Genomic DNA, 55,399 nt, shown 5'->3' with positions numbered 1-55,399 from the left:
TGGCCCTCTAAATATCTCAATACGGCCCTTAGTTTTATTTCCAAAGTATACTTGGACATAAAAACTGCACCTCCAATTGTTAGATGTGTCTAACAATTGGGGTGCAGCTCAAAAAACCGGACGGTCCTTCAATATGTCGATTACAACCGATCCTGCAGCAATAGCAGAATGATGGAGGACAAGCTCAAGCACAAACTTACCAAACATAACACCGCGACAACCTGCTTGGGATTCAAGCCCATGCGCAGCAAGCGATAATGCGCTTGGCTGGCATCGGCCTGGTAGATCGGCTTGCCTTGCATGAATCGTTTCACGACAACGAACAGATTATCGAAGATCGGTACGCCGAGAGCCAGAATCGGAATGAATAATGATAGAACCGTTGCCTGCTTGAAGGCGCCATCCAGTGCGATGACAGCCAGGATGAAGCCAAGGAATGTAGCCCCTGCATCACCCATGAACACTTTGGCAGGCGGTTTATTGTATCTCAGATAGGCGACGGCTACCCCTACAAGAATGATCGCCATCATGGCGGAGTTGCCTTGTCCTTTGGCCAATGCTACTACAAAGAGGGTTATGGCCGAGATCGCAGACAGCCCGCCAGCTAATCCATCCATTCCATCCGAGAAATTAATAACGGTCGTAACCCCGAAAATCCACAGAATCGTTAGAACGAATTGCAGGACAACAGGCAGTCCGACGAACTCACCGCTGATCGGGTTGTAGAATCCATCAAAAGAAATTCCAGAAGCATATACGAGAACCGCTGCAGATACTTGCACGATCATTTTGGGTAAGGCAGGAAAGTCTTTGCCTTGCGTCTTGTACCAGTCATCTACCGTTCCGATGATGAGTAGCAAAAGTCCGCCGACCATGATGGCTGCAGTCTGAAGCGTGAACCCGCCTGAGAATAACAAATAGGCAACTATGAATCCGGCATATATAGCAAAGCTGGCTGTTAAAGGAATGGGTGAACGGTGAATCTTGCGTTCTACATCTTTGCGAGGCTTGTCCACGAAATCCAGACGAAAGGCAAGCTTGCCAAGGGGCGGAATCAACAGATACACAATAAGGAATGAAACTAAGAATGAGAGTGCGTACGTTATAAGGATCACGTCTCCAACCTGATAGAGTCTATACTGATTTAGTATAAACATATTCGTGGACATTGTCGATTAGCAAAGTGTATCAACAAATTTAGGAAAAATATGGAACGGTTGGACTTGTGTGTCGTCTAATTCATTGAGGTGAACCACGTGGGCTTTGAATATTTGAGTTCTTTATCGGAAACGAGCGATAAAGACTCGGTCCTGCAGGACCTGATGAACCATCTCGGCCGAGATGTATGGAATTACGCTTATTTTCTCACAGGAAGTATGGATGTAGCAGATGATGTGTTCCAAGACGTATTTGTGAAAGTTTATCGCAATTTGTACTCTTACCGAGGCGAGTCATCGGTCAAGACATGGCTGTTAACGATCACTCGCAACGTTGTCAAAGATTATTGGAAATCGGCATGGACCCGAAGAGTATTGTTGATGTCATCCATCCCGCGGCGTGAAACCGTCGCATCAACAGAGAAGGAAGTTCTTGCCCGCATGGATCGGGGCGATATTTGGAAAGCGGTGTTGGATTTGCCGGACAAGCTGCGAGAAGTGTTAGTACTGGTTGCCCATCATCAATTATCGATTCCGGAAATTGCAGCGATGTTAGGTCTTTCGGAGGGAACCGTTAAATCAAGGCTTCATAGAGCCAGGGGCAAAGTACAGATCAAGCTGCTTGAAGAAGATGAACCTGTGTCGAAAAGGAGGAAGGGCCGATGAAACGTCTGAGAGACATAGACCAGTGGGAAAAAGAGCTGCGGCACTTCCCCGTCCATCCGCAGGGGATTCCGAGCTCACTAATACGGAAAGTTGAGGAACGAATTGTAATGGAATCTAAACCGAAACATCGGAAGTTAATACCGCTGGTTGCCTTCCTCACATCGATTGCGGCTCTTATTCTTATCGTTATTTGGCAAGAGCCTCTCCTTAATCTGCTGAAGCCGGATCGTACGGTGACCGAAGAGAAGTTCGATAGTATTACGGAGCGCCAGCTGAAAGTGCAAGTTATGCATCGGGATACGTTTATGCGTCAGTATGGTGAAGCTTTCGTGATTAAATATCCTAATATTACGATTGAATCCGTAGAGACTATGAGCCTGAATACACGTAATGCAGATCTCAAAACCGCTTATTACGACTTGTTAGACAAGGAGCAACCGGAGGTGCTCTTTCTGCCAATCTCGATTTATAGACAGATGGCGGCGGATGGACTGTTATACCCTTTGGATACGATGATCCAGAAAGAACGTTATGATCTGGAAGCCTTCCAACGCGGCCTCATACAGTTCCTTCGAGATGCTGACGGGGGGAAGCTCTATGGGCTTGCACCTACCTATAATGCGCAGGCGATATACTTCAATAAGGATTTGTTCAACCGCTATGGAGTACCCTATCCGACCGATAAAATGAGTTGGGAGCAGCTGCTTCAATTAGCGGCAAGATTCCCGACGGATGGGAAAGGAGATAATCGCGTATACGGATTTGCTCCGCCTGCTGAAGGGGCCTATACGATGGTGGATATGATTGCCCGCACGGGGCGCTTAGGTATAACGGATTCGGAGGGGAAGAAGCTGCTTCTGGATAGTCCGTCCTATCGCAAAATCTGGGAAAGTGTGGCCAATGGCATACAAAAAGGTTGGCTGCAGCAGCCCGCTAGACCAACAGGTACTATATCGGGGATTGATTTCTATAAGAGAAATGCATTTATGACTGGTCAAGCTGCTATGATCTTGCAGTTTTCTGGATTTGCCAACGATCTGACCGAGGGCCGTAAGCGCTATAATCTGTCTACGTTCGAATGGGATATAGTGACTGAACCAATTAATTCTGAGAAGCCAGACGAATCAACTTCGACGTTTGTAGATGGTGTTTATGCGATTAATGCCAAAGCCGCGAATCCCAAGGATGCCTGGGAGCTAATAAAGCTCATTAACAGTGCGCCGCTAGCTAAGAAAAACGCGGGTTCCATGTCCCATATCCTCAGCACACTTCAGGACGTCCCGATAAAGCCCGAAACAGTCCGTATGGAAGCTTTTACTACTCTGCAAATAAGTTCAGACTCTAAGCAGGCTGCTCCAGTGCTTCCGCAATCTTTTAGTCCGGAGCTAGTAGCAATAGTGAATCAAGAAATGCTATCTTTCACGCAGGGTGCTCAGTCATTGGATCAGACTGTCGAAGCCATACAGAGTAAAGGGCAAACAGCCTTAGACAAAGCGAATCTGCAAGCCAAACAGCCCTGAAGAATGGAGAAGAAGACTACTTATGAACGACTTTATTAACGGCTCATCAAAGGCCTTGTCAAGTGCTAAATTTCTATGTTTAATTATCGTCTTGGTATGTCTCCTGACTGCCTGCAGTAAACCTGCTCCTGCGAAGGAAGTGAGGAAGGTGCTGCGCATCCCTTTTCAGAACGAGCAGTCGTTCCAGATGCAGTATGGCAATTATTTTGCAGTGAAATTTCCAGAAGTTGACGTTGAGATTATTCCAACAGAAGGTCTAAATAAGCCGGGCGTTAACTACAACGAGGAATATGAGAAGCTGGTCAAAGAACAGAGGCCGGATCTGATCATTACTTATTTGCAGCAGTACGAGAAGTTGGCCGCTTCCAATAGTCTGCTTGACTTGGAGCCCTTAATCAAACGAGACAAATTCGATTTGACTCAAATTTCCCCTGCAGCGCTCGATGTACTTAAATCAAGCGGGCAGAACAAGTTACTTGGGCTGGCTCCGCAATTTACAAGCGCTGCTCTGTTTTACAACAAGGAATTGTTCGACCGTTACCAAATCCCTTACCCTGGGGATCAGATGAGTTGGGAAGAAACGATGCATTTGGCTCGCAGATTTCCTGTTGATCCGGACGTGAACAATCGGATTTATGGACTTCATAAAAAGTATCGAACTGCTTTTGACTTCGTTTTTGATATTGCAGCTACTAACGGGTTCACCCATATCAGTGAGGATGGCGCTCGTGTAACTATAGATTCGCCTGGGTGGCTGGACGCTTTTCGTTACATCATTGATGGGTTCAGAAGCGGCAACCTGTTCTACTATGATAGCGGCGGCAAGCCGATTAATTACGGACCGAATGAAACGAAACAGATGGATTTGTTCAGTGCCAGTAGAGCCGCCATGATGATCAGTTCACCAGAGCAAATGATGCGTATGAAGCAGAATAATGTAAAGTTGGATTGGGGGCTAGTAACGGTCCCTGTTAACCCAAAGAATCCCGAGCTAACGAGACATTTAAGCATAACGACTGTATTTGCGATCGCAGCTAACGCGGAACATGTGGACACAGCCTGGGAAGTTGTGCAATATTTCAACGGCGTAGATGCCGCTAAAGTAAGTATGAAGACATCGGAGAGCTTATCCACCCGGTTGTCGTACACCAAAGATAAGGATGGCAGAAGCCTCGAAGCATTCTATAAGCTGAAGCGAGATGATAAAGGGATTCTTTTTTATCCCGCTACCCCTACAGGCTTCAACGCTTTCTTTGAACAATTGACTATCGTTGAAATAGACGCGGCTGTTGCAGGCAAGCAATCCGTAGAGGAAACGGTTAAGTCCATCCAGCAGAAAGCGCAACAACAATTGACCAAGCTTGTATTAGCCCAATAATCGTAAAATTAGGATACCTGCGATAGCCGTTATAATTCCGATAAATTCAAGCATAGACCAAACTTCCTTGAGGAAGAAGCGGGCGTACAAAAGGATGAGCAGCACATTAGTTGCCACGACGGCCGATACAAGTCCGGTAATGCCAAGCTCAAAAGCAGGCAGAATGAGCACCATACCCGATATATTGCTTATTCCGACTCCCATCCCTACTAGCAAGGTCTTGCCATTCTTCCATAGCAGCGGGACAGAGGCTTGTTCCGCGACTCCTTCAGAGGGACTGACCACATTTCCCTCTGAGGCTGCTGCAGATTCTGCGATGTAACGTTTGGCCACTCTTCGGACCTTATGCGCATTGCGCAACCATTCTATGAAGAACAACACGGAACCAGTGGCATACATCGCAAACAGAGTAGGGAGCTTATCAGCCTCCCACAACATGGCTTGCTTGGACGCCACGTCTGTTATGCCAAAAGTAACCATTGCCAAAAGCGCCCACTGGGCGCCTTTTAAATTTGAGAAGGATATGTCATTGGAATATCGGATCATAATGATCCCGGCCAGTATGACGATAAAGGCAGCACTTTGCGGCAAATTGAGTGTCTCGCCCCAAAAGCCATAGGATAAGCCAACTACTACTATAGGGGTCAGCGCTGTGAATATGGCGACTAATGATGCTTTTCCAACGGCAAAGCCTCTGAACATAGCCGCATTGGAGATAAATGAGAATACACCCATTACTAAACCCATCCAAACAGCTGCATTCCATTTATGATGGAACACAAAGGCACCCAGAATGGATATAATGGCCCCGGACACATACACTCCGAGCAATAACAAACTTCGATCAGCCGGTTTCTGCGACATCCAGTGATATAGAATACCGCGCATACCGAAGCAAACAGCAGCAAGCGCAGCGTAAAGTAACCACATCATAGATACAAATTCCTCTCGTTAGTAAATGTTGAGAGCTTCTTATGAGCTGACGAGTGAAGCTGGTCATGGAGTGTCAAGCTCGGTAGCTTCTCGTATCATACTACAATAAGGAGGAGAGGTGTAGTACAATGAAAGGAATACCAATTTCATAAATATCGCAGGACAAAGGTTCATACATATAGATTGAAGGAGGGCACCTCATGCAACCCGTGGATCCCAAACAGCCTAACAAACGAGAAATCACTTATCAAATCGGTTGGAAGAAGGGCCGCATGGAAGTCGGTGAGAAAGGTAAAGCGCACATCAACCGACATGACAATGCCGGGAAAGACGCTGCAGCCTGGGTGCGTTTACTAGAACGTACGGCTTGGAAGCCGGCTTTCCGCATTTCGGATTCCATCATGGTTGCTATTCTCTGGTCCGTTGCACCAGCAGCATTTGCTATGACTTGGTTGTTAGTGTATCTGCTAGGCCGACATTAAGGAAGGGAGAATGAATAGAACATGAATACGTCGCTCGCTATATTCGCAAGTCTTGTAGGGTTGTTTGTCACGATTGTGGCTTTGTTCACCGCATGGTATGTATATCAGGACCGGAAGGGGAGCTCAGTAGAGCAAGAAGGGTCAGAATCCCAAGCCCAGGAGAGTTATCCCATGGAGCGTTCACGAAATCTGCTTCAGCGTTGGATGGTGTGGGACTGGACCGTCCTGATCTTGTTCGGCTGCGGAGCCGTCTTCCTGCTTGTCGATCTCATAGCCATTTCCAAGGTAGTGGACCAGTACCAGTTTCCTCCCTATCATTATGGCTACTTGTTATGCGGCTTCATCTTCTGCATACTCGGGATGTTGTTCTCGACGATTCGAGTGATCAGCCTTCTCTGGTTAGCGGGAGGAAGTCATGCTCAGCGGGCGAAGCATCTGAACGAACCATATCATGCTGATCATGCCAAAAATGGGATATAGGGTCGACAGCAATGTGCTGAAGCCTATTTGGCCTACTGCATAGCTGCATAATAAAATTCCGATAACAATCGTTTTGTAAGGTAGTCGGCTTCTCTGCTGCAACTGCAAGGTTAGTCCATAAACATTGGCGATAAGCGTTGTGAATATTTCACTGAAGATGACTCCGACAAAAGCAAGCTGAATGCCTTGACCGAGTCTTGCGATAAGATGAGTCATTGGGATTTCATATTGAGTAATACCAGGCAGCTGTGAAGACAAAGCAAAGTGTCCACCCAGCAGCATCAGGCTTATGCCAATCCCGCCGATCCAACCGCCCCGCTTCAAGTGAAGCGGGTTTTTGGTTGCAGCCCCTAATGGGACAAGCACTGCTTGGGCGGTTGCCAAGTTAAATGCGACATAGAGCAGCGGAGCCGTCCAGATCCGAACGGGATTATAATCCGTAGACAACGTAAGCCAATTGCTTGCATTAGGGGAGTGGAAGGCAGCTGCGACCATCAGAATACTGAATATAAACATCGTGGGCACCACGAACATGTTAACTGCCATTAAAGCTTTTAATCCACCAGTGATAACGAAAAAAGCAAGTAGCAGGGTGAATAGAAGCCCATATTGATAGGGCAGATTGAAATGCTGGTTGAATACGGAGCCGGCACCTGCGAGCATGACTGCATTAATTCCGAACAGAACGACAAGAGAGAACAAGCTGAAGGCACGGCCGAGCTTATCTCCGAATAAGTGACGATTCAAATCCTCATAGGAGCTTGCTTTTATTTGATGGGCCAACAGCATCACTTTGGTGCCGAGCCATATAAATAATAGACCGGCCAACATAATCGTCATCGTAGCCATCCATCCGTAACGGCTGAAAAATTGCAAAATCTCTTGACCAGTCGCGAAGCCAGCCCCCACAACGGTACCTATGTAAGTAAAGGCAATTTGCAGTATCTTTCCCCAAGACTTCATGTTAGCAAGCACGTCCTTTCCTCTCCAGGGGCATATATCCCGGTTAGTACAAGTTATGTTACGACGACTGAAAAAAGGACAACATTCCGGGATGCGGTTTGCACATCGTCTGCCGATCTTTTATAATACGGGCATGAATCTAACTTGACTGCGGAGAGTGCGTTCAGTGCAGCAAATGTTATTGGATCTAATATGGACCTATCGATATATGGCTTTATTCGGGTTATTGGCGCTTGGCATAATAGGGCTGCCTATACCTGACGAGACGTTGATGACATTCGTAGGCTCTCTAACTGCCTATGGTCATATGAACTTCGCGATCTCGGTAGCCGTCAGCTTCGCCGGGAGTATGTCAGGGATGTTAATCAGTTATTGGATCGGACGACGGGTCGGGAAGCCGTTCCTGGATCGTTACGGCAAATGGTTCGGTCTGACTCCGTCCCGTCTGGTAAAAGGGGAGAAGTGGTTTCTCAAACATGGGGTTTGGGCTATTACGTTCGGCTATTTCGTTCCCGGTGTTCGGCATCTGACTTGCTACTTGGCTGGAATGAGCGGTATTCGTTTCTTACGGTATGTAGTATTCGCTGGAAGCGGAGCCCTAGTGTGGTGTTTTACTTTCGTTACATTAGGTCGAATCATCGGGCGGAATTGGGAGAAGGTCGTCAATCTGGTGCACGTGTATTTGGGGCGCGGGTTGGCCATTGCCATTGTGGTATGCTTGTTGGCCTTAATCTTATACTTGCGGATTCGCAGGAAGAAAAAACATGCGGCTAGATAACAGGAAGAACCCCTTCGCCTTAACAAGGCGAGGGGGTTCTGTATACAGGCTGGATTATTTGGATTCCGCAAACAGCTTAATCGATAAACAGTTCTGGGTAACCGGATCGACATCCAGCTTCAGAATCGTTCCGTCATTTTTGTAGGATAAAGCGTATTTACTACTCATATCGGGTTTCCCTAGTGCCTTTTGAGCATCCTTAACGTTGCTTCCTAACCGGAAACCATTCAATCCCGTCTCAATATCCTTAGAAGTAATCTCTACAAATTGTACTTTTCCAAGTTTGTTGAAGCCTACAATATACCCTTTATATTCGTGTATTTGAATCGGGTCCATCTCGTCATCCATGGAGTACTCATCTATAGGCTTGCCGGCTAATTGAGTGACAACAGCTATATTGTCGTTAATGCTGATTCCTTTTAATGCAGGCTTGTTGACCGTATAAGGTTGAATGGGTGATTCAGTGATTTTGTTTTCCGTAACAGGCTGATCGGATGAGGTCGCAACATGCTTGCCTTGCTGCACGCCCTGTTCATTATTAGAACCGCTGCCAGGTGTCGCAGTTGGGTCGGTAACCGGGATTTCTGAACCAGGTGTGGGCGAAGAGGAATTAACTTGCGAATTAGCTGGCGGTTGAGTCGTTGGAGTTATCGTATGATCTTTTATTACTGTGTCTGCTGGATCCTGTGATTGTTCACTGCTGCAAGCTGCGGTCACGATAGTAATCCCTAGCAGGGCGGCGACAGTCATCTGCACAACATAGTTCTTTCTCATAGGAAGTCTCCTTCTCCGATTAAAGCTTCTCTCTAGTCTAGGGGTTATTTGTTATGTACAGCTCATCCATCATACCTTTCAAAAGGATGACGGGCAAAGTCCAATTGCTCCCAAAATCGGCTGGAATTCTTAACTCGCGATACACTAATACTAATATAGACGGTTTGAACTGGAAAATAGTTGCATCTTTTTCATGCTTTTTTATAAAACTTAATATCCCTTGCTCTTGAATGTTGTTTCATGAATATGGTACTTTATCTGAAAGGAAAGTTTGCGACCGCACAAGGTTGAGGAGGAGTCACATGGAAGAATTGAAAAGACGAATTGTCCGAGACGGGACGGTTATTAACAACCAGGTTCTGAACTTGGATACGGTATTGAATCATCAGGTTGATCCTCCTTTCATTATGGAGATGGGCAAGGAATTCGCAAGGTTGTATCGTGAGGAATCGATTACCAAGGTGTTGACTATAGAATCATCCGGAATTACTGTTGGTTTCGCCACAGCACTTGAATTGGGAGTGCCGTTGGTATTTGCCCGCAGGAAGAAAACTTTAACAACCGAGACAGAAGTGTATGCAGAGCGGGTACCTTCTTTTACTAAGGGCATTGTTACGGATATTCTGGTTTCCAAAAGTGTGTTAGGCGCCGAGGATCGGGTATTGCTTATTGATGATATAATCGCGAATGGAGATGCCGCTAGAGGTCTTATACGGGTCATCGAGCGATCGGGTGCAACTTTAGTGGGACTCGGGATCGTCATCGAGAAAAGCTTCCAAGCTGGAGCTAGAACGATTCGGGAAAGCGGAATTCGGGTAGAGTCCTTAGTAAGGATTCGTTCACTGGAACAGGGAGAGGTTCAGTTCGTCTAATAGGGCTAGAATCGAATTGTGATGAATTGGAACCTTCCCTCCAAGCGTATTTTCATTTATAATGAGGGTGAGCGATAGAGAGGAGGCGGTCGGTATGGGGAATCAACAACAACTATCTACCGATTACATGATGACCAAGTTGTCCGAAGCCAAGGTTCACTTTGAACGCGCACTCGACTGCAAGCATACTGAGTTTGACGATTTATATCCTTATATGATTGAGCATCCGCAATTTTTCTGGTATAAGCGCTATGTCGCATGGTCGGAATTGCTTACGGTTGTCAAGATGTCCAAGGAGCTTTCTATTGAATGGACTCCGCAGTTTACTCAACAGCAGATCGATTATATAGAGAGCCGCGTCATGTCGAGCAAGGTGCTGGACGAATGGTTCGAGAAGAACGATTCCAAAGAAATAGTAGGTTGACCATATAGACAAGCGAGCAGGACGAGCGGCGACATCGCTAATGTTCCTGTTCGTTTTTTGTATGTTTTTATTATTCAGAATAGATCAAGACAAGCAATTTTGGAGGTGGATGTTCTTATGATTACGGACGAGCAGTTGGATGAATATCGATTAACTGGAACCAAGATCAGAGTTGTCAGAGACTCAGAGCCTGAGAATGATGTAAGAGGCCATGTTGTCGCTTGGGATGACGAGACGGTCATGGTGCGCAAATCTAATCGCAAGATCGTCAAGTTATCCAGGAGCCATGTATATCAATCCACAGATCAGAAGCGTACTCCGCCTGAGTTAGATTGAGAAGATTGGGGTATCCTAGAGCAGGGGGAAGAAGTAATGTTGCAAGAAACGGAAAAGGGATGGAAGTCTATCCCAGGTATACGGTATGGGCTGATTCCTAATTCGGAAAATCCTATGTTATGTATCAGCTCTGAGACACCTTTAAGAACCTTGAATTCTTCCATTTGGGGTGGTGGATTCGGTTATCATAGGAATCTGATTAATCGTCAAGTGCCGAAGTCGTATATGTGCGACGATCCGCCATCGGAGATGCAGTCGTTTCTGGATGCTGTCGGCTTCTCGTCTATCGATTCAGTCGGTATGTTGACCGCCGCTTGGGTCGATCATGCTGGATTCAGCGAAATGAGCTTGGGAGAGTTAACCGTATGCTCTTGGGTTACGGTCGGCCTAGGCAATCCTGCAAGGGCTGGGGACGCAGTGGATGTGGATTTACTCTTCCCGGGCACGATCAATTGCATCGTTGTAATTGACGGCCAATTGAATGATGCAGCCATGGTGAATGCGGTGATAACAGTAACGGAAGCCAAGGCGGCATTGTTGCAGGATCTGAACATAACGGCCGGAGCTGAAGGCCGGATCGCTACAGGCACTTCGACGGATGCGGTAGTGATCGCAGCTACAGATCGAGGCCGGAGCTACTCCTACGCGGGAACCGCTACACGCCTGGGGTATCTGATCGGCAGGACGGTGTACGAAGCAGGCAAGCAAGCGACGCTCGCTTATAAGGCTGAGATGGCACGCAGAGCGACACGGGAATAAAAAGCAAACGCGTTGTAAGTAAAGTGGGAAACCTACAAATGCATACTAACTAGCATGTTGACATCGATCGTTTGCCTGTGTTATATTGTTTCTTGTCGCTGATTATTCAGATGTGCGGTCGTGGCGGAATTGGCAGACGCGCTAGATTCAGGTTCTAGTGGTGTAACAGCCGTGGAGGTTCGAGTCCTCTCGACCGCATCATATGTTAGAAGAGAGAAGCCTGGATGTTTAAGGCTTCTTTTCTTGCATTCTGTAGTGTAATGTTTGATTGATATTGTTAATTTGGAGTTAAGTCACATTAATGGAGTGATTTTTTGAGTAAAGCAAAAGGCAAGGGCGGAACAGGCAGGGGAACAGACAAAAAAGGCTGGAACCGATGGCAAGCAAGTGCTATCAGAGCAAAAAGCGCACCCAAACCTTATAAAAGCAAAGGCACTAAAAATCAGGATGGCGCTGCATCTTCCAGTAATCCTAAAGGTGACAAATCCGACAACTAGGGCAATCAGCTAATGCTTTTCAATAATAAATAGAACGGGATGTGATCGCTTGGGTAAAAATGAAGTAAAAAATGAATTGCCTGCAAATTATGAACAGTTAAAAATATCTGCGAATCGAACTTCCAATTGGAGAGAACGTTTAGAGGCTGTGGAACAATTGGGTCAATGGAATCACAAACAAACCATTGATGTACTAACTCGTCTTATGGAAAACGATGCCGTGTATAAAATTCAAGAGGCTGCTTTCCATAAACTCAGAGCTTTCGGTGAAGATGTGAAATTACCGCCAAAGAAAAAGGGTGACTTGATTAAAGGAGTTACTAAAATATTGGTAAGGATTAAGAAAAGCTTGCCAGTAGGTCATTCGTTTGAAGAGTTTAAAGAGAAATTACAAAAAATGAGAATCGATGTATATGATACCTACGAAGGTGAAAAGGGCGCTGATTTTGATAACTGGCTTGAAAGCGCTTGGGCTTCGTTATCCACAAAGTAGGATGGAATCGATAAAAACTGATCTAGGGGTGGTAATTTGAGAAAGCAAAAGCCAATGTCATTTGACGAACTGCTGAAGGATTTACAAGGCCAGAAAACGATTCAAGATGATCCGAATCATATTTCATTAGACGATTTGTTCAATGTGTCTTTCATGAGTAAGTACTCCAGCTTTAAGAGTTTTGGAGAGTTTGTAGAGAAAGGCAACTTTCAAGTAAAGACACATGAAGATATCAAAAACATGGATGATGAACTTTTTGATCGGCATGTTGCCAGGGAGACGAATTTTGCTAATTGGAAATCCATGCTGGATAAAGCCACTATGGAATATGAGGGAAAATAGGACGGAAGAAAGTGGAAAAAAGGATCATTGCAGCGGGAGCTTCCTGCTGTAATGATCCTTTTTTTAATGTTAATAATCCCTAAATATATTCAGTCATTCCTTTTTCCTTTAGCAGTTCTACGATTTCTTTGACAGACTGCGCTTTGTCCTTGGGACAAATTAATAACGCATCCCCGGTGTCTGCAATGATGAAGTTGTCTACGCCTATTGTCGTGATTAGCCTGCCATTTCCATATATGATTGTGTTGCGTGTTTCTATGCCCATGTGATTCGCTTTTATTATGTTGCCCGATTCATCAGGAGGGAAGATCGCGCCAAGCGCATCCCAGCTGCCGATATCATTCCAACCAAATTGACCAGATAGAACAACGACCTCATCGGAGCGTTCAAGGATGCCGTAATCAATCGAAATGTTTTGAAGCGTCGGATAAATTTGATTGATGATTTCCTCTTCTTGCTCCGTACCTAGATAATCGCTGAGTGGAAGCATCGTCTTATACAGGCGAGGCAGATAACGCTTGAAATTATCAATAATGACGGATGTTTTCCAAATGAAAATACCACTATTCCATAAATAATTACCTGACGACAAATAGCCTTGCGCTTTTTGAAAGTTCGGCTTTTCTACAAATTCTGCTACTTCGTATACAGCAACAGGATTCGAAGCAATAGGCTCCTTATCAAAGGCGATATAGCCGTAACCCGTAGAAGGGAAGGTCGGCTTAATTCCGATGGTTACGATTTTGTCCGTCTCCATTGCTACTGTACAGGCTTCGTCTAATGTTAGCCGGAATTGTTTTTCATCGGTTATATAATGATCCGAAGGCAATACGACCATTAAAGAATTTCCGTGCGATTTCTCTATGGATAACGCCGCAAAAAGTATGCTTGCAGCCGTGTTGCGCGCAACAGGCTCGATCAAAATGTTGCGTTTCAATACGCTGCTGTGCATAATACTCTCCAGCAATACGGCTTGAGAACGATTCGTTACGATTACTGTATTTTCTTGAGGGATAATACCTTTGAATCGTTCGATCGTATCGTTTAACATAATATCGTTTCCGCTAATATTCAGAAGCTGCTTCGGGATCTCTTGTCTAGACAAAGGCCAAAAGCGGGTCCCGCCCCCGCCTGCAAGAATAGTAGCGAATTTATTCATGTTGCATCACCATATGAGCAATAGAGAAGGAGATGATACTCTCCGAACCTTGATTAAGGTTCAACCCTGTAGAATGGATGCCGTCATAGCAAGCCCCGGTCTGAGGATCAATTAGAGACGTTTGTAATGAATTATGCCCTAGATACCATTCATAGCATAAAGCTGCCAACTTCAGATAAGCAGGGTCTCGCAGCACGATCGCGGCTTCCTTGCAAGCAAGCAGCATTTCACATGCTTCAATCGGCTGTTCATCGTAGGGAGCAGCCTTTCCGTCTCGCTGAAGCCAGCCATGGCTGCCTATCGGCTTATAATAGCCTGCCTTGGAGAAGGTTCTGGATGCTAGAAAATCCAGGCTTTCCTTGGCCGTTTCCTTCAAGCTAATATTATTGGAAATACGGTATGCTTTTAATAGTGCCCATGGAAGCATCGAGTTTCCGTAGGTAAGGCTGTCTTCATACCAATTCCAACCGTTCCCCTTATTGCGAGTATATTGATTGTGCAATCGAACCGCCATATTATCGATCAGATCAACGATGAATGCTCTAGGCAGAAATGCTTTCTCTTCCGCGGTGTTTGGCGTGTGGAGATAGGGGAATGAGTAAGTTAAAGCATCAGGCGTGTCTATCAGGTAACTTAGACCAATGATGGCATAGCCTTGTGCACGAGGTGAACCGAGCGTATGGATATGCGGTAATGCCTGATTGATCAAATATCGGCAAGTGTTCAGTACATTATCCGGCAGGGAGGAGGAATGGGCGAGCGCGAATCCCAATGCCCACAGCGTGCGTCCTTGACAATCCTCAGAGCCGCTATCCTCAACGAAGGAACGATTATAATCCATAAAGTTCCTAAAGTTTCCATCTGCATTCTGTGCGTGATGTATGAAGGAAATATAGGTATGAATGAGGTTCAACGTTTCTGAATCTTTTCGGCTGCTGTACATTAGAACGGCTGCGATCAATGCCCTTGCGTTATCATCTGTTGTATAGCCCATCGAACGATCGGGAACTCCAAATTTCGTATGTTGAAAAATTCCTGTATCATCCGTTATCCTGTGCATATAATCGGTCTTAAACTTTAGGATCGTCTGTACTACCATTAAATCACACTCCATTCCTTTAACTCTGAAACTGCGATTTTCTCTTGGAAGATTGCAGCATAGGTTTTGGCGATTTCGCTCCACAACATGGTTATTCCGAGTTCAAGTGTGCGATTTTCCATTTCTTTTACTATAGTAGGGTTATCTAGCAATCGAAGGATGCAAGCTTCCAAGGAGGCAGAATCGCGGAAGTTGGCAAGCAAGCCTCTGCCCTCAGCTAGCATTTCCACGGCATATCGGTAAGGAGTAGAAATAATGACTCTTCCATAACCGACTCCGTATGCCAAGGTGCCGCTAACGGCCTGATCCTTGCCTAAATAAGGAGTCATATAAATATCTGACATAACAAGCGATTGGATGACTTCCTCCTGCGTCAAAAGCTTGTCGACGAAGATAACGTTATGATTTAAATCTAGTTCTCTAACAAGATCCACCAGCTTTTGTCTGTATACCTCGCCTGTTTCTTGTTTGACTACCGGATGTGTTTTCCCCCAAATGATATAGAGAGCATCTGGATGCTGGTTGACCACTCCGCGCATAGCCTCTATACTATATTCGATTCCTTTGCCCGGACTTAGAAAGCCAAAAGTGGATAAAATTTGTCGATTCGCAAAGCCATATTGTTCTTTCAGCCTGGATCTGGATTTGGTTTTGACATAAGGTACACCATGATGAATGAAAGCGATTTTGGCGTTGTCGATTCCATAAATCGAGACCAAATCCTTTACGGAAGACTGTGCCATCGTTACGACTTTGACACTGAGTTCCGCAACTCGATTCATGATGAGTCGCTGCTTGGCAGAAGGCTCAGTTAACACGGTATGAAAAATTACGATATATGGAATACGGAGTCTCTCGACGAATGGAATCAAATATTCCCCACTTTCTCCGCCGTATATACCGAATTCATGCTGGATAACTAGAAGATCAACGTCTGACGAATTCAGATAATCGGCCGTATCTGTATAATCCGACAGCTTGTGCTGGTCAATTTCCCTCATCACTTGCTCCTGGTAGCGGTAAGTATCGTTGTTGTTGATTGCTACGATACGAGGTTTATTGAAGCCTTTAATATGGTCGAACTGATCTAACAAATCTTGTGTAAATGTAGCAATACCGCATTCTCTCGGCAGGCTTGTTCCAAGGAAAACGATATTCCGGTTGCTGCTTGTATTTCTCATATAAGATCCTCCATTTTGGTTCGGGATTTTTGGGGAAAAAAAAAGAAAATAAAGAGGGTTCTTTATTTCTTTCGGGGTAAACAGTATTTTGTTTTCTGAAAATTCAAAATTATTCCTGTTCTTCAAACTATAACATGACCGCTTTTTCTTGTCAATTTATTGACTCTCCACCATTCTCCCTTTATATTTATGTAGGAGGTGTATGATGTATGTTAATCATACGCAGTAAATTAAAAGAGGTCATGGAAAATCATGATCCCAAATTATCCATACGAAAGCTTGCGAAGGATGTTAATTACCATTTTGATTCCGTTCGTCGTATGTATAAAGATGAGATGGTACAGTATCCTAGGGATTTGTTGCTAAAACTGTGCGTATATTTTAATGTTCAACCCGGGCAGCTCATTAGAATCGAAGAGGAAGAAGAACGTGATTGGACGATAGGTGAATCGATTGATCATCAGGAGGACGGCAACGGCAATGACAAGGAAACCAATCACAACGCAAACCTGTAAGCAGCTGTTAGATACATTTTATGCGAACCCACGTACCACGAAAGTGGAGAAGCTAGTGTTCTCAGGGGTTGGAAATCGAGATGTTTATAATATAACGGCCCCGTTTCGATATGACGGGGAGGAAGTGATCTTAGGAAGAGTTGAGGAACGGGATAGCGAGTTCTCTCAAGTCTTCTTTTTTACATGCGACAATCAAGTTTGGAGTCCCCGTATTCATACGCATACCTATAATTTGCAGGATCCATGCATTACGATCATCAAGGGTGAATTAATTGTTGGCGGAGTTGAAGTCATCACCGCAGCCGATAATCCTGATAAGATTGTGTCATGGGTCACCCAATTCTATCGCGGATTTCAAATTGATTCGTTATGTCACTTTTCATCGGGGCCCGGAACAATGAAGGATATTCGTCTAATTGAGCTTGCTGATGGCAGGATTGGCATATTTACAAGACCGCAAGGAGCAAGAGGCGGAAGAGGGCAAATCGGATTTACAATAATCGATTCGCTAGAGGAGCTCAATGAGCAGACCTTCATCGATGCAGAAATGCTTCAAGATCAATTTGTTCCAGAAGAGTGGGGAGGCGCGAATGAGGCGCATTTATTGAGGAACGGTCATGTGGGCGTACTAGGGCATATCGCCTGCTTTGATCAATCAGGTAACAAGCACTACTATTCCATGGTCTTTTCGCTAAACCCCGAAACCTGTGAGAAAACACCTATAAAAATTATTGCTGTAAGAAGTGATTTTCCAAGAGGGCCCGGCAAACGTCCAGACCTGGAGGATGTTATTTTTAGCGGCGGGCTTATTCGGTCAGGCAATGGTCGTGCCGTGCTTTCCGTTGGCGCTAGTGATGCCGAAGCTTATCAGATCGAAATCCCGGATCCTTTTATCGAATATGAGTCATGAGAAATGGCTGATTTGACTAGATTCTATGGTCATGTTACAATTGAACTGACAAGAATTTATGGTCAATAGAGAGCGGGAACAAACAAATGAGTAAATTTATTCAACTAAACAAGCGCACTGGTGAAACAAAGTCCCACATGAATCAAGCAAGAAAACAGGGACGCATCCCGGCTGTGTTGTATGGGATTGGTAAAGATACTTTGTCATTAGAAGTGAATGAAAAAGAAATGCTGGACATTTTGAAGAAAAATCCACGGGCTATTCTGCAAGGCAAGACATCGGATGAAAAGGTGATTCCGGTCATTGTACAGAATATTCAAAGGGAATCCATGTCGGGCAAATTGTTGCATATTGACTTTCATCATGTGAACATGACTGAAAGCATGGATAGCAAAGTTACAATCCATTTTTCTGGAGAAGCAATTGGTGTGAAATCTGGCGGAGTACTGCAGGTGGAAATGTATGAAGTTAAAGTTCGCTGCATGCCAGGTGATTTGCCGACTTCGATGGAAGTGGATATAAGCGGTCTTGCTTCTGGCGACCAACTTCTCGTTTCCGACCTGAACTTCAAGGATGGAATCGAAGTGCTGACTGATCCGAATACGGTCATGATTCAGATCAGAGCGGTGCATGAGAAAATCGAAGAAACAGCATAGATAAGTAAGCAAAAAACCTTGAGGGCTATCCCATCAAGGTTTTTTGCTGTAAAGATACATAAACCCTGCTCATTCATCCATTCATCTTCATGCGAAAACGACGAGGGGTCTCACCCGTTTGTTTCTTGAACATCTGACAAAAGTAGGACACATTCGGTATGCCGACTTGTTCTGCGATACGATCGAGCGTATAAGAGCTTGTCATCAGCAGATGACAGGCTTCTTGTATTCGGCGCGCGGCCAAATAATCGGTCAGATTCTCCCCGACCTCTCTGCGGAACAACGCCGACAAGTAGGGAGCAGATAAATGCAGATGGTTGGCCAACGTCTGGAGATGGAACGGTAGATGATAGTTTTGTTCCATCCATTCCATGGCAAGCTCAACATGACCGAACGTTCTAGCGCGTACGCCCATTTTGTCAAGATTGCCGTCGCGCCAGTGCTGCTGGAGCACATCTAGAAAACCAAGCACGAACAAGATATGTTGTTCTCCAGCATGGTCTTTCCCCGAATCCTGAGGAGGCAGATGACCCAATCGTAGCAATTGTTGAATCAAAGGATGCTGATTGTCTAGTCCAGTCATAGTTTGAACGTCCCATGCCCGTTTCCATACCATTTGATGAAAATCCATCAATCTTGGGAAGAGGCGTACATAAGGTTGAAGCCAGTTAGGATCATACACGATGAAGGAACGGACGAAGGGCAGCTGATCTGACGCCTGAACAGTAAATTTGTGCAGCTGGAACGGTTGGAAGAACAGCAGGGTGCCCGCAGAAATTTTGAACGTTTTATGGCCTATAACAACTTGACCTTCACCCTGCTCAATGTAATGAAACTCAATTCCTTCATGCAAATGAATGATATTCTTGTACTCGGACCCGCTAGATCGATTATAGGCAAATTGAAAGGGAGTTTGTGTTAAGGATAAATTGTGCAGCGGCTTCATAGACTTGAACCTCTTCCTTTAAGCTTAATATAACAACATTTTATCATAATAGAGGCAAACCTTAAGGTGTGGATTATTAGTAAGATAATTGTTGAACAATTAAACACTAAACTCGCTGAATTAGCCATACGAGAGGAGTAGCACTGTGACTGCATTCAAACCGCCCCTTATCTCGGCACTAATTGGAGCAGGCGGTACTTCACGTATTCTGCATCTGCCTGCTCACCGTAATGTACACAATTCTTCCTTGAAATGGATCATGGATGTAGATTCAGAGAATGCCAAGACGTTAGCCAGAGAATATAATATCCCGAGCTGGACAGGCAATTATGAAGATGTGCTTGCCGATAAGGAAATCGACTGGCTCGATATTTCAACACCCAACAGTACTCATGCTGCCCTATCCATTCAAGCATTGCGCGCCGGCAAGCATGTACTGATCCAGAAGCCGATGGCCACCTCAGTGGAGGAAGCCGAGAAGATGCTTGAAGCAGCCAGGGAGGCAAAGAAAAACCTTAGCGTCTATATGTGCTTCCGAGGGGATCCGGGTGTTCATGCCATTCGTGAGCTTATCCTCTCAGGGGCATTAGGGGGGATTATCTCGATTCGTGGGGCCATGATCTCTGCTGGGGGTTTCTCCTTGAGAAAGGGATGGAGACAACAAGAAGGAAGCGGGGCGTTGGAGCAGCTCGGTACGCATATGATCGATCTGTTTGCTTTCCTCACCGGGAGTATTGAATGGGTCAACGCTGAGATGAACACCTTATATGCGCCGATGGAGGGCGATGATGTAACATTTGCATTACTTGGATTAGGGCTTGGAGTGACAGGAATAATGGAAACCACTTACTGCTCCTTCGTGTCCGCTCATACCCCGATGTATGTGCTTGAAGTCAATGGGACGCAAGGAACGATTCGATATCAATTGGAAACGGGACAAATGACTGTGCAGATGAAGGAAGATGCAGCGATTGGGCCGTATAACTATAAGGCTGGCAGCGGGGTTTCCCATTTTCAATTCGAGCATACATTGGGCGGAGGAGCCGTTCATCATGCCCACCAGCAATTTATCGATAAGCTGACCGATGACCAACCGGATTACAGCGGTGCTGTGCAAGGAATCCGGACACTGCAGGTGATCCGAGCTATTAGAGAGTCCGCTGCTGCAGGCAGGAAGATACATATCGACCCATACCACTAGAAAGGAACATGCGGATCCATGACACCTACAACTCGATTAGTGAAAGACTGGCAGCATATCCATACTAAGATTGAGGAAAACCTTTGGGCGGCGGAAATAGCAAACAAAATCAAAAAGGATACCGACTGGTGGGTTATACATTACGAGGATGATCCTTCTCGAATTGCCGGCTGGGGGCATCATTATTTTTGCAACCTTTGCTTCTCCGCACTCGTGTTCGATCCTGCGAAGCCGAATGAACACAAGTGCAGCCAATGCGGCGCCTTGCGACAAGATGATGAAGCAATGGAAGCGTGGTGCGCCTCGTATCGGAGTAGAGCAGGCTCGTTAGTATTCCAAGCTGCAGCGCTGTTCAATCTTTATGGTGACCAAGCCTATATGGACTTCATCCGCAAGGTGCTCTCCTTCTACAGTGAGCATTTGGATATCTTGAAGGTGCGTACACCAGCTGGCTTCGAAGGGAGGTTCAGCGGCATCAATCTGACAGATGCGGTTGCGATTTGTTGGATGCTGAACGGGATGGAGCTAGTTCGGGAGCAGTTTACTGTTACGGAGCTGGAGCGGTACAAACATCGGTTTTTCCTGCCCATGGCTGAGTTTCTTCACCATAAAACAGGCGGTACACCGAATATATGCTGTTGGATGAAATCAGCGCTTGGAATGATTGGTTTGTTCTTTGATGAACGTGAATGGTGCTTGCGAGCCGCAGATGGCGAGGAAGGGATTGAACGTCAGTTGGCAGAAGGACTTCTGCCGCAAGGCTTTTGGTATGAGAGCTCGTTTCATTATCATTTCTATTGCGCAGAAGGATTAACGTATTATGCTGCTTTTTGCGAGCTGTACGATTATGACTTTTCAGGATTCACAGGTTCCATCCGCAAGATGTACCGATATCCGTTGGAATATGCTTTCCCGAACGGCCAGTTCCCTAGTCCGAACGATGGGTGGCCTTTCCGTTCCTTCGCTAACTATGCCCATCAATATGAATGGATTCGCAACATCTATGATGAAGAGCCGTTTCGTTATGCATTAGCGCAATGCTATGACGAAGCTGAGCATGCAGAGATAAGAAAAGATGGCGATTTTGGTACGAATATCGGCGGACTTCCGCGGCTGTTGTTCGACACGAACTGGCGAAAAGAGCTCGAAGAGAATAACTCGAATTCCATTCACTCATACCAGCCCCCAAAACAGTCGCGTTATGATGAAGATATCCATTATTGCATGCTGCAAAACGAACAAACTAGTGTGTTCCTCAAATACGGGTTCGTGATTCGTGAACACTCCCATGCAGATGTGATGAATTTCGAGCTGTTTGTGCAGGATCAGTTGCTCTCCCGGGATATCTCGAACAGCGGGTATGGCTCCGATCTGTTCCGTGAATGGCAGCGCAAATCGATTGCCCACAACACCGTTATGGTCGATCAGCTTAATCAGCCGAACCGCCCGCACGGTAAGCTGTTAAGCTTCGACGCTGAACGCAACCATTGTCAGGTAGAAGCGGACGAAGTATATCCGGGTGTGACGTTTGGACGTGAATTACAACTGCTGCCGGATCGCCTCCAAGACATATTCACAGTAAGAACGATCGAAAGTGATGTTCAATCTCACACATTTGATTGGTTCTTCCATTGCAGCGGAGAGCTCATATGTGACTTGCCGATGCAGCCTGTGCAAACGCCAGGTGAAGCCGATGGGTACCAACTGATGCAGGAGGTTAAGTGCTGCTCCATTGAGGGTAACTGGGAAATGACCTGGCTGCTTCCAGATAAAAAACTGACTTTGTCGATGGCAGGCTGCCCGGGAACAACTGTCTATACGTTCAAGGGGTTCGAGCATCGCTCTGACTTGCTGCGATGGGGTGTCATGGTGCGCCGTACAGGCAGGGAAGCGGCGTTCAAGGCTGAATATCGATTTGCCCAATCTGCGGTATCACCAATTATTTAGCTATAACATTACTAAGAGGCTGCCGCCCCAAGACGTGGGTCGTCAGCCTCTAATACATTCTGAACTTAGTCGCCGCCTCCACCACCGCCGTCTCCACCGCCTCCGCCATCACTAGAGCCTCCGCTATCATTAGAGCTGCTATCGTGATTATCGTTGTTTTTGTGGCGGCTGCTGCCGTAGCTGCCGCTATCGACATACCCGCCGTCGCTATTGTTACGTCGAGATTTAGCACTTCCTTCCGAACGGCTTGCATTAACAATAAGGGAAATGATTATGATTGCCGCAATGACAATTATTACTATAATTACCATGAAATCCACTCCTTTTTTACTCTGATTGTACCATGTATTGCCCATTGGAGCATACAAAGGCCTGACGGAACTAAACCACCAAAGAACTGAGCTATCGAATAATTATAACTGTAAAAGCTGCAGTTAATTTTAACGTCAATAAGGTGACGAGAGGGATTAGATGTAAAACCTACATCTACTTTTTCCCAATTAAGAAGTATCCGAAAAGTTGCCAGTAATAGATGTAGGTTTTACAGTTAAATTGTAAATATGCCTGTTTTTACGGATATTAGATGTAGGTTTTACAGTTAGTTGAAGTAGTCGAGGATGTCTCTGGCCAATTCGTAACGGACAGCCCGCAGTGCACTCCCACTATAGGCGGGGGTGAGCCAGCCTTTCGAGCACAGTTTATTCAGCATCATAACAGCAGTTCGATGATTGACCTCAAAATGCTGCTCGACATCCTTAGGCCGGATAGGTTGGACAAGTTGGATGGCCAATCGGATGATTTCTTTCTCAGCAAGCTGTGCACGAGCAATGGGCGTCAGTCGGGGATGGTAGCGGCTGAGCACCATACGTAGTAAGGAAATACATAGCTCGGGATGTTTCTCGACATCATCATACGAGAAGGATATAACCTGATATCCCATGGCGTGGAGAAAGGTTTCCCGGTTCAGTTCGTTGCAGTATTTTTGCCGGTCCATGTCACGTACGTGAGAATTGAAGCCTTTGATCTCGATGATTAGTTTAATAAACCCTGGAAGCCAGATGAAATCGGCAAAATAAGACTTCCCTCGCCAGTCGATGATTTCATACTCCGGATGCAGATCGTCCAAATTTCCTCGAAGCATCCACCATATTTTACTTAGAAACATTTTCTCAGCATGACCATGCCCTCTCTCCAGCCTACCGCGCCGCTCACCGGTCCTTCTGCTTAGATGGAAGTGGATGAATGAATCATGCGCGTTGTTGAATGTCATCATGATAACTCCCCCTTAATAAATAGAAAACGCCCCGGCTCCACTCATCAATCAGAATGGATCGGGACGTTCTTCGTCACGTTTTTTAATATAGTTAAACCTGGAGATGACTAGTTTAGTAAAACTTCAATTAATTAGCAGGCAGCTTCTCGCCTTCACTTCTGGTTAGACGGAACATAGGGACCATCACCAGAACACCAAGTACGAAGAACAAGGCTGAAATCTGATAGATAGAGATAATCGAGAAATGCAGCTTCAATTCGCCGGCAAGGCTCATCGTGACGACCATCGCTCCCATGAACAGAGGAGTTAATATTCCGTTCACACGGCCGACAAATGCTTCCTCAGTATTTTTCAATATAATGGTACTGATCCCGATATGCAGTGCGGGCATGAACAGTCCAATCATGAACTCTGCACCCATAGTAAGCCAGAAATGAGTGGACCATCCTATAATTGTAATCCCAATTCCCATGATCCCCATACCTAACATGACAAGGACGTGAGGCGGGATTCGATTCGCCAAGGCCATGGTCAAGCCCCCGCCAATAATCATCGCTGATCCATTCGCTACGAATAACCATTGCAAGTAATCTTCTGTTAATCCAAGGCGATCTGTAACTATAAAGATAGCAAGTGGATGTATGAATCCAAGACCAAGTCCTGCAGTTAGGAAGCCGGCTCCTAGTGTGATCAGAATTTTACGTTTCCACACGTATTGAAAGCCTAGCTTCATATCATTCATCAGTGATGACTGGTTCTCCTCTTTCTCTTCGATCTGATCAGCAGGCAGCAGCATCAGCACTAGAGCTGATAGCAGGAATGAGGCGCCGACTATGGCCATCGAGATGTTGATTCCTAATTGTTGAAAAACAAAGGTTCCAATCACAGGTCCAAGTATCATGAACACGGCCATCATGGTTTGGAATAAGGACATCCCGGCTTGCATCTGCTCTCCAGGCACATGCACCTTGAACAGCTTCATACTGGAAGGCTGGGAGAACTGCGATAAGATGGCTGACACGAGGGTGGCGAAGAAAACTACTTTCCAAGTGCTGAAGAGAAGTGCCATTAAGATAATGAAGATAGATATTGCGCTAAGCAGATCGCACCAGATCATCGTTCGCTTCGGGCGCCAACGGTCTGCGAACGTGCCTCCGATAAAGGAAAAGATAAAGATTGGTGCGAATTCAGCCACAGATATAAGGGCGACAGCTCGGCCATTCCCGTCAGTCATGTCCACTACGAACAGGAGAATGGCGAAGTTTCGGATCCAGATCCCGACTTGCATGAACAAACCTGCAGTCATAATCGCTTGGATGAATCGATTACGCAGCAGCGAAGCCATGGATGGATTAGTTGGTGTTACGGGTGACGACATTTGAATATACCTCTCTACTCTCAAAATAACTGCATTTTACCCTAGACCTATACATGTACGAATCTAATGTAACGAAAGTTTCAAATAATTGCAAGAAAGTGACATTTCGGGTTAACTTTTTTTTCGTGAAACCCCAGACATCAAAGAAGCGTAGAACACTAAAGGAAATGTAACGAGAGGGTGGGGGTCCATGGAAGTCATAAACATGCAGCAGCGTAAGCAACCACAGCTGCCAGAAGGTTTGAAAAAGAAGGTAGGAATTGGAATTATTGGAGTCTTGCTTGCCGGAGCAGCCTATACTTCCTTTTACACCGTTGAGGAGCACGAGACTGCTGCTATTCTTACATTCGGACAATATACAGCCGAAACATCAGCTGGACTTCATTTTAAGTTTCCGTATCCGATCCAGCAAGTAATTAAAGTACCCGCGCTGCAAACGCAACGTATTCAGTTCGGGTATAGGGAGTCTAACGGCAAAATCACACCGGTTCCCGAGGAAGCCCTCATGATTACGGGGGATGAGAATATAGTGTCTGCTGATGCGGTGGTTGAGTGGAACGTTAGTAATGTGCGTCAATACTTGTTTAACATTAAGGAGCCGGAGCAGTTCATAAGAAATGCTACTAGCGCCGCGATTCGATCAGTAATGGGTGAATCGGCACTGGATTATGCCATCACAGATGGGAAGACGGACATTCAAGGAAAAGTGAAGGAACGATTAATTGAAATGCAAGAACGATATGCAACTGGAATTCATGTTCGAGATTTGAAGTTCCAGGATATTGAGCCGCCTGAAGGCAATGTTCAAACCGCATTCAAAGATGTTACCAACGCAAGAGAAGAGAAGAACACCAAGATTAACGTGGCCAATAAGTACGAGAATGATATTATACCAAAGGCACGAGGGGACGCTCAGATGATGATCGAGCAAGCAGAGGGTGCCAAGAAGTCAAGAGTGCTTAATGCACAAGGTGATGTGGCGAAGTTCAATGCCATTTATAATGAATATGTCAACAACAAAGGGATTACAGAAAAAAGGCTTATTCTTGAGACATTAGAGAAAGTGATGCCGAATGCCAAGATCCTGATTACAGACGGCTCAGGAGACACGGTTAATTACTTCCCGGTGAATGAGCTGTTGAGACCAAGCACAGGAGCTGCGGGGACATCAGGCGCTGGAGCTAATGCGACACCGCAAGGAGGAGCAGCCCGATGAAAAAGTTAACGATTCAGAACAAAGTGTTTATCGGAATTATATCTGCTATTGTGGTTATCCTTCTATTTGCTTCCTTGTATGTCGTGAAAGAAGGCGAATATAAAGTCGTGCTCCGATTTGGCGAAGCGGTCCGCATTGAACCCAATCCGGGGTTAGCTTTGAAGATCCCTTTTATCGAGAATGTGACTTCTCTGCCCAAATACCAAATGATATACGACAGTAAGCCGACACCATCACTAACTCGAGACAAAAAACCGCTAGAGGTCGATAACTACACCGTATGGCGCATTAGTGACGCAAGACAATTTCTTAGAACAGCCAAAACCTTGGGCAGCGGAGAGCAGCGTATTGATGCTGCGGTATATAACACCGTTCGAATTAAACTGTCCGAAATCGATTATGGCGATATCATTAGTGAGAAAACACAACGCGGCAACCTGAATGACGATATTACCAAGGATGTAAGAGACGTATTGGCACGGGACAATTACGGAATCGAAATTATTGATGTAAGAATTAAACGAACAGATCTTCCCCCAGAGAACAAGGAAAGTGTATTCAAGCGTATGATCTCGGATCGCCAGTCCATTGCAACCAAATATTTGTCAGAAGGGGACGAAGAGTCCAAGAAGATTATGGCCCGAGCCGACCGCCAAGCAGTCGAGCTGAAAGCAGAAGCGGAAGCTAAAGCGAAACAAATTATGTCAGAAGGCGAGCAGGAAGCAGGGCGTATATACAATGAAGCTTATAGCAAAGATCCGCAATTTTACACCTTATACAGAACGCTGGAAAGCTACCTAACAACGCTGAAGAATGAGCCGGTCATCATGATGCCGATCAATTCGCCTTATGCGAAAATACTGTTAGGGAACTAACCGTAACTTGAATGGAATGGGAATTGGGCAGGTTCATTCGGATTAAAAACCGACTTGAGCCTGCCCATCTCATTTGTGAAGCCTAAAGTGATAAGTTAGGCTGTTGCTATAAAAATTGGAAGTATGGTACTGTTTAATCATTCCCCAACATAAGGAGCACCCCTTGTCTAATGGCTGAATCGATTCAATCCAATAAAAATAAACTTCATTTCGCTCTTTTACTAGCATCAGTATTGTGCACGATTCTGATCGTGATCCGTTTTGCGGTGATGGATGTATGGACATATAGATGGCTCGTTATCCCCAATCTCCTATTAGCATGGATTCCTTACCTGTTATCCGAATGGATCCATATCCTTTATGACCGCAGGCGACGCATGAGCATATGGCTGCTTATTGTTGGACTTGCCTGGCTCTTCTTTTATCCGAACACTTCTTACATATGGACAGATCTCGTGCATCTGAGCTTTTTCAGCCAGTCCAAGGGAACGACGATTCTAAACTATGACTTATTAATTAATATTCTGGCTGCAGCGACAGGCTGGTTGCTTGGGGTGTTTTCCCTTTACCGGCTTCATAGACTTATATATAAGGAACGCGGAGCATGGCAGGCGCATACCTTTGCAATGCTCGTGCTGCTGCTAAGCAGTATTGGTGTCTACCTAGGCCGCTTTTTGCGCTGGAACACGTGGGACTTGCTTGTAAGACCTTTTTCCATAATTGGGGATACATTTTACGCGCTATTGGACAAAGATGCCATGATCTTCATCGCGACCTTCGCGCTAGTCACTGCCACACTTTATTTCATCATGTACAGCTGGAAGCACAGCACACACTAATGATCCAGGTGATCTATCCATGAAGCCTACCTTGTCCTCTTTTCTCAATCGATTCCAGATTCGGCTGCTCTTATTCCTGCTTCTTGTAGGCTCCATACCTTTGATGGTAGCGGCGTTTGTGTTTAATGCGCAATTCACCTCTATTGCCAATCAGGAGCAATACGAGTTCGTGGAGAAATCACATAAACAATTGCTAGAACGAACCAGACTGGAGCTAGAATCCATAAGCCGAGACTTGAAGCAAATCACGGAAGACTATGCGGTTCAGCGGTATGTGAATCGATTCTACTCCCAGTTGGATGCAGCTGAAGAACGACGGCTTCGTGACTATATCGATATGCTGCTCAAGAGACAAATCTCGCAGAACCGTTATTTATTGCAAATGTGCATCTCGACCATGGAAGCCGGTCAAACGATATGTTCTCAAGCGGGTTCAGGACAAATGCCTTTCAACACCATTCATGAGGATAGGGTAAAAGGGCTCATCCCCTTGGCCTCCGAAGCTGGCAGCTTTATCCCCCGAAGTACGGGAAGCCAGAACTTGCTCTCGACTGAACCCATTCTAGATCCCAGAACTAGAAGTGAGCTTGGCTCCGTGCAGGTTCTAATCCCTATCGATCGTATCTTAGCAGACTTGGCAGATAAGCCGTTTGAAGGCTCGCTCACAATTGTCGATCAAGAGAAGCGAACCGTATTTACAACAGGCGGGTGGAAGGGATCCGGGGAGAACAAAGGACTGGTACACTCTCAGACCAAGCTGGAGCTGCCTGAAGGTGAGTGGGCATCATCCATGGATGTTGCTGTTACTACGAATAGTTCCGTTGCGAATATGCGTAATGTATTGATCTGGTTATTCATCCTGCTGGCGATTGTGTCTGTTATCAGTTCGATCTTCTTTGCCCGACATGTGACGAAGCCGCTCCACAACTTAAGAGCCCTTATGAAACGTGCGGAGTTGGGGGATCTCAAGGCGTACTGGATGGTGGAAGGGATAGACGAGTTAAATGACTTGGGGCAAAGCTATAATCAGATGCTCAATCGACTAGAGGAACTGATTAAACAGGTGAAGCTGGAAGAATCGTTGAAGAAGGAAGCGGAGATGGAGGCACTCCAATATCAGTTGAATCCGCATTTCTTGTACAATACTCTCAATACAATCAAGTGGGTCGCCAAGATTCACAAAACCCCACAAATATCGGATGTAGTCAGCGCTCTGGTGCGTCTTCTGCAAGCTAGCTTGGGCAAGAAGGGGGATTTCATCACGATTCGTGAAGAGGCCGCTTTAATCAAGGATTACATGGATATTCAAAGCTTCCGGTATGGAGAGCGGGTCCGAATTGCTTTTGAGATTGATGAGCTTGCTGTAGGCTGCCTTGTGCCCCGCATGATTCTACAGCCGCTTGTGGAGAATGCAATATTGCACGGGATTGAACCTGCTAAGAGAGAAGGAGTGATTACGATTCGTGCCTATCTGGATCGGGACCTGCTGACATGTGAAGTAGAGGATACCGGTGATGGAGTAGCTATGAAGGCGGCAGGTGAATATGAGCCTGAAGCACTGACCAGTACGATGAGAAGAAACTCTCTTGTCCGTGATAGATTAAGCGGAGTGGGCCTTATGCATATTCGTGAGAAAATCAAGCTTTATTACGGTCCGGATTACAAAATGTTCATTATTAACAAACCTGGAAAAGGAACAACAGTCAGGATGTTTCTACCCATTCATCAAAGTGAGGGGGAGATGGGATGAATGTAATTATCGTCGATGATGAACCGATCATTCGCATTGGCTTGCGTTCAATGCTGGATTGGGAAAGCTCAGGGCTTACCTTAATCGGTGAGGCAGAGGATGGTTCTGAAGCATGGAGATTAATTGAAGAGCATAACGTTGACTTGATCATTACGGATCTGCTTATGCCCAGAATGGATGGTCTGGAGCTTCTGCGGAATATTAAACAAAATGATAAAGATGTCATTACCATCGTGCTTAGCTGTCTGGATGATTTCGGTTGGGTGAAGGAAGCAATGAAGCTAGGCGCAAAAGATTATATTCTGAAGCCTACCATGGAACCGGATCAGCTTCTCGAGTTGCTCGTGGAAGCCAAGCGAGAGCTTGCTGCAAGACGGTTCCAGCGCGACCGTGTACTTCAATGGCAGCAAGAACTCGAGCTTACCAAGCAGGCTCAATTGACCGTGAAATTACAAGCCTATCTGGTCCATGAGCAACCGGATGCACAGCTTGAGTCCGAGCTCTTCGGGAAAGAAGGAGCTCCGCTATTCAGTATGCTTCTCTATATGGGACCTGTTCTACTGCCCCTTGATCTGGACTACGAGCAACTTGGCTACTTCTCGGCATTGAGAGTAGAATCAGATCGCTTGCTCCTGCTATATTCAGAAGATTGCCTACAAGGTCCGGATAACAGCAAAGCACAGCAGCTCAGCGCTCAAGTGGAGCATATTCTCCAGGAGAAATCACTGCGGAGCGACTGGTTCATAATGAATGGACCACCTGTACATAATCTGAAAGAATTGAAATTAGCCTTGGCTGAATTCTATCGTCAAATTCATGACCGTTTTTACGGAGGTTCCCGAGACAACGTGCTGTTTAACGACGATCACTCCGCAGTTTCAGGGACATTGTCTCTACCTTATGAACATAGGAATGATTTGTTGCGTTCTATCGTTCATGGCAATATTCATGGTTTTCAATATCTCGCCAGTGAGCTTGGCATGAAGCTGGCAGAGTCAAGAAGACCGGTGAATGAAGTGAAGGCGTTTGTTACCGAGCTGCTTACGACGACAATCATTTATGCCAAAGAGCATGGCTACTCGCAATTGGAAGATTTGGACCGAATGTTGGATCCTGTCACTCATGTGCGTGAGTGCGCATCGATTCAAGAAATCAACCAATTACTTAATCGTGTATATGGGGAACTCGGATTAAGGCGAATAACTCAAGATACAGGCCCATCCCGTACCTCTTCCCCATTCATCCGCAGAGCGATTCAGTTCATGCGCGGACACTATCACCGCAATATAAGCACCGCTGATATTGCGGAGCATGTGAAGCTAAGCCGCAGTTATCTAAGCGACTTGTACAGTAAGGAAACCGGGGAATCCTTAAGTGAAACCCTTATGCTGATTCGGATGGAAGAAGCGAAGAAGAAGCTGCGTTCCGGCGAGATGAAAATATACGAGATAGCAGAAGCCGTCGGCTTCCCGGACGGTAAGACATTCGCCAAGGCTTTCAAGCGAATGGAAGGCTGTTCCCCGAAGGAGTATGAGTCGTCTAACAAATAGACACCTTTTCTAACAAAGAGGTGTCTATTTTTTTATCCTTGAACAGGATACATTTTAAAGATAGAGTTAGCATTAAAGTCATCAAAGGAGGTAGGGTGGATGGAATCCATAGTTCAGATTGATCATCAGGAACCTATTATTCAAGCGATAGGAATCAAACGAACATTCGGTAAAGGAACCGGTGAAGTGACTGCGCTTCGCGGTGCCAATCTTTCAATTCGACCAGGCCGGCTTGTAGCGTTGAGAGGACGCTCAGGTTCAGGGAAAACCACTCTGCTTAATCTGCTTGGAGCACTCGATCGCCCAACAGAAGGAGCCATTTACTTCAATGGGAATGAAATATCGGGATTGTCTGAGAAGCAGCGGGATAACATTCGAAGAAAACATATGGGTCTTATATTCCAATCGTTCGCGCTTGTACCATACATGTCAGCCTATGAGAATGTGGAGTTCGCCCTGCGAATTGCTGGAGTGCCTTCCAAAGATCATCGCAAATTGGCGGAGGAGGCGTTGGATTTCGTAGGACTCAAGCCGCGTATGAAGCATAGACCTTTTGAGCTGTCAGGTGGGGAGCAGCAGCGGGTTGCTATTGCTCGCGCTATCGCTCATCAGCCAAGCTTGATCCTTGCAGACGAACCAACCGCTGAGCTGGACAGCAAGATGGGACTTCAGGTGTTGAAGGTATTCAAGGATCTTGTGTCTCACGGTATGACTATTATACTCACCACTCACGATCCAGCCATTATGGAAATCGTCGATCAAGTATATTCACTGGAGGATGGTATCATTGTTGATGAAGGCTAGGTCTAGCATATGGAGATTGATAGGTGTATGTGTGATTGTAGTGACTACCGCTAGCGCATGTACCATACGTCCGATGGAAGAGGAAGCGCTTAAACCGCCGTTGGTCAAACCCGTTAAGGAAAATTTCGAATTGTATGAAGTGAAGAAAGGGACACTTACCAAACAAATTAGCGCCAGCGCTTCGGTGATCTCCAGTCATATGGAAAGTTTATATTTCAGGGAATCCGGTGCTCGTCTTCAATCCATGGATGTTAAGCTGGGAGATACGATCAAGGCTGGTGATGTAGTAGCCCAACTGGAAAAGGGAGATTTGGATAGCCGAATCCGCCTGCAGCAACTGAATGTAGAGAAGGCCAAGATCGCACTGGAACAAGTGAAGCAGGAACAGCTTGGGAATACATCAGCTTTGCGGCTTAAGATGATTGATGTGGAATCCGCCCAGATCCAACTGGATCTATTGCAGCAGCAGCTTCAGAGGACGAAGCTTGTAAGTGGAATTGAAGGTATCGTTACATATATTGATCCCATTCGCGCAGGGGAACCTGTTACCGCTTTCAAGTCGATCATCACCGTATCCGATCCGAATCAGGTTCAGCTGTTATACGAGAACTCGAATGCTTCTGACCTTGTCGGAGTAACTGTTGGCTTGGAAGTGAAGGTCAAATTCGGCTCTAATCCAGAGGTGCAGGGCAAGGTGCTGCAGACACCATCCACTGCACCGTTTACCGATAATAAGGCTCAGGCAGACAAGAACGCCAAGACAATCATCATCGGAGTAGACAACCTGCAACAAGCGGCGAAGATTGGCAGCTCTGCCAGCATTATTATTGAGACGGATCGGGTCGAGAACGTTCTGGTCATCCCGCGAGTAGGCTTACGTTCCTATCTGGGCAGAGATTATGTTCAAGTTCTGGAAGGGGAAAGTCGGAAAGAGCTGGATGTAGAGAAGGGCTTGCAGACATCAACCGAGGTAGAGATTCGTAAAGGGTTAAAAGAAGGACAGAAAGTCATTCTAAATAACTAAGCTTAGGAAGTGGGTTCCGTGGCCTTATTCATAATGATTCTCCGCAAGATGGCCAAGAACAAGTGGCTGGAGCTCAGTCTCTTGCTTGGACTCATCGTGTCGGTCGCATTGGCAAGCTCCATGCCAATCTATACGAACGCAATCCTCCAGAGGATGTTAATCAAAGATTTGGACAGCATGCAGCAAAGCTCGGGAAGATACGCCGGAAGTAATACTACACTTGTATATTTAGCCACACACGGTACTCCGGAGGAATGGAGGAATGAGCTCCGGAATGCAGATCTTTTCTTTCGGGAACAGCAAACCAAGTTCGGCATCCCATTAATACAATCCTTCATTCAACGAAGTACCATCGGGCATACAATTGAACCTGTCGATCCCTCTCAAGTTGATCCGACCAAACATAGATTCATAGAGCTGACTTCAATTAGCGACATGCAGAATCATATCCGTCTTATCGATGGGCGGCTTCCGGCCAATCAACCGGTTAATGGGGTGTATGAGGTTCTCATTACAGAAGCGGTCATGAACAATATGAAGCTTGTGTTAGGGAATGAATTCGTCATAGTCGAGGATAAAATCAAGAGCTCCATTAAATTCAAGCCAGTTGGGGTATTTGACCGAAAAGACTATACGGACTTATACTGGCGATCCAATCTCAACGAATATAATACAACGTTTTTCATGGATTATTCCTTATTCGAACAAGAAATCACACAAGGATTGAAATTGAATGTTGCCTACTCGACTTGGTTCAACGCTTTGGACTATACGCAGCTTAAGCTGGAGAAACTGGACCAGTTCAGCGCAACTTTAGCCAACATTAAGACATTCATCGGGAATCGGTTCGGAGATCACTACAACAACAGTGTCACAACTCCGGCAGAGAATATTATTAGCGGTTATTACAGTAAAGAAAAGCAGCTGCGCCAGATGCTCTGGTCGCTTAATGTTCCTGTTATGATCCTTCTTGCTTTCTACTTGTTCATGGTGGCCAACCTGATAACAGAGAGACAGAAAACGGAGATTGCTGTACTAAGGAGCCGAGGCGCCAGCAGGCTGCAAATGATAATAAGCTATACGCTTGAAGGCGTATTGCTGGGAGTCATTGCATTAGCAATAGGCCCGATTGTAGGACTCCAACTGACTAAGATTCTTGGGGCATCGAATGGATTCCTGGAGTTTGTGCAGAGGGCAGCGGTTGATGCCAGATTGAGTGAGGAGGCCTATAAGTATGCCCTCGTTGCCGTCTCAGCCTCAGTCCTTATGACGCTCATTCCAGTATTCCAAGCTACGAGGGCTTCAATTGTCGGAGTGAAGCAATCGATCGCCAGGCAGATGAAAATGTCCTTTCTGCATAAGACGTTTATTGATGTTATTCTTTTGGGCGTTTCCATTTACCTGATTCGATCCTTCCATCGCAGGATGAACGATCTGGTTGCTCTAGGACTGGATTCCAAAGATTTGCAGATTGATCCGTTATTGTTCTTGGTACCGGCTTTATTCATGCTTTCGATGGGGCTGCTCATCCTGAGGGTGTATCCGTTATTCTTACGAATCGTCTATGCAGTAGGACGGAAATGGTGGCCGCCTTATATTTACTCTGCACTACTCCAGGTGGGCCGTTCTGCCACTCAATACCAGTTCATTATGCTGTTCCTCATTCTTACGCTGGCAACGGGAATATATAGCTCAAGCGCTGCGCGTACGATGAATCAGAATATTGAGGATACCCTGCGTTATAAGAATGGAGCAGATATTGTGCTTCAGACCCGCTGGGATAATGATGCCCCTCCGCCAGATATGGGAGGCGGCCTCGATAATGCGGCTCCAGCAGCTCCCGTAATCGGTACTCCCAAAAGAGTCCAATTCATCGAGCCGCCATTCATGCCCTTCAGTCAGCTGCCAGGTGTTGAGTCCGCTGCGCGTGTATTTACGAAGACCTCAGGCATTTTCACGTTCGGCAAAGATAATTCACCCATCCAGCTAATGGGTATAGATACGGACGACTTCGGAAAAACAGCTTGGCTGCGAGATGAGCTTCTGGACCATCATTTCTATGAATATTTGAACTTGTTAGCTTCTAATCCGAAGGCTGTGCTCCTATCGAGATCCACCGCTGATCAGTATAATGTGAAAGTCGGGGACATAGTTATGCTCGGCTGGAATGGGATTCGTCAAGCACAGTTCCAAGTATATGGAATCATTGACTATTGGCCGAGCTGGAATCCGAACCCTCCCCAGAATGCGGCTCTGAAAACAACTACGACAACTACGAATACCAGTTCTGGAAAAGCCGCGCCAAAGGTTAAGCTGCCGATGCTGGCAGTGGCTCATCTATCCTATATCCAGAATAACATCGCTCTGGAGCCTTATGATGTATGGTTGAATCTGGACCCAAATGCAGCAAGCAAGCCGCTTTATGAAGCACTTGAGCAGAAGAACATCCCCATTATGCAGCTTAATGATACGAATCAACAATTGATTCGTTCGAAGAATGATCCTTTTCAGCTCGCGATCAACGGTGTGATGACCCTTGGCTTCCTGATCGGGATTGGAATAAGCTTTATCGGATTCCTGCTCTATTGGGTGCTGTCCCTGTTCGGGAGAACGTTGCAATTCGGTGTATTCCGTGCAATGGGATTATCCTTCATGCAGATAATAGGTATGCTTAGCGTAGAACAATTTCTGACTTCGGGAGCTGCTGTTGTGATGGGGGCTGTTACAGGAATCGTGGCGAGCAATCTGTTCGTTCCGTTCTTCCAATTATCGTTCGACCCAAGCACCCAAGTGCCGCCGTTCCAAGTCACCTATCAACTGATGGACCGACTGAATTTATACGGGATGATAGGGATTATGATTGGTCTTTGTCTGTTGATAATTGGATTCATGCTCTCACGTGTGAAAATCCATCAAGCTGTTAAGCTGGGGGAGGACTAGAAATGATTCATTGTGAGAATTTGGTCAAAATTTATAAAGCTTCCGACTTGGAGGTCGTTGCCCTGCAAGGGCTCGATCTGCAGATCGAGCAGGGCGAGCTAACCGCTATCATTGGCAACAGCGGCAGCGGGAAATCAACCCTGCTGAACATGCTGGGCGGATTGGATCGTCCCTCTGCCGGCAATCTGCATGTAGATGGGAAAGATTTGTTGAAGTTCACCGAACGGGATCTGGTCAAATACAAGCGGGAGACAGTGGGATTCGTATGGCAGAACAATGCGCGCAATCTGATCCCCTATCTGACGGCGCTTGAGAATATCGAGCTACCTATCTTGCTGCAGGGCAGAAGAAGGCGTGAGCGGGCGTTGGAGCTGTTGGAGGCGGTGGGGCTAAGCCACCGCTCAAGGAATAAGTTAAGCCAGTTGTCAGGGGGAGAACAGCAGCGGGTAGCAATCGCAATCGCATTGGCGAACAAACCGAAGCTGCTTCTAGCTGACGAACCCACTGGCTCCGTGGATTCGAAGATGGCGAACCAGATCCTTGATCTGTTCCGCCATTTGAACCGCAGCTTCGGACTGACGGTCGTCATCGTAACGCATGACCCTCAGCTGGCCAAAAAGGTAGACCGAGTCGTCGCGATTCGTGACGGGAAAACATCCTCCGAGATGGTGAGACGGCGGTCTTATGCAGAAGAATTGGCTGACTTGGAGCAAGGGATTGCTGAACAAGATAAGGATTCCCACATTGAATATGCAGTGGTGGATAAGGCTGGAAGACTGCAAATCCCTTCCGGTTATCTGGAGTCAATAGGCGCAGAAGGCACCGGACGGGTAAGAGTATCCGTAGAGGACGGCAAGATCGTACTGCTTCCGCCTGATAAGTAAGGAATGAACTTTACACTCCAAATTCCCCCGACTATAATGAAAGAAAATGCTGTAAGCACAGTAGCAATCGGGGGTAAACATTTTGGCAAGTGAGGTACTGACACAGGGACTAAAATGGATTACAGTTGCCGGAACCAGCGTTCTTGAATTATGGGCGGCGATTCCGTTAGGTTTTGCCTTAGGTCTTCACCCCGTCTCAACTGGAGTAATGAGTGCGCTTGGCTCCATCATAAGTGCTTATCTGGTCATCCAAGTAGGAGGTCCTCTGCGCAAGTGGATGGTACGGAGATGGGAGCGGAAGAACAAGGAACAAAGTAAGATGGGGGCAATATGGAACAAATACGGGGTGGTCGGGTTAGGGATAATATCTCCCTTAATAACCGGTGCACCCCTTGGTGCTGTAATCGGGATCTCGTTCGGTGCAACACCTGGCAGACTGCTGCTATGGATGACAATTGGAATTATAATATGGACGGTCATTCTTACGGCTGCTGTTGCTTTAGGGATAGCAGGTTTCATGTCTGTGTAGAACGCCTTTTGTGTAAGATCCTGTGCTGCATAGGGGGAATGTCCATTTGTACGAACACAACCTGGAGAAAAGAAGGATCGAACATGAGGCGATAAAGCTGTTCATTGCCCTGGTCAATGCCCGCTCGGAAGGCCAGGTCCGGTTATTGTATCAACGTGAGCGGCCTGACGCTGTGCTCGAGAATACACGTAATCGAATCAAGCTTGGGGTAGAAATTACTCATCTTTTCTATAACGAGAATGAAGCCAGGCAAATGTTCGGCCGTTCTGTCCAGCAGGATAACGGGCCTGGGAGCTTCGCTATCTTACTAGATGAACTAAACAATCGGATTGCGAGAAAGGAAGCCAAATTTGCACATGTGAAATTGGACTATCCAATCTCATTATTAATACGCAATACTTCGTCGTTATACGGGCTGACTCATTTCATCGCAAATGCTGAGCAAATTGCCCGCTCTCGACATATTTTTCAGGATATCTGGTTATTAACTCGCGACGGTAATCTCGAATGGCATTTATACCGTCTGCCCGATGAGATCAGATAATCCCAACCTTAGGAGGCTTATCTTAGATGACAGTGAGATTAGGATTTATTGGTGTAGGCGGGATGGCTCAGTATCATATCACCAAGCTCAAGCTGGTGCCGCAAGCTCAAATCGTCAGTGTATTCGATGCTAATCCGGAGACAGCGCGTAAAGTGGGGGAAGAGACTGGAGCGCAAGTCATGGATCATGCCGATCAAGTTCTGGATCCCGCACGAATTGACGCCGTGTTCATATGTACACCGCAATTCGCGAGAGATCAATTGGAAGAAACGGCTGCATCCAGAGGAATTCATGTGTTCGCTGAGAAACCGCTAGGCTTGCGTATGGATGTAGTGCGCAGGAAAGAACAGGCGATTCGGGAAGCAGGAATTATTAACTCAGCAGGTTACTGTCTGCGATATTTGGATACAGTGATGAAGGCTAAACTATATTTGCAGAACAAATCGATCCTTATGGTGAATGGATATCGATTCGGAGGCTTGCATCCGTCCAAGTGGTGGCGGAATTTGGAGTTGTCGGGTGGGCATTTCGTGGACACCGCTACCCATCAGGTGGATATGATTCGTTATTTGTGCGGGGAATTTACGGAGATTGATGCCAAATTCGATCAGAGGTTGCTGCAAACCGTTGATCCCGATGCCACTATATACGATACCGGGGTTGCTGCCTTCAAGCTGGAGAGCGGAGTGACGGGTTATGTATCCGACTCTTGCCTGGCTCGCCATTCCGGGCGTGCAGAGGTGGAGGTATACGGTTCGGATTTCTATCTGCAGCTAAGCAAGAACGGAACGGTTCTAACTTTGATCGATGACAAACAGAACATTGTCGAGACGTCAAAGACCGACTTCTATTTGGAGCAAAACCGCACGTTCGTAGAAGCAGTCGCTTCTGGCTCCATGGATGCTATACGCAGCAGTTATGCGGATGCCATGAGAACGCTAGAGGTTACCCTGGCAGCTAACGAGTCTACACTCGTAAGAAGGCCGCTGCCTGTTGGTCAGCCGGATAACAAACTGGAGATTGTTAGTTAAGAGAGTTAGAAAGTAAGAGGGCTTCCCTAGTCAGGGAGGCCCTCTTTATCAATGACCTGCAGTTACCTTTAGTCCTACAATACCGGTTACGATAAGGAAAACGAACATAATGCGGATCAATTCCCGCGACTCGCCGAATATCACCATACCTAGAATGACGGTACCTACTGCACCGATCCCGGTCCAAATCGCGTACGCAGTTCCAAGCGGTAAAGTCTTGAGCGACAAGGAGAGGAAGAAGAAGCTGACAAACATTCCTGCAAGCGTAATAATGCTAGGCCACAGTCTTGTAAATCCATGCGTATATTTCAATCCTACAGCCCATACGATCTCGAACAATCCAGCAATAACTAAAAACACCCATGCCATCACGAACACACTCCTCGAAAAAACCTTTTTGGTTGTTATACCATTCAGGTTGTCATAATCATTATTGTTCTATTCTTGATTCCTTGTTAATCCTGACCAGTACATATTCCAGATTCCAGGCAATCTGGCGCCGAACACGGCAGGTCCGTAATACAGCATCTGAATGAAGGCTCCATCCATCAAACAGTAGTAGGAAGCAATTAAATCCTCCATAGAGGAGTAGTGGATGACTCCACCTGCGATTCCCTCTTCGAAAAGTTTCCTAAGAAGCTCGGTCAGGGAGCTCTCCGCTTCCATGAACTTGGCTTGCAGTTGCTGCTGCAAAGAAGCAGGAGGGAATAATAACGATCGCTTGAGAAAAGTAATCTTCTCCTCACTGAGTGTATAATCGCGGCACGATTGTTCAATAATCTCGAATAATCGTTCTTCCACAGAAGCATGCTCCGATGCTTGCATATACAGCTGGATATGTTGGACATGCTCTCTGACCACATCTTCGAACAGCTCCAGATACAAGGCTTCTTTGCTTTCGATATGCGCGTAGAGGGAGGGAGTCTTAATCCCGACGGCTGAGGCGACCTCCGAAAGAGCTGTTCCTTCATACCCTTGACGGGCGAACAAACCCAATGCGGCGGATTTTATAGGACTTGGCGGCATAAGTTGCAGCTCCTTTTTGCCTAACGAACGTTAGTTAGATTCTGCTTAGTATAGCTCATGTCTAACCAAATGGCAACCTTTATCTTGAGGTTTACTTTTTTACAGAGGGGACAAACTGAATAGGAAGAGGGGGAATGAACGTTGGCTAAAAGCGATGAATTGATCAAATACATTACCCAGCAGGTTGTTACTTATATAGATACACCAGCTGATATTCGCAAGGAGAACCGCAAAGCCTCGCAGGGGCAAAAGGAGCCATGGCAGAGTAAATGGTTCGGCATGGTTCCCTTCGCGATTCACATGTGGCTTACGCAGCGAAAGAAATATTTCCGGGATAAAAAAAGGACACCCCCGTCAACTTAACCGACAAAGGGTGCCAAGGTTCTATAGAGAAGAGGAGGAGAAATAACTAAGGGAAGAAGAAACCGTTGTCCAAAAGCTCCTTAAGCGGGATGTAACGAGCACCTTCCTGCTCTAGCCGAATAAATGGCTGTTCGGAGCCGCTCCATACGGTATAACCTGTTACCGCAAAGGGAGCTGTTATTCGCTTGTTGAACAATTTGGCGACGTAGGCGATAGAAGCTTGTTGTTGTAATGCGCTCTGCAGCTGCCCGAAATCGGCCACTTCAAGGGGGATTCCCTGAAGCCAATACGTATTATGGAAGGGGTCAAAGCTTGGCAGCTCGACTTCCTGTATTAAATCGGATGGCGCTTTGAAAAAAGCAGATGCTGCTGATGAATCCGGGTCAAGCCATTTCGTGAAGCTGTCATCAGCAAGGGGGAGCTGTTCCCCTGTTTTGGCGTCCAAATAATACCTTATAGGCTGACCATCTGCTTGGATCGTAACTTGCCATACAGCATGTAGAGGACTGTAATACAAGCGTTGCAAAGCGGATAGAATATTGGAATTCGCTATGAATTGATCAAACGTATAGGTATCGGGAATAAGTTCTTGCTGCACCAAAGAACGATACAGCGAATTCATACTGAAGAGTGGACTCGGTCCAACTCCGTATTCCGTTAATGACCATTTCCCATCTGGTGTAGCACTAATAACAAGGTACCCAAGCTCTTCTTGCTTACTTGATTGGAGAAGGACAATCCAACCATGCGTACCAGGTCCGAGCGGATATCGGCTCCACACAGCCGTCTTCCAGCTGTTGAACCCTTTTTGGACCGATAAGGAATCAATCCAGCTCTTAACCTGCAGGTTGAACTCATCTTGTTGTTGGATCCCATCACCCTGTGGGAGTGAAGGCGTTGGTTGGGCTTGTTGCCCAGCAACTGGAGAATTTTCTCCATGTGCTTTGTGAGATTGACCGTCCGACTGAAGAGGGACGAAGCCGAGATATAGCGCTGTGCTAAGCGTAAGCGCAGTCACCGCGAGCCGTAGCTTATTCATCGAATCACCTGCCTAGCAGCATATTAAGTAGAGGGCGTTAGAGTGACAGCGGTGTTCTACTAGCTTATGTCCACATTGTAACGAATATGCCTGAAAAAGTTTGTTATAATGTGTCATCGCGCCCATTTTTTTTCGCTTGTTATTTTGAGAGGTTTTAGCAAGTTTCGTCATATCCTGAAGGCTATTCACTGCGAAGGTGGAAGATCCCGCAGTTTATGGCGTTTACTTGGACTCTAGGCTTATATTGCCACTCCATCTCTTGCTTGCGACTTTCCCATTGAGCAGCAACTTGAGGCTTCGCTGCTTCGTCACTGTCCTCATACAATTCACTGTAATAGTTATCTACTCTTGCCAGCTCATCCATCATCCGGTCATGAGCAGAGGCGGCCCAACTATGATCAGTCTGCTTAAGCCATTTCTCCAGATGCTGCTCGAGAATAGTCCGGGCACGGGTAATGGTGACCTGCTGCCGGGGAATGTGACCATTGACCGGAAACCTGGGGGACAATTTCTTGTGCAAAAGGGTTTCGTGGAAATGGGGGACGAGCTGTCCCGTAGTAAGATTAATGCCTAAGGAATGAAGCTCATCTCGTTTCATGTCACATAGGAATTCAATTTTGTAATTCACAACGAGCCAGGACGTATAGGCAGAAGAGAAGGGGGCTCGAGAAGCGGCGCCCGGTTCCTCGAACATCTGAACATATCTTCCGCCTGCTTTGACCACCTGGAATAACTGCTCCAGCCTTCGGCTGCCATATGTGACGTCATCTTTAGTAATTCTTCCTGGTCCAGCTGGAGGCGGAACTACGATGCCAAAATAGCGGCCCAAGATTGTATCCGTATTAGGTAAAGGTGCACCTCCACTTCCGCTTTGGCCTTGCTCCTGGGCCGTGTTCTGAGCGCTTTTCCTTGCTTCAGCGGCAGCCTCCTCCGCTTGCAGCTTCTCCGGGTCGAAGACGAACTTGAAGCTCATCGTCTCCGGGGGTGTCCCCGTTCGATCGATGAAGCTCCAGTAATAAGTTCGGTTAGTTAAGCTTTTATCTGCCTCTGGTGAAAGCTTGACGGTCACATAGGCCGGATTTTTTTCTATGATATGACAATCGGTGGTCTCCAAATATCGCATCACGAATTTTTGGATTTGCTTCGTATTCATAAGTCCCTAGTTCACCTCGCTCGGAATCGTTTGTCCAACTCTATTCAAGATGGCCTGGGCCAACCCAGGTATCTCAGGTTGTTTCTTGGTCACTTCTTCCGCGATATCGTTGAATTTCTGACTTAAATTATCCAGCTGTTTCTTAACGTCATCGTCTGATTGAGACCCGACAATAATTTTGAATAAGCTGTTTTCGAGGGAGTTGTTTTTCTCAATCTGCTCAAGAATATCGTCCAGCCCGCCAATTACAAGCTCAAACATATTGATTTTCTCATGCAGTAAGGACAGAATATGCTCCTCAATCGTTCCTTTGGTTGACAGGTTGAATATATTCACATTCTCAGTCTGACCTAGGCGGTGGACGCGTCCGATTCGCTGTTCTACACGCATAGGGTTCCAAGGTAAGTCAAAGTTAATGATGTTATGGCAAAACTGAAGGTTAATGCCCTCACCGCCTGCTTCGGTTGCAACCATCACTTGAGCGCGATTGCGGAATAAATCCATCATCCAGTCTTTTTTGCCTCGGTTCATCCCGCCGCGGTAGGAGACAGCCAGTAAATTATTTTCCCGGAAAAACTTCATCAAATATTCTTGCGAGGCTCTGTATTCCGTAAACACGATCACTTTATCGTCGAGCTCGCGGATCAGCTCCAATGTTTTCTCTGCTTTCGTATTCGCCTTAATGCTCTTGATCAGCTCAACAAGCTCCCAGATTCGCGCTCGGATCGGAGAGTCTTCTTCCGTTTTCTTGAACAAATTGATTAAGGTGATGAACACGGCGTCACGGCTGCTGCACACTTCCCTTTGCAAGGTTACGAGAGAGAGCAAGCTTCCTAGATCGCCAGAGCTTTCGGCATCCTTATATCGGCCTTTGACGAAGTTACAGACGCCATCATAAAGTGCCATCTCCTCGGCAGATAAAGTGAGCGGGATGTTCTTGACCACACGTTTGGTGAAGTTCATATCGCCCTCACCGCGCCGGTTGCGAATCATGATCTTAGACAGCTCATGCTGCAGCCTATCTTCGTTCTTGGGCATTCGTTTGTCGACTACAAAGTTGGAGGCAAAATGATCCACACCACCCAATTGGCCCGGCTTCAGAAGCGTGATCATGTTATATAGCTCGCTCAGGTCATTCTGAATCGGTGTTGCTGTGAGCAGCAAGCAGTATTTCTTCCGTAATTCGGAAACAAATTTGTAGTTAGTTGTCTGTTTGTTCTTTAGCTTGTGCGCTTCGTCGATGACGAGCATGTCATAATCTTGATTGATGACAATATCTCGATGGGGTTCGCGTTTGGCCGTATCAATCGAGGCTACGACAACGTCATATTGCGTCCACATGTATTCCTTCTTCTGAGCAACGGCAGGGATGCTGAACTTCTGGTTCAATTCTCGAACCCATTGCAGAACGAGAGAAGCGGGTACGAGAATAAGTATTTTACGGACGAGGCCGCGGATTAAATATTCTTTCAGAATCAGCCCGGCTTCAATCGTCTTGCCAAGACCAACCTCGTCGGCCAGAATGGCTCTGCCGCGCATTTCGTATAATACTTTTTTGGCCGTGTCGATTTGATGCGGCAACGGTTTGATCTGGGATATATGACTCAGACATTGCAAATCTTCGAAGCTTTCGACCAGTCCGGACTGTTCAGCTTCATAGGCTAACTGGTATTGAGTATAATCGTCCCAAGGTCCGTTCTTCAGGGTACGCATCTCCAGCTCCTCGAACCATGAGCGGTCAAAATGAATGTTAAGTCGGTCGTGAATGGGTCGAATATGCTCGGACGGGTCACTTTTAAACATCAAGGCACTCCTCTCAAAGGAAACTGTTAGAGTAGTATTCACCAAATAAAGAGGAAACATAACTTTTCTCTTTCATCAGAGCGCAGGTTGTTGTAAAATGGTCTATGTGTTAAGCAAAAACGGCTTTTTCGTCCTAATAGACGGTTAAATAAGAGCAATAGGATGCAATCGAATAAGAGCGGATGAAAGTACAAGGAGAGATTACCGGAGCATCTGATGCGGTCGGTGACGCCGAAGGAGTAAGCCAATTGGTGAATCTCTCAGGCAACAGGGACTTGTGCTGGACGCATCTCTGGAGAGCGCCGGTACGCCGATTGGGCGAATTGAGGCCACCCAAGGGGTAACTTTCGAATCGCGCTGCAAGGATGAACAGCTTGGCGGCCGAAAGGGAACTCTCAGGTACAAGGACAGAGCAAAGAAATGTAGATCGTTACATTTTTTTGCTGTGTCCTTTTTTTGCTGCAATGGATGGTCAAGAAAGATGGCGAACGGAAGACGCCATGTTTTTAGGGGAAGGCTATGGTTGACAGATCGTAACTATATCAAGTTGAGGTGATTTCATGGCAGGATTGAAGCAAACTCCGCTATATCCGCTCTATTCCAAGTATGGTGGGAAAACGATTGATTTCGGAGGCTGGGATTTGCCGGTGCAGTTCACTGGCATTCAGAATGAGCATGAAGCTGTACGGCTTCGCGCGGGGCTTTTCGATGTTTCGCATATGGGCGAATTTATGGTATCAGGCTCCGGGGCTTCTGCATTCTTACAGCGATTGACTACAAATGATGTGACTAAGCTCGAGATTAATCAGGCACAGTATAGCTTGCTGTGTTACCCCGATGGCGGCGTCGTAGATGACTTGCTAGTCTATAAGCTGGGTGACGAGCGATACATGTTAGTTGTAAATGCTTCGAATATCGATAAGGACTTTGCATGGTTGGAGAGTCATTTGGGTGCTACAGAAGATGTGACGCTTGTTAACATCTCCGATCTAACTGCGTTAATCGCCCTGCAGGGACCATTATCATTGGGAATTATTGAGAAGCTGACGGATGCTCCTGTTGCAGAGCTTCGATCGTACCGTTTTTTGCCTGAGATTCAGGTAGCCGGAGTAAAAGCCCTTGTATCCCGAACTGGATATACCGGAGAGGATGGGTTCGAGCTCTATGTAGACGCTGAGGATGCTGCAGCCGTGTGGGAAAAGCTGTTGGAAGCAGGAGAAGGTGAAGGACTAATCGCTGCTGGACTTGGAGCGCGTGACACGCTGCGCTTCGAAGCACGTCTTCCCTTGTATGGTCAGGAGCTGTCGGATAAGATCAGTCCGCTCGAAGCAGGTGTTGGGTTCTTCGTGAAGCTGGATAAAGGCGACTTTATCGGACGTGATGCCCTTGTGTCGCAGAAGGAGCAGGGGATCCCTCGCAAGCTGGTTGGTATTGAGATGATTGACCGCGGTATCCCGCGCTCCCATTATCCAGTATTCTCCGCAGACGGCCAGCCGATCGGCGAGGTTACGACAGGCACGCAATCCCCAACTTACAAGCGTAATGTAGGAATGGCGCTGCTCCAAAAGGAATATACGGCACTTGATACAGAGGTGTTCGTGGAAATTCGCGGCAAGCGGTTGAAGGCTGTCGTTGTCAAGACTCCTTTCTATAAAAGAGTTCAAGGGTAATCGTAACTGTAAAGGTCGAAGGGTGCATCGAAGAAGTTGTTACGACAAGAGTGTAATTCCAAAAATAAATGTGTACAGCTGAAAGGAGCTTATCATACATCATGACTCACCGTTACTTACCGATGACTGATCGGGACAAAGAACAAATGATGGAGACGATCGGCATATCCTCCATTGAGGAATTGTTTGCCGATATTCCGGCCCAAGTCCGCTTCCAAGGGGAGCTCGACATTCCGCAAGCATTGACTGAGCCTGCCATGCTTCGTCATATGCGCAAGCTTTCTGGCTTGAACGCTGACTTTGACCGCTACGCCAGCTTCTTGGGCGCTGGCATCTATGATCACCATCTGCCAGTCGTGATCAATCATGTGATCTCGCGGTCGGAATTCTATACCGCGTATACGCCTTATCAGCCGGAGATCAGCCAAGGCGAGCTGCAGGCGATCTTCGAGTTCCAGTCGTACATCTGTGAGCTCACCGGCATGGCCGTGGCGAACGCTTCGATGTACGATGGTTCAACTGCGCTGGCCGAAGCGGGGGCGCTGGCCAGCGGTGCTACGAAGCGACGCAAGCTAGTGGTATCGCGGACGGTGCATCCGGAAGCGCGCAACATCCTGAGCACAACGGCGAAAGGATTGAATCTTGAGGTTGTCGAGGTTGGCTACGCCGATGGCGTGACAAACCTTGAGCAGCTTGCGGCGACGATCGACGGCGATACCGCCGCGGTTATCGTGCAGTCGCCGAACTTCTTCGGCTGCGTGGAGGATCTGTCGGCGATCGAGCCGCTGATCCACGCCGCAGGCGGGCTGCTTGTAGTGAGCAGCAACCCGCTCTCGTTAGGGTTGCTTGAGGCGCCGGGCAAGCTCGGCGCTGATATCGTCGTCGGCGACGCGCAACCGTTCGGCATCGCCGCTTCGCTTGGCGGGCCGACGTGCGGATTCTTCGCCGTCGCTGACAAGTGGATGCGGCGTATGCCAGGCCGCATCGTGGGGCAGACCGTCGACCGCGACGGGAAGCGCGGTTTCGTGCTCACGCTGCAAGCGCGTGAGCAGCATATTCGACGCGAGAAAGCGACGTCGAACATTTGCTCCAACCAAGCGCTGCTGGCACTGTGCGCTTCTGTCTACTTGTCCACGATGGGCAAGCAAGGGTTACTTGACGTCGCTAACCTGAACGTACAGAAGGCCCACTATGCTTCTCGCGTGTTAAGCTCTCATAAAGGAATTGAAGTCAAATTCAACTCTCCTTTCTTTAATGAATTTGTCGTTAAGCTCGGAGACGATATAAATGTGAAAGAAGTGAATGCCAAGCTGCTTCAGGAAGGGTTCATCGGCGGTTACGACTTGGGCCGCGACTATCCGGAGCTTGCTGGTCACATGTTGGTTGCTGTTACTGAACAGCGGAGCAAAGAGGACATCGAACAGTTCGCTGCTAGATTGGAGGAGGCTGTTAACTAATGAAACATGATAAAGCACTTATATTTGAGTTGAGCCAACCCGGCCGTGTAGCCTATTCCTTGCCAGACTGCGACGTACCTCAAGAGGATGTCTCAAGCCTTATCCCATCATCACTCCTGCGTGCCAAGCCTGCTGAGCTGCCTGAAGTATATGAAGTAGATGTCATTCGCCATTATACAGCTCTTTCCCGTCGTAACTTCGGGATCGATAACGGATTTTATCCGCTTGGCTCTTGTACGATGAAATATAATCCTAAGATTAATGAAGATGTAGCTCGTTTTCCGGGCTTCGCCAAGATTCACCCTTATCAGCCGGAAGAATCGATCCAAGGCGCTTTGCAGCTCTTGCATGAATTGCAGAACGATCTTGCTGAGATCACTGGAATGGATCACGTTACGCTGCAACCGGCAGCTGGAGCCCATGGAGAGTGGACTGGGCTGATGATGATTCGTGCATATCATGAGAGCCGCGGAGAAGTGCGTACGAAGGTAATTGTGCCTGACTCTTCCCACGGGACGAATCCTGCCAGCGCAACAGTTGCAGGCTTCGATACGATCACGATCCCGTCGAATGACAAAGGACTAGTGGATCTGGATCAATTGCGCGCTGCCGTAGGATCAGACACTGCCGCATTGATGTTGACCAATCCGAACACACTAGGTTTGTTCGAGGAGCAGATCGTCGAGATCGCTCAGATCGTGCATGAAGCTGGCGGATTACTCTATTACGATGGAGCGAACTCCAATGCAATCCTTGGGATTGCTCGACCAGGCGACATGGGCTTCGACGTTGTTCACTTGAACTTGCATAAGACGATGAGCACCCCTCATGGCGGAGGCGGCCCTGGCGCCGGTCCTGTCGGTGTGAAGGAGAAGCTTGCTCGCTTCCTGCCGGCGCCAATGGTTGTCCGCTCGGAAGAAGGCGTCTACTCATTCGATTATAACTACCCAGAGACAATTGGTCGTGTGAAAGGGTTCTACGGCAACTTCGGGATCCTAGTTCGTGCCTACACTTACATTCGCACATTGGGACCAGACGGTCTGCGCAAAGTATCCGAGTACGCGGTATTGAACGCCAACTACATGATGCGCCGTCTTGCGCCTTACTACGACGTGCCTTACGAACGCGCCTGCAAGCACGAATTCGTTATGTCCGGCCGCCGTCAGAAGAAGCTCGGTGTGCGTACGCTCGACATCGCGAAGCGCCTGCTTGATTTCGGCTATCACCCGCCAACGATTTACTTCCCTCTTAACGTGGAGGAATGTATTATGATCGAGCCAACGGAAACCGAGAGCAAAGAAACGCTTGACGGCTTCATCGAGACGATGATTCAGATCGCGCAAGAGGCTCAGGACAACCCGGAGCTAGTTATCAACGCACCGTACACAACAGTCGTGAAGCGTATGGATGAGACACAGGCTGCTCGAAAGCCGGTTCTGAACTGTACTTGCGGTTAAAATAAGCTTGGATCTACACCGTCGTCCATAATCGGACGACGGTTTTTGATGTTCAGTGTACGCTTCGAGAACGGAAAATCCGCTTTAGAAGCGCCGAGCAGGGCCCGCCAACCGCTGTAAAGCGGAAAATCCGCTTTAGAAATTATTGGACGTACAATTATTATTTAAATGAAAACCGTCAGAGACTAGATCGGCAACTTTTTTGAAATACCCCTCAAAGTGGTGTAGGATGTAGAGATGGAATCTATGATTCAGGAGGGATAGCAAGTGGCAGACTCGTCACCTCAACATACAAGTTCAGCTCCAAACCTAACAACCTGGAGGTTTATTCATACAGGTCTGCGCTCACCGGCGGAGAATATGGCAATCGATGAAGCTATCCTGACTGCACACAGCGAGGGGCTTGTGCCGCCTACAGTACGATTTTACGGCTGGAATCCACCTACATTATCTATTGGTTACTTTCAAAAGGCTGAGAGTGAGGTAGATTTTGCGGCAGTGGAACGGAGCGGTGTTGGATTCGTCCGAAGAGCGACCGGCGGACGCGCCGTACTTCATGATCAGGAGCTCACATATAGCATTATCGTATCGGAAGATTACCCGGGTATGCCCACGACAGTGAATGAGGCCTACAAAGTGTTAAGCGAGGGATTGGTGCTCGGCTTCCGCAAGCTGGGGTTACGGGCGGAGATGGTTAGTCTCGCTTCCGAGGAAGAGAAGGAGAAGTATTCGACCGCCGGATCAGCCGCATGCTTCGATTCGCCTTCCTGGTACGAACTGGTTGTCGAGGGCCGCAAAGTTGCAGGCAGCGCCCAAACGAGGCAAAAGGGTGTCGTGCTGCAGCACGGGTCAATCCTGCTTGAGCTTGATATTGAGCTGTTGTTCTCCCTGCTGCGATTCTCAAGCGACAAGCTTAAGCAAAGAATGATGGAATCCTTTTCCCGCAAAGCGGTTGCGATTAACGACGTATGCCGGGAGATCGATCACGAAACGGTTACACTGGAGCAAGCAGAGGCTGCGTTTAAAGCAGGCATAGCCGAAGGGCTAGGCATCACGCTTGTGGAAGGGGAATTGACTTCTTTTGAGATCGAATTAGCCGACAAGCTCGCTCGGGATAAATATGGACATGAAGAATGGAACCTTAAGCGCTAAACGCCTTCGGTTCCTTTCCTATCTTTTCTTCCACCAGCTTACCAATACCCGCTCACAACAATTGAATCCGCGCCTCAAAAGCTTCCTGGAGTTTACGCACAATAGGGCCTGGCTGTCCATTATGTACTTGCGAACCATCAATAGTAATAACAGGCGTTACCTCACCGGTCGTGCTGGCGATAAACACCTCATCTGCGGATACCAGGTCTTGGAGCAGAAAAGTTTCTTCAATAAAAGGAATTCGGAGTTCATCAGCCAGATCTCGTATGACCAGCCGAGTTATCCCGTGCAGAATAAGATTATTAGCAGGATGTGTGTAGAGGGTCCCGTTTTTTACAGCGAATACATTGGAAGAACTGCTTTCCGTAACCGTTCCTTCCCGATGGAAGATAACATCATCTACACCTTGATCAATCGCTGTTTGTTTGGCAAGTATGTTGGGTAATAGGTTCAAGGTTTTGATATCACAACGCAACCATCTTATATCTGGTGTTGTTATTACGGAGATGCCTCGCGACATCGATTCGAGCGGTCTTGCAAGCGGTGAGCAGTAGGAGATCAGGACAGGTTCAGTCTGGGCTGGAAAAGCATGTGTTCTGGGTGCCGCACCCCGTGTGATTTGCAAATAAACAGTCCCCTCACTAAGCTGCTCTTTCTCAATCATTTGCTTCAAATAGCGGTCCAGTTGTTCAATAGGGTATGGCATTTGCAGTTTAATCTCTCGCAGGCTGCGTTCTAATCGTGTATAGTGCAGTTCGCTTTCGAACATACGTCCCTTGTATACTCTGAACACTTCATAGATCCCATCGCCGAATACGTATCCCCGATCCAAATAGGAGATTGAGGCCTCATTTCTAGGAATAATCCGATCATTACTTAGGAGCCAATTCATCTTGTCCGACACCTCCATTGGGTTACTTTTGATAATAGTAGCAAGAGGGCATGTGGTTGTCAAAAAACAGTAATGGGTCAAAAAATCAACGAACCATAAATCCAGTGGACAAACAAGCGTTCTCATAGTAAACTGGTTTTCCGGGGATCTGGGCTTGGTGTTGTATAGGACCTGTTTTTTAAAAAAGAGAGATTCATAGAGAAAAAACAAGAGAATGTGATTGTAGTTCCTATATTAGGCGGAAAATAACGGGTCATCTGCTAGATATACCACATATAGTATTGTATAATGACATTCTGGCACAATATATTGTAGAAGTTCTACACGAATTCAGATAGAAGCTACATATCATAATGCATGAAATTTATCAAGTTTTGCTGAAAAGTTACTCTAATTTGGGAGGTTTTCGTTTTGGAAACAGTACAAGCGAAGCGTTTGGAAGGGTTAAGCGAGAAAATATTTTTGGACCGTTATGCCATGAAAGATGCGGATACAGAACATACTAAGGTTGGAGATACCGTTCTCGTTCTTACCAAAGACGACCCGAAATTCCCGAGTAAGGATGTTGGCGAGGTTGTTGCACGCAAAGGGCGTCAAGTGACGATTAAGCTGCGCAATGGAGAGTTGTTCGAATCTACGATTGAGAAATTAACATTAAATGTTGAACATACACCAGAGCAATTGTGGGACCGATTGGCTACAGCAATGGCATCAGTAGAAGCCTCTCCGGAGAAACAGAAGGAATGGAAAGAGAAATTCAATTATATATTGGAGGACTGGAAGCTAGTTCCAGGCGGTCGGATTGCAGCTGGAGCAGGCGCAAGCGATGAGCTCACGCTGTTCAACTGTTACGTTATTCCATCCCCGCATGACAGCCGCGGTGGGATTATGAGCACGCTGTCTGAGATGACTGAAATTATGTCGCGCGGCGGCGGTGTTGGGATCAATTTGTCCTCTTTGCGTCCTCGCCGTTCCGTAGTTAGAGGTGTTAACGGCTCCTCCAGCGGTGCAGTATCTTGGGGCGGTCTGTTCAGCTATACGACTGGATTGATCGAACAGGGAGGCAGCCGCCGCGGAGCGTTGATGCTGATGATTAACGACTGGCATCCGGATCTGGTCGATTTCATCACCGTTAAGTCAACTATGGGTCAGATTACGAACGCTAACTTGTCCGTTTGCGTCAGCAATGCGTTCATGAAAGCTGTGAAGGAAGATCTGGATTGGGACTTGGTGTTCCCGGATACTTCAGACCCGACTTACAATGATACTTGGGACGGCGACCTGGCCAAATGGCAGCAAGCCGGCAAAGCTGTTCGCACTTACCGTACCGTTAAGGCGCGCGAAGTATGGCACACGATTATTGAATCCGCCTGGAAATCAGCGGAGCCTGGCGTAGTGTTCATGGAGTACTACAACCAGATGTCTAACAGCTGGTATTTCAACCCGATTATTTGTACGAATCCATGCGGTGAGCAAGGGCTGCCAGCTTGGGGAGTATGTAACTTGTCAGCGGTAAATCTATCTAAATTCTATGATGAGAAAAACCATGATGTAGCTTGGGATGAGCTTGGGAAGACCGTTCGATACTCGGTGCGTTTCCTCGATAACGTAATTGACAAGACTCCTTACCACTTTGAAGAGAACCGGATTAACCAGCAAGGCGAGCGTCGGGTAGGTCTAGGTACTATGGGACTTGCTGAGCTAATGATTAAGCTTGAGGTTCGTTACGGCAGTGCGGAATCGCTTGTATTCCTTGATAAATTGTATGGTTTCATGGCTCGCGAGGCTTACCTGTCCTCGGCAGATATTGCCGGTGAGAAAGGTTCGTTCCAGCATTATGATCAAGATAAGTTCTTGCAAAGCGGCTTCATGAAGCAAATGGTAGCTACTTATCCTGAAGTTGGTTCCGCGATCACTAAGAAGGGGATCCGTAACGTAACGGTCATTACTCAAGCGCCTACAGGCAGCACAGGAACAATGGTAGGAACATCAACGGGTATTGAGCCTTATTTCGCCTTCGAATATTTCCGTCAAAGCCGTCTTGGCTTCGACAGGCAGTACGTTCCGATCGCACAAGAGTGGAAGGATAAGAATCCGGAAAAGGATCTGCCGGACTATTTCGTAACTTCGATGAGCCTATCTGCAAAAGATCATATCCGAGTGCAAGCGGCGATCCAGAAATGGGTCGACAGCTCGATCTCCAAGACAGCGAATGCTCCCCATGACTTCACCGTCGAAGAGACGAAGGAATTGTATGAGCTTGCTTTCGACCTCGGTTGCAAGGGCGTGACGATCTACCGTGACGGCAGCCGTGATGTGCAAGTTCTTTCAACTGCTAAGGAAGAAAAGAAGGAAGAGTCTGCTGCTAAGACAGTGGTTGTTGAGGAAGCCGAAGCCGTAACAGCAGCGACAGCACAACCAAAGCATGAATTAGCTGAAATCTCCGACAAACTTGCGGTCACCATTGATCCTAAGACCCAGCAAGTATTCGATAAGCAATACAAACGCCGTCCGCAGATCCTTCGCGGTGCGACTTACAAGTTCAACACGCCATTCGGTATGGCATATATCACAATCAACGACATGAACGGCTCGCCTAGTGAGATATTCTTGAATGTTGGTAAGGCAGGCTCTGATGTATTCGCGATGTCCGAAGCACTCGGCCGCGTCTGCTCCTTGTTCCTCCGCTACGGCGATCACGGCAATAAGGTACAGCTGCTAACCAAGCACTTGAAGGGCATCGGCGGATCTGGCGCCATCGGCTTCGGACCGAACCGCGTCGAGTCCATTGCGGACGCTGTTGCGAAGGCGCTCGAAACCCACATCGGTGAAGACGAATCCGACGACTACGTCACCGCTACACAAGAGGTGACCGCCACAACCGAGCAGCCGACCTACACCTACGCGGCAGCCGTCTCCGAAAGCTCGTCGCTCGACCTGTGTCCGTCATGCGGCAGCGCCTCCCTCGTAAACTCTGAGGGATGCAAGAACTGCACTAACTGCGGATATAGCCGCTGTTCATAAGAATTGAGCCCGGGGTGGTCGCCCCGGTGTGATTTTTCACGAAAAGTTGTAATTATTTCAAAATAAGCTGTAAATTTTATTTCATAATTAACTGTAAATTAAGTTATGCATAAATATGTATAAATATACAAAAAAGGCTTAGGGGCTACTTCCTAAGCCTTTTTCTTTTGGCCAATCTTGCTAAATACTATCATATGCGTGGCGGTGTTTAGGAAGCATACAACTTGGAGAAGGTGATATGAAGGATTTACAACATTAAAAATGGAAAGGGGGGCAGCTATGAAAAAAATTATTGTATCGCCCGGAAAGATATAGTGACGAAAGTTTAACCGGCTATCTAATAAGAGTTTCCCAAGATTTATTTCCCCTTAAATACATTTTCTCCGAGCTTCAAATGTTTGAGGACGTTCAGAGTAAAATTTTTAATTATAACATTGATTTTACAGATATCTCGAGTGAAGATTTGGATTACTTAGCAGCACTTTTCCTAATCAGCAGAGAAAACATAAGTGATATGCTACTTCGGAAGCATGAAACCATAAATGGATATTACCGCTTTTACAATGCTGTCGCCCATACTTCATCATTCACATTAACAAAAGCAAAAGTATGCCCATATTGCTTGGCGGAAAATATGTATTTCCGCAAAGTCTGGCACCACATAAATGTTCTAGCTTGCCCTTACCATGACAATGTGTTAATCGATAAATGTTTTGTATGTGGTGAAATCATTACATGGCAGAAACCGAACATTTTTAAATGTAGTTGCGGTTATGAACACAGCAAGACTAAAGCACCGCGAGCTTCCGAAGAATGTAGAATACTGTCAATGTTAGTATATCAAAAATTAGGGATGTTCAAAGAAAGATCGCTACCGTTGGACCGACACTTTCAGGATATCGCATTACATAACTTCGATGATATTTTCTTCTTACTTGCCTTGTTTATAGGGAAGTTTAGGCATAGACATCAATTTACAAGCACGAAATATACAGTTGATGAAATTTCCGATATTCAAAGAGTTGTGATGGACATTTGTATTGTTAAAAAACGGTATTACCCACTCTTCTGAGTGGGTATATTTTTGTCAAAATAGGATCCTCGGAGGTGTTTACAATTCAACGATTCAGGGCTGGTGCGTTAAGCTAAACATTCCTGTTAAGGCTAAGAAACAGTCTTTGCTAAAAAAGGAGCGCCTCGGTATGATGGGTTTGTCCAAGGGTTACATACCCAACACCATCAAGGAGGCGCTCTTATT

Annotated in this window: 55 protein-coding genes, 1 tRNA gene and 1 riboswitch; of the genes, 39 read left to right on the top strand and 17 right to left on the bottom strand. The window is 46.7% G+C overall.

All coding sequences use genetic code 11. The features are described 5' to 3' along the window. Positions 1–140: 140 nt before the first annotated feature. Positions 141–1,115 (bottom strand): MraY family glycosyltransferase, encoded by a 975-nt coding sequence (locus AC58QD_RS31740; RefSeq protein WP_497339057.1) that lies wholly within the window; start codon positions 1,113–1,115, stop codon positions 141–143. Positions 1,116–1,271: 156 nt separating this feature from the next. On the opposite strand from AC58QD_RS31740, the gene AC58QD_RS31735 reads away from it, so the two are divergent. Genes AC58QD_RS31735 through AC58QD_RS31725 form a run of 3 tightly spaced genes read left to right on the top strand, consistent with a single transcriptional unit; the run spans position 1,272 to position 4,721 of the window. Next, the gene (locus AC58QD_RS31735; RefSeq protein WP_497339056.1) at positions 1,272–1,823 is read left to right on the top strand and encodes an RNA polymerase sigma factor; all 552 of its coding nucleotides are present in this window, start codon (positions 1,272–1,274) and stop codon (positions 1,821–1,823) included. After that, complete coding sequence (locus tag AC58QD_RS31730; protein WP_497339055.1) at positions 1,820–3,343, top strand: ABC transporter substrate-binding protein; 1,524 nt, start codon at positions 1,820–1,822, stop codon at positions 3,341–3,343. The genes AC58QD_RS31735 and AC58QD_RS31730 overlap by 4 nt, the downstream gene beginning before the upstream one ends. Before the next feature lie 22 nt (positions 3,344–3,365). After that, on the top strand, positions 3,366–4,721 hold the full coding sequence (locus tag AC58QD_RS31725; RefSeq protein WP_497339054.1) for an extracellular solute-binding protein: 1,356 nt from the start codon (positions 3,366–3,368) through the stop codon (positions 4,719–4,721). On the opposite strand, the gene AC58QD_RS31720 is transcribed toward AC58QD_RS31725, so the two are convergent. Beyond that, positions 4,710–5,654 (bottom strand): DMT family transporter, encoded by a 945-nt coding sequence (locus tag AC58QD_RS31720; RefSeq protein WP_497339053.1) that lies wholly within the window; start codon positions 5,652–5,654, stop codon positions 4,710–4,712. The genes AC58QD_RS31725 and AC58QD_RS31720 overlap by 12 nt on opposite strands. A gap of 200 nt (positions 5,655–5,854) precedes the next feature. Here AC58QD_RS31720 and AC58QD_RS31715 point away from each other — a divergent pair, with 200 nt between their 5' ends. Continuing rightward, positions 5,855–6,136 carry a hypothetical protein gene (locus AC58QD_RS31715; RefSeq protein ID WP_497339052.1) on the top strand — a complete coding sequence of 94 codons (282 nt, stop codon included), beginning with the start codon at positions 5,855–5,857 and terminating at the stop codon, positions 6,134–6,136. A gap of 21 nt (positions 6,137–6,157) precedes the next feature. Then, positions 6,158–6,616 (top strand): hypothetical protein, encoded by a 459-nt coding sequence (locus AC58QD_RS31710; RefSeq protein WP_497339051.1) that lies wholly within the window; start codon positions 6,158–6,160, stop codon positions 6,614–6,616. On the opposite strand, the gene AC58QD_RS31705 is transcribed toward AC58QD_RS31710, so the two are convergent. Beyond that, entirely contained in the window at positions 6,536–7,579 is a 1,044-nt protein-coding gene (locus AC58QD_RS31705; protein WP_497339050.1) for a YkvI family membrane protein, read from the bottom strand. The genes AC58QD_RS31710 and AC58QD_RS31705 overlap by 81 nt on opposite strands. Before the next feature lie 175 nt (positions 7,580–7,754). On the opposite strand from AC58QD_RS31705, the gene AC58QD_RS31700 reads away from it, so the two are divergent. Further along, on the top strand, positions 7,755–8,357 hold the full coding sequence (locus tag AC58QD_RS31700) for a DedA family protein (RefSeq protein ID WP_497339061.1): 603 nt from the start codon (positions 7,755–7,757) through the stop codon (positions 8,355–8,357). 54 nt (positions 8,358–8,411) lie between these two features. On the opposite strand, the gene AC58QD_RS31695 is transcribed toward AC58QD_RS31700, so the two are convergent. Next, a complete protein-coding gene (locus tag AC58QD_RS31695; protein WP_497339049.1) occupies positions 8,412–9,131 on the bottom strand; it encodes a hypothetical protein in 720 nt (239 codons plus the stop codon). Between the two features lie 302 nt (positions 9,132–9,433). Here AC58QD_RS31695 and AC58QD_RS31690 point away from each other — a divergent pair, with 302 nt between their 5' ends. From AC58QD_RS31690 to AC58QD_RS31655, 8 genes are all read left to right on the top strand, one after another. Then, positions 9,434–10,003 carry a xanthine phosphoribosyltransferase gene (locus AC58QD_RS31690; RefSeq protein ID WP_497339048.1) on the top strand — a complete coding sequence of 190 codons (570 nt, stop codon included), beginning with the start codon at positions 9,434–9,436 and terminating at the stop codon, positions 10,001–10,003. Positions 10,004–10,097: 94 nt separating this feature from the next. Beyond that, positions 10,098–10,427 carry a hypothetical protein gene (locus AC58QD_RS31685; RefSeq protein ID WP_497339047.1) on the top strand — a complete coding sequence of 110 codons (330 nt, stop codon included), beginning with the start codon at positions 10,098–10,100 and terminating at the stop codon, positions 10,425–10,427. A 117-nt stretch (positions 10,428–10,544) separates the two neighbouring features. Continuing rightward, positions 10,545–10,763, top strand: a complete 219-nt coding sequence (locus tag AC58QD_RS31680; RefSeq protein WP_497339046.1) for a hypothetical protein — start codon at positions 10,545–10,547, stop codon at positions 10,761–10,763. Between the two features lie 36 nt (positions 10,764–10,799). Then, positions 10,800–11,522, top strand: coding sequence for an adenosylcobinamide amidohydrolase (locus tag AC58QD_RS31675; protein WP_497339045.1), 723 nt, complete (start codon positions 10,800–10,802; stop codon positions 11,520–11,522). Between the two features lie 114 nt (positions 11,523–11,636). Beyond that, positions 11,637–11,720: transfer RNA gene (locus AC58QD_RS31670), tRNA-Leu, on the top strand. Positions 11,721–11,836: 116 nt separating this feature from the next. Further along, positions 11,837–12,019 (top strand): DUF3934 family protein, encoded by a 183-nt coding sequence (locus tag AC58QD_RS31665; protein ID WP_497339044.1) that lies wholly within the window; start codon positions 11,837–11,839, stop codon positions 12,017–12,019. Between the two features lie 49 nt (positions 12,020–12,068). After that, a complete protein-coding gene (locus tag AC58QD_RS31660; RefSeq protein ID WP_497339043.1) occupies positions 12,069–12,512 on the top strand; it encodes a HEAT repeat domain-containing protein in 444 nt (147 codons plus the stop codon). Positions 12,513–12,566: 54 nt separating this feature from the next. Next, positions 12,567–12,854, top strand: coding sequence for a hypothetical protein (locus AC58QD_RS31655; protein ID WP_497339060.1), 288 nt, complete (start codon positions 12,567–12,569; stop codon positions 12,852–12,854). Between the two features lie 79 nt (positions 12,855–12,933). Here the strand turns inward: AC58QD_RS31655 and AC58QD_RS31650 are convergent, their stop codons facing one another. Genes AC58QD_RS31650 through AC58QD_RS31640 form a run of 3 tightly spaced genes read right to left on the bottom strand, consistent with a single transcriptional unit; the run spans position 12,934 to position 16,293 of the window. After that, positions 12,934–14,013 (bottom strand): mannose-1-phosphate guanylyltransferase, encoded by a 1,080-nt coding sequence (locus tag AC58QD_RS31650; protein WP_497339042.1) that lies wholly within the window; start codon positions 14,011–14,013, stop codon positions 12,934–12,936. Next, positions 14,006–15,112: a glycosyltransferase gene (locus AC58QD_RS31645; protein WP_497339041.1), complete on the bottom strand. Its 1,107-nt coding sequence runs from the start codon at positions 15,110–15,112 to the stop codon at positions 14,006–14,008. Before AC58QD_RS31645 ends, AC58QD_RS31650 begins: the two co-directional genes overlap by 8 nt. Further along, the gene (locus AC58QD_RS31640; protein WP_497339040.1) at positions 15,112–16,293 is read right to left on the bottom strand and encodes a glycosyltransferase family 4 protein; all 1,182 of its coding nucleotides are present in this window, start codon (positions 16,291–16,293) and stop codon (positions 15,112–15,114) included. The genes AC58QD_RS31645 and AC58QD_RS31640 overlap by 1 nt, the downstream gene beginning before the upstream one ends. A gap of 209 nt (positions 16,294–16,502) precedes the next feature. On the opposite strand from AC58QD_RS31640, the gene AC58QD_RS31635 reads away from it, so the two are divergent. The 3 genes from AC58QD_RS31635 to AC58QD_RS31625 all read left to right on the top strand — a co-directional run bounded on the left by AC58QD_RS31635 (position 16,503) and on the right by AC58QD_RS31625 (position 18,374). Beyond that, a complete protein-coding gene (locus AC58QD_RS31635) occupies positions 16,503–16,808 on the top strand; it encodes a helix-turn-helix domain-containing protein (protein WP_497339039.1) in 306 nt (101 codons plus the stop codon). Beyond that, complete coding sequence (locus tag AC58QD_RS31630) at positions 16,774–17,718, top strand: DUF1861 family protein (RefSeq protein WP_497339038.1); 945 nt, start codon at positions 16,774–16,776, stop codon at positions 17,716–17,718. Before AC58QD_RS31635 ends, AC58QD_RS31630 begins: the two co-directional genes overlap by 35 nt. Positions 17,719–17,804: 86 nt before the next feature. After that, positions 17,805–18,374 carry a 50S ribosomal protein L25 gene (locus tag AC58QD_RS31625; protein WP_497339037.1) on the top strand — a complete coding sequence of 190 codons (570 nt, stop codon included), beginning with the start codon at positions 17,805–17,807 and terminating at the stop codon, positions 18,372–18,374. Positions 18,375–18,447: 73 nt separating this feature from the next. Here the strand turns inward: AC58QD_RS31625 and AC58QD_RS31620 are convergent, their stop codons facing one another. Further along, positions 18,448–19,320, bottom strand: a complete 873-nt coding sequence (locus tag AC58QD_RS31620; protein ID WP_497339036.1) for a helix-turn-helix domain-containing protein — start codon at positions 19,318–19,320, stop codon at positions 18,448–18,450. Positions 19,321–19,465: 145 nt separating this feature from the next. Between AC58QD_RS31620 and AC58QD_RS31615 the strand changes: the two genes are divergently transcribed. After that, positions 19,466–20,521, top strand: a complete 1,056-nt coding sequence (locus AC58QD_RS31615) for a Gfo/Idh/MocA family protein (RefSeq protein WP_497339035.1) — start codon at positions 19,466–19,468, stop codon at positions 20,519–20,521. 18 nt (positions 20,522–20,539) lie between these two features. Further along, positions 20,540–22,468 (top strand): heparinase II/III domain-containing protein, encoded by a 1,929-nt coding sequence (locus AC58QD_RS31610; RefSeq protein WP_497339034.1) that lies wholly within the window; start codon positions 20,540–20,542, stop codon positions 22,466–22,468. A 65-nt stretch (positions 22,469–22,533) separates the two neighbouring features. Here AC58QD_RS31610 and AC58QD_RS31605 read toward each other — a convergent pair whose 3' ends face one another. From AC58QD_RS31605 to AC58QD_RS31595, 3 genes are all read right to left on the bottom strand, one after another. Further along, complete coding sequence (locus AC58QD_RS31605) at positions 22,534–22,779, bottom strand: hypothetical protein (RefSeq protein ID WP_497339033.1); 246 nt, start codon at positions 22,777–22,779, stop codon at positions 22,534–22,536. A 287-nt stretch (positions 22,780–23,066) separates the two neighbouring features. Then, positions 23,067–23,741 (bottom strand): DUF559 domain-containing protein, encoded by a 675-nt coding sequence (locus AC58QD_RS31600; RefSeq protein WP_497339032.1) that lies wholly within the window; start codon positions 23,739–23,741, stop codon positions 23,067–23,069. Between the two features lie 127 nt (positions 23,742–23,868). After that, positions 23,869–25,119, bottom strand: a complete 1,251-nt coding sequence (locus AC58QD_RS31595) for an MFS transporter (RefSeq protein ID WP_497339031.1) — start codon at positions 25,117–25,119, stop codon at positions 23,869–23,871. A 190-nt stretch (positions 25,120–25,309) separates the two neighbouring features. On the opposite strand from AC58QD_RS31595, the gene hflK reads away from it, so the two are divergent. The 12 genes from hflK to AC58QD_RS31535 all read left to right on the top strand — a co-directional run bounded on the left by hflK (position 25,310) and on the right by AC58QD_RS31535 (position 39,105). After that, positions 25,310–26,335: an FtsH protease activity modulator HflK gene (gene hflK / locus AC58QD_RS31590; RefSeq protein ID WP_497339030.1), complete on the top strand. Its 1,026-nt coding sequence runs from the start codon at positions 25,310–25,312 to the stop codon at positions 26,333–26,335. Further along, the gene (gene hflC / locus AC58QD_RS31585; protein WP_497339029.1) at positions 26,332–27,210 is read left to right on the top strand and encodes a protease modulator HflC; all 879 of its coding nucleotides are present in this window, start codon (positions 26,332–26,334) and stop codon (positions 27,208–27,210) included. The genes hflK and hflC overlap by 4 nt, the downstream gene beginning before the upstream one ends. Before the next feature lie 170 nt (positions 27,211–27,380). Next, positions 27,381–28,049 carry a DUF1361 domain-containing protein gene (locus tag AC58QD_RS31580; protein WP_497339028.1) on the top strand — a complete coding sequence of 223 codons (669 nt, stop codon included), beginning with the start codon at positions 27,381–27,383 and terminating at the stop codon, positions 28,047–28,049. 19 nt (positions 28,050–28,068) lie between these two features. Further along, on the top strand, positions 28,069–29,799 hold the full coding sequence (locus AC58QD_RS31575; RefSeq protein WP_497339027.1) for a sensor histidine kinase: 1,731 nt from the start codon (positions 28,069–28,071) through the stop codon (positions 29,797–29,799). Beyond that, positions 29,796–31,349, top strand: coding sequence for a response regulator (locus AC58QD_RS31570; protein WP_497339026.1), 1,554 nt, complete (start codon positions 29,796–29,798; stop codon positions 31,347–31,349). The genes AC58QD_RS31575 and AC58QD_RS31570 overlap by 4 nt, the downstream gene beginning before the upstream one ends. A gap of 99 nt (positions 31,350–31,448) precedes the next feature. Continuing rightward, on the top strand, positions 31,449–32,153 hold the full coding sequence (locus AC58QD_RS31565) for an ABC transporter ATP-binding protein (protein WP_497339025.1): 705 nt from the start codon (positions 31,449–31,451) through the stop codon (positions 32,151–32,153). Next, entirely contained in the window at positions 32,143–33,177 is a 1,035-nt protein-coding gene (locus AC58QD_RS31560) for an efflux RND transporter periplasmic adaptor subunit (RefSeq protein ID WP_497339024.1), read from the top strand. The genes AC58QD_RS31565 and AC58QD_RS31560 overlap by 11 nt, the downstream gene beginning before the upstream one ends. Before the next feature lie 18 nt (positions 33,178–33,195). After that, a complete protein-coding gene (locus AC58QD_RS31555; RefSeq protein ID WP_497339023.1) occupies positions 33,196–36,117 on the top strand; it encodes an ABC transporter permease in 2,922 nt (973 codons plus the stop codon). 2 nt (positions 36,118–36,119) lie between these two features. Further along, the gene (locus AC58QD_RS31550) at positions 36,120–37,001 is read left to right on the top strand and encodes an ABC transporter ATP-binding protein (protein ID WP_497339022.1); all 882 of its coding nucleotides are present in this window, start codon (positions 36,120–36,122) and stop codon (positions 36,999–37,001) included. Between the two features lie 82 nt (positions 37,002–37,083). After that, entirely contained in the window at positions 37,084–37,530 is a 447-nt protein-coding gene (locus AC58QD_RS31545) for a small multi-drug export protein (RefSeq protein ID WP_497339021.1), read from the top strand. A gap of 46 nt (positions 37,531–37,576) precedes the next feature. Beyond that, entirely contained in the window at positions 37,577–38,074 is a 498-nt protein-coding gene (locus tag AC58QD_RS31540) for a hypothetical protein (RefSeq protein ID WP_497339020.1), read from the top strand. Between the two features lie 26 nt (positions 38,075–38,100). Next, positions 38,101–39,105, top strand: a complete 1,005-nt coding sequence (locus tag AC58QD_RS31535; protein WP_497339019.1) for a Gfo/Idh/MocA family protein — start codon at positions 38,101–38,103, stop codon at positions 39,103–39,105. A 48-nt stretch (positions 39,106–39,153) separates the two neighbouring features. Here the strand turns inward: AC58QD_RS31535 and sugE are convergent, their stop codons facing one another. Together sugE and AC58QD_RS31525 are read right to left on the bottom strand one after the other, a co-directional pair. Further along, a complete protein-coding gene (sugE, locus tag AC58QD_RS31530; protein ID WP_497339018.1) occupies positions 39,154–39,474 on the bottom strand; it encodes a quaternary ammonium compound efflux SMR transporter SugE in 321 nt (106 codons plus the stop codon). Positions 39,475–39,543: 69 nt separating this feature from the next. Next, a complete protein-coding gene (locus AC58QD_RS31525) occupies positions 39,544–40,131 on the bottom strand; it encodes a TetR/AcrR family transcriptional regulator (protein WP_497339017.1) in 588 nt (195 codons plus the stop codon). 141 nt (positions 40,132–40,272) lie between these two features. On the opposite strand from AC58QD_RS31525, the gene AC58QD_RS31520 reads away from it, so the two are divergent. Further along, positions 40,273–40,494 carry a YqzE family protein gene (locus AC58QD_RS31520; RefSeq protein WP_497339016.1) on the top strand — a complete coding sequence of 74 codons (222 nt, stop codon included), beginning with the start codon at positions 40,273–40,275 and terminating at the stop codon, positions 40,492–40,494. Positions 40,495–40,540: 46 nt separating this feature from the next. On the opposite strand, the gene AC58QD_RS31515 is transcribed toward AC58QD_RS31520, so the two are convergent. The 3 genes from AC58QD_RS31515 to AC58QD_RS31505 form a co-directional block, all read right to left on the bottom strand. Beyond that, positions 40,541–41,533: a hypothetical protein gene (locus tag AC58QD_RS31515; RefSeq protein WP_497339015.1), complete on the bottom strand. Its 993-nt coding sequence runs from the start codon at positions 41,531–41,533 to the stop codon at positions 40,541–40,543. A gap of 181 nt (positions 41,534–41,714) precedes the next feature. Beyond that, the gene (locus tag AC58QD_RS31510) at positions 41,715–42,686 is read right to left on the bottom strand and encodes a YqhG family protein (RefSeq protein ID WP_497339014.1); all 972 of its coding nucleotides are present in this window, start codon (positions 42,684–42,686) and stop codon (positions 41,715–41,717) included. A gap of 6 nt (positions 42,687–42,692) precedes the next feature. Further along, the gene (locus AC58QD_RS31505) at positions 42,693–44,489 is read right to left on the bottom strand and encodes a DEAD/DEAH box helicase (protein WP_497339013.1); all 1,797 of its coding nucleotides are present in this window, start codon (positions 44,487–44,489) and stop codon (positions 42,693–42,695) included. A 182-nt stretch (positions 44,490–44,671) separates the two neighbouring features. After that, positions 44,672–44,776, top strand: a riboswitch (glycine riboswitch). Between the two features lie 273 nt (positions 44,777–45,049). Between AC58QD_RS31505 and gcvT the strand changes: the two genes are divergently transcribed. The 4 genes from gcvT to AC58QD_RS31485 all read left to right on the top strand — a co-directional run bounded on the left by gcvT (position 45,050) and on the right by AC58QD_RS31485 (position 50,225). Beyond that, complete coding sequence (gene gcvT / locus AC58QD_RS31500) at positions 45,050–46,159, top strand: glycine cleavage system aminomethyltransferase GcvT (RefSeq protein WP_497339012.1); 1,110 nt, start codon at positions 45,050–45,052, stop codon at positions 46,157–46,159. A gap of 101 nt (positions 46,160–46,260) precedes the next feature. After that, positions 46,261–47,616, top strand: a complete 1,356-nt coding sequence (gene gcvPA, locus AC58QD_RS31495) for an aminomethyl-transferring glycine dehydrogenase subunit GcvPA (RefSeq protein ID WP_497339011.1) — start codon at positions 46,261–46,263, stop codon at positions 47,614–47,616. Further along, positions 47,616–49,073, top strand: coding sequence for an aminomethyl-transferring glycine dehydrogenase subunit GcvPB (gene gcvPB, locus AC58QD_RS31490; protein ID WP_497339010.1), 1,458 nt, complete (start codon positions 47,616–47,618; stop codon positions 49,071–49,073). Before gcvPA ends, gcvPB begins: the two co-directional genes overlap by 1 nt. A gap of 360 nt (positions 49,074–49,433) precedes the next feature. After that, positions 49,434–50,225 carry a lipoate--protein ligase family protein gene (locus AC58QD_RS31485; RefSeq protein WP_497339059.1) on the top strand — a complete coding sequence of 264 codons (792 nt, stop codon included), beginning with the start codon at positions 49,434–49,436 and terminating at the stop codon, positions 50,223–50,225. Between the two features lie 52 nt (positions 50,226–50,277). Here AC58QD_RS31485 and dat read toward each other — a convergent pair whose 3' ends face one another. Further along, complete coding sequence (gene dat / locus AC58QD_RS31480; RefSeq protein WP_497339009.1) at positions 50,278–51,117, bottom strand: D-amino-acid transaminase; 840 nt, start codon at positions 51,115–51,117, stop codon at positions 50,278–50,280. 477 nt (positions 51,118–51,594) lie between these two features. Here dat and AC58QD_RS31475 point away from each other — a divergent pair, with 477 nt between their 5' ends. The 3 genes from AC58QD_RS31475 to AC58QD_RS31465 all read left to right on the top strand — a co-directional run. Further along, the gene (locus tag AC58QD_RS31475) at positions 51,595–54,141 is read left to right on the top strand and encodes an adenosylcobalamin-dependent ribonucleoside-diphosphate reductase (RefSeq protein ID WP_497339058.1); all 2,547 of its coding nucleotides are present in this window, start codon (positions 51,595–51,597) and stop codon (positions 54,139–54,141) included. A 292-nt stretch (positions 54,142–54,433) separates the two neighbouring features. After that, positions 54,434–55,213, top strand: coding sequence for a TniQ family protein (locus AC58QD_RS31470; protein WP_497339008.1), 780 nt, complete (start codon positions 54,434–54,436; stop codon positions 55,211–55,213). Continuing rightward, on the top strand, positions 55,182–55,399 hold a 218-nt coding region (locus AC58QD_RS31465; RefSeq protein WP_497339062.1), incomplete at its 3' end, for a hypothetical protein. The genes AC58QD_RS31470 and AC58QD_RS31465, both read left to right, overlap by 32 nt.

This window comes from Paenibacillus sp. J2R1T-4, assembly GCF_059692235.1.
Note: the sequence above shows the minus strand (reverse complement) of the source record. Positions and strands in the feature narration are given on the sequence as shown.

Coding starts and splice junctions, on each gene's coding strand:
- AC58QD_RS31690 (WP_497339048.1), top strand. CDS start 9,434: ATGGAAGAATTGAAAAGACGAATTGTCCGAGACGGGACGGTTATTAAC.
- AC58QD_RS31505 (WP_497339013.1), bottom strand. CDS start 44,489: ATGTTTAAAAGTGACCCGTCCGAGCATATTCGACCCATTCACGACCGA.
- AC58QD_RS31680 (WP_497339046.1), top strand. CDS start 10,545: ATGATTACGGACGAGCAGTTGGATGAATATCGATTAACTGGAACCAAG.
- AC58QD_RS31675 (WP_497339045.1), top strand. CDS start 10,800: ATGTTGCAAGAAACGGAAAAGGGATGGAAGTCTATCCCAGGTATACGG.
- AC58QD_RS31685 (WP_497339047.1), top strand. CDS start 10,098: ATGGGGAATCAACAACAACTATCTACCGATTACATGATGACCAAGTTG.
- AC58QD_RS31510 (WP_497339014.1), bottom strand. CDS start 42,686: ATGAATACGAAGCAAATCCAAAAATTCGTGATGCGATATTTGGAGACC.
- AC58QD_RS31575 (WP_497339027.1), top strand. CDS start 28,069: ATGAAGCCTACCTTGTCCTCTTTTCTCAATCGATTCCAGATTCGGCTG.
- dat (WP_497339009.1), bottom strand. CDS start 51,117: ATGAATTGGCTCCTAAGTAATGATCGGATTATTCCTAGAAATGAGGCC.
- gcvT (WP_497339012.1), top strand. CDS start 45,050: ATGGCAGGATTGAAGCAAACTCCGCTATATCCGCTCTATTCCAAGTAT.
- AC58QD_RS31650 (WP_497339042.1), bottom strand. CDS start 14,013: ATGAATAAATTCGCTACTATTCTTGCAGGCGGGGGCGGGACCCGCTTT.
- AC58QD_RS31605 (WP_497339033.1), bottom strand. CDS start 22,779: ATGGTAATTATAGTAATAATTGTCATTGCGGCAATCATAATCATTTCC.
- gcvPA (WP_497339011.1), top strand. CDS start 46,261: ATGACTCACCGTTACTTACCGATGACTGATCGGGACAAAGAACAAATG.
- AC58QD_RS31695 (WP_497339049.1), bottom strand. CDS start 9,131: ATGAGAAAGAACTATGTTGTGCAGATGACTGTCGCCGCCCTGCTAGGG.
- AC58QD_RS31710 (WP_497339051.1), top strand. CDS start 6,158: ATGAATACGTCGCTCGCTATATTCGCAAGTCTTGTAGGGTTGTTTGTC.
- sugE (WP_497339018.1), bottom strand. CDS start 39,474: ATGGCATGGGTGTTTTTAGTTATTGCTGGATTGTTCGAGATCGTATGG.
- gcvPB (WP_497339010.1), top strand. CDS start 47,616: ATGAAACATGATAAAGCACTTATATTTGAGTTGAGCCAACCCGGCCGT.
- AC58QD_RS31655 (WP_497339060.1), top strand. CDS start 12,567: ATGTCATTTGACGAACTGCTGAAGGATTTACAAGGCCAGAAAACGATT.
- AC58QD_RS31600 (WP_497339032.1), bottom strand. CDS start 23,741: ATGATGACATTCAACAACGCGCATGATTCATTCATCCACTTCCATCTA.
- AC58QD_RS31560 (WP_497339024.1), top strand. CDS start 32,143: ATGAAGGCTAGGTCTAGCATATGGAGATTGATAGGTGTATGTGTGATT.
- AC58QD_RS31725 (WP_497339054.1), top strand. CDS start 3,366: ATGAACGACTTTATTAACGGCTCATCAAAGGCCTTGTCAAGTGCTAAA.
- AC58QD_RS31625 (WP_497339037.1), top strand. CDS start 17,805: ATGAGTAAATTTATTCAACTAAACAAGCGCACTGGTGAAACAAAGTCC.
- AC58QD_RS31485 (WP_497339059.1), top strand. CDS start 49,434: ATGGCAATCGATGAAGCTATCCTGACTGCACACAGCGAGGGGCTTGTG.
- AC58QD_RS31570 (WP_497339026.1), top strand. CDS start 29,796: ATGAATGTAATTATCGTCGATGATGAACCGATCATTCGCATTGGCTTG.
- hflK (WP_497339030.1), top strand. CDS start 25,310: ATGGAAGTCATAAACATGCAGCAGCGTAAGCAACCACAGCTGCCAGAA.
- AC58QD_RS31635 (WP_497339039.1), top strand. CDS start 16,503: ATGTTAATCATACGCAGTAAATTAAAAGAGGTCATGGAAAATCATGAT.
- AC58QD_RS31525 (WP_497339017.1), bottom strand. CDS start 40,131: ATGCCGCCAAGTCCTATAAAATCCGCCGCATTGGGTTTGTTCGCCCGT.
- AC58QD_RS31565 (WP_497339025.1), top strand. CDS start 31,449: ATGGAATCCATAGTTCAGATTGATCATCAGGAACCTATTATTCAAGCG.
- AC58QD_RS31715 (WP_497339052.1), top strand. CDS start 5,855: ATGCAACCCGTGGATCCCAAACAGCCTAACAAACGAGAAATCACTTAT.
- AC58QD_RS31595 (WP_497339031.1), bottom strand. CDS start 25,119: ATGTCGTCACCCGTAACACCAACTAATCCATCCATGGCTTCGCTGCTG.
- AC58QD_RS31580 (WP_497339028.1), top strand. CDS start 27,381: ATGGCTGAATCGATTCAATCCAATAAAAATAAACTTCATTTCGCTCTT.
- AC58QD_RS31720 (WP_497339053.1), bottom strand. CDS start 5,654: ATGATGTGGTTACTTTACGCTGCGCTTGCTGCTGTTTGCTTCGGTATG.
- hflC (WP_497339029.1), top strand. CDS start 26,332: ATGAAAAAGTTAACGATTCAGAACAAAGTGTTTATCGGAATTATATCT.
- AC58QD_RS31700 (WP_497339061.1), top strand. CDS start 7,755: ATGTTATTGGATCTAATATGGACCTATCGATATATGGCTTTATTCGGG.
- AC58QD_RS31630 (WP_497339038.1), top strand. CDS start 16,774: ATGACAAGGAAACCAATCACAACGCAAACCTGTAAGCAGCTGTTAGAT.
- AC58QD_RS31730 (WP_497339055.1), top strand. CDS start 1,820: ATGAAACGTCTGAGAGACATAGACCAGTGGGAAAAAGAGCTGCGGCAC.
- AC58QD_RS31620 (WP_497339036.1), bottom strand. CDS start 19,320: ATGAAGCCGCTGCACAATTTATCCTTAACACAAACTCCCTTTCAATTT.
- AC58QD_RS31640 (WP_497339040.1), bottom strand. CDS start 16,293: ATGAGAAATACAAGCAGCAACCGGAATATCGTTTTCCTTGGAACAAGC.
- AC58QD_RS31550 (WP_497339022.1), top strand. CDS start 36,120: ATGATTCATTGTGAGAATTTGGTCAAAATTTATAAAGCTTCCGACTTG.
- AC58QD_RS31645 (WP_497339041.1), bottom strand. CDS start 15,112: ATGGTAGTACAGACGATCCTAAAGTTTAAGACCGATTATATGCACAGG.
- AC58QD_RS31535 (WP_497339019.1), top strand. CDS start 38,101: ATGACAGTGAGATTAGGATTTATTGGTGTAGGCGGGATGGCTCAGTAT.
- AC58QD_RS31610 (WP_497339034.1), top strand. CDS start 20,540: ATGACACCTACAACTCGATTAGTGAAAGACTGGCAGCATATCCATACT.
- AC58QD_RS31475 (WP_497339058.1), top strand. CDS start 51,595: ATGAAAGATGCGGATACAGAACATACTAAGGTTGGAGATACCGTTCTC.
- AC58QD_RS31515 (WP_497339015.1), bottom strand. CDS start 41,533: ATGAATAAGCTACGGCTCGCGGTGACTGCGCTTACGCTTAGCACAGCG.
- AC58QD_RS31705 (WP_497339050.1), bottom strand. CDS start 7,579: ATGAAGTCTTGGGGAAAGATACTGCAAATTGCCTTTACTTACATAGGT.